The 50,794-nt window shown below is 57.0% G+C and carries 71 protein-coding genes; 15 read left to right on the top strand and 56 right to left on the bottom strand.

The annotated features are described in order from the left end of the window. Window positions 1-292 (top strand): IS30 family transposase (locus B059_RS0116125; RefSeq protein ID WP_018079287.1); only part of this gene is annotated, 292 nt, incomplete at its 5' end. A gap of 335 nt (window positions 293-627) precedes the next feature. Here the strand turns inward: B059_RS0116125 and B059_RS0116130 are convergent. Genes B059_RS0116130 through B059_RS19440 form a run of 3 tightly spaced genes read right to left on the bottom strand, consistent with a single transcriptional unit; the run spans window position 628 to window position 1,812 of the window. Beyond that, the gene (locus tag B059_RS0116130; protein WP_018079288.1) at window positions 628-1,098 is read right to left on the bottom strand and encodes a hypothetical protein; all 471 of its coding nucleotides are present in this window, start codon (window positions 1,096-1,098) and stop codon (window positions 628-630) included. Then, on the bottom strand, window positions 1,095-1,370 hold the full coding sequence (locus B059_RS0116135) for an HU family DNA-binding protein (protein ID WP_018079289.1): 276 nt from the start codon (window positions 1,368-1,370) through the stop codon (window positions 1,095-1,097). Before B059_RS0116135 ends, B059_RS0116130 begins: the two co-directional genes overlap by 4 nt. Window positions 1,371-1,395: 25 nt before the next feature. Continuing rightward, entirely contained in the window at window positions 1,396-1,812 is a 417-nt protein-coding gene (locus tag B059_RS19440) for a ribonuclease HI (RefSeq protein ID WP_018079290.1), read from the bottom strand. 13 nt (window positions 1,813-1,825) lie between these two features. Between B059_RS19440 and B059_RS20930 the strand changes: the two genes are divergently transcribed. Then, window positions 1,826-2,002: a hypothetical protein gene (locus tag B059_RS20930; RefSeq protein WP_157273769.1), complete on the top strand. Its 177-nt coding sequence runs from the start codon at window positions 1,826-1,828 to the stop codon at window positions 2,000-2,002. A 91-nt stretch (window positions 2,003-2,093) separates the two neighbouring features. Here the strand turns inward: B059_RS20930 and B059_RS20935 are convergent, their stop codons facing one another. Next, a complete protein-coding gene (locus B059_RS20935; protein WP_157273770.1) occupies window positions 2,094-2,312 on the bottom strand; it encodes a hypothetical protein in 219 nt (72 codons plus the stop codon). Window positions 2,313-2,432: 120 nt separating this feature from the next. Between B059_RS20935 and B059_RS21825 the strand changes: the two genes are divergently transcribed. Then, the gene (locus B059_RS21825) at window positions 2,433-2,729 is read left to right on the top strand and encodes an H-NS histone family protein (protein ID WP_018079292.1); all 297 of its coding nucleotides are present in this window, start codon (window positions 2,433-2,435) and stop codon (window positions 2,727-2,729) included. 440 nt (window positions 2,730-3,169) lie between these two features. On the opposite strand, the gene B059_RS20940 is transcribed toward B059_RS21825, so the two are convergent. From B059_RS20940 to B059_RS0116175, 5 genes are all read right to left on the bottom strand, one after another. Then, the gene (locus B059_RS20940) at window positions 3,170-3,439 is read right to left on the bottom strand and encodes a hypothetical protein (RefSeq protein WP_157273771.1); all 270 of its coding nucleotides are present in this window, start codon (window positions 3,437-3,439) and stop codon (window positions 3,170-3,172) included. 139 nt (window positions 3,440-3,578) lie between these two features. Further along, on the bottom strand, window positions 3,579-4,292 hold the full coding sequence (locus B059_RS0116160; protein ID WP_157273772.1) for a hypothetical protein: 714 nt from the start codon (window positions 4,290-4,292) through the stop codon (window positions 3,579-3,581). Window positions 4,293-4,381: 89 nt separating this feature from the next. After that, a complete protein-coding gene (locus tag B059_RS0116165) occupies window positions 4,382-4,600 on the bottom strand; it encodes a hypothetical protein (protein WP_018079295.1) in 219 nt (72 codons plus the stop codon). After that, window positions 4,597-4,968, bottom strand: coding sequence for a hypothetical protein (locus B059_RS0116170; RefSeq protein ID WP_157273773.1), 372 nt, complete (start codon window positions 4,966-4,968; stop codon window positions 4,597-4,599). Before B059_RS0116170 ends, B059_RS0116165 begins: the two co-directional genes overlap by 4 nt. A gap of 124 nt (window positions 4,969-5,092) precedes the next feature. Next, window positions 5,093-6,889: a phosphoadenosine phosphosulfate reductase domain-containing protein gene (locus tag B059_RS0116175; protein ID WP_018079297.1), complete on the bottom strand. Its 1,797-nt coding sequence runs from the start codon at window positions 6,887-6,889 to the stop codon at window positions 5,093-5,095. Window positions 6,890-7,119: 230 nt separating this feature from the next. Here B059_RS0116175 and B059_RS0116180 point away from each other — a divergent pair, with 230 nt between their 5' ends. The 4 genes from B059_RS0116180 (at window position 7,120) to B059_RS0116195 (ending at window position 9,097) form a co-directional block, all read left to right on the top strand. After that, window positions 7,120-8,241 (top strand): S1 RNA-binding domain-containing protein, encoded by a 1,122-nt coding sequence (locus B059_RS0116180; protein WP_169333089.1) that lies wholly within the window; start codon window positions 7,120-7,122, stop codon window positions 8,239-8,241. Window positions 8,242-8,265: 24 nt separating this feature from the next. Continuing rightward, window positions 8,266-8,562 (top strand): HU family DNA-binding protein, encoded by a 297-nt coding sequence (locus tag B059_RS0116185; protein WP_018079299.1) that lies wholly within the window; start codon window positions 8,266-8,268, stop codon window positions 8,560-8,562. Between the two features lie 83 nt (window positions 8,563-8,645). Continuing rightward, window positions 8,646-8,885 (top strand): hypothetical protein, encoded by a 240-nt coding sequence (locus tag B059_RS0116190; RefSeq protein ID WP_157273775.1) that lies wholly within the window; start codon window positions 8,646-8,648, stop codon window positions 8,883-8,885. Next, on the top strand, window positions 8,882-9,097 hold the full coding sequence (locus B059_RS0116195; protein ID WP_018079301.1) for a hypothetical protein: 216 nt from the start codon (window positions 8,882-8,884) through the stop codon (window positions 9,095-9,097). The genes B059_RS0116190 and B059_RS0116195 overlap by 4 nt, the downstream gene beginning before the upstream one ends. Window positions 9,098-9,344: 247 nt before the next feature. On the opposite strand, the gene B059_RS0116200 is transcribed toward B059_RS0116195, so the two are convergent. After that, the gene (locus B059_RS0116200; protein WP_018079302.1) at window positions 9,345-10,028 is read right to left on the bottom strand and encodes an SOS response-associated peptidase; all 684 of its coding nucleotides are present in this window, start codon (window positions 10,026-10,028) and stop codon (window positions 9,345-9,347) included. Beyond that, complete coding sequence (locus tag B059_RS0116205) at window positions 10,028-10,534, bottom strand: thermonuclease family protein (RefSeq protein WP_245538818.1); 507 nt, start codon at window positions 10,532-10,534, stop codon at window positions 10,028-10,030. Before B059_RS0116205 ends, B059_RS0116200 begins: the two co-directional genes overlap by 1 nt. A gap of 125 nt (window positions 10,535-10,659) precedes the next feature. On the opposite strand from B059_RS0116205, the gene B059_RS0116210 reads away from it, so the two are divergent. After that, a complete protein-coding gene (locus tag B059_RS0116210) occupies window positions 10,660-11,169 on the top strand; it encodes a LexA family protein (protein ID WP_245538819.1) in 510 nt (169 codons plus the stop codon). 8 nt (window positions 11,170-11,177) lie between these two features. Beyond that, the gene (locus B059_RS0116215) at window positions 11,178-12,464 is read left to right on the top strand and encodes a Y-family DNA polymerase (RefSeq protein ID WP_018079305.1); all 1,287 of its coding nucleotides are present in this window, start codon (window positions 11,178-11,180) and stop codon (window positions 12,462-12,464) included. Window positions 12,465-12,583: 119 nt separating this feature from the next. Here the strand turns inward: B059_RS0116215 and B059_RS0116220 are convergent, their stop codons facing one another. Then, window positions 12,584-13,717, bottom strand: a complete 1,134-nt coding sequence (locus B059_RS0116220; RefSeq protein WP_018079306.1) for a hypothetical protein — start codon at window positions 13,715-13,717, stop codon at window positions 12,584-12,586. A gap of 334 nt (window positions 13,718-14,051) precedes the next feature. Between B059_RS0116220 and B059_RS0116225 the strand changes: the two genes are divergently transcribed. Continuing rightward, on the top strand, window positions 14,052-14,723 hold the full coding sequence (locus B059_RS0116225; RefSeq protein WP_018079307.1) for a hypothetical protein: 672 nt from the start codon (window positions 14,052-14,054) through the stop codon (window positions 14,721-14,723). Between the two features lie 63 nt (window positions 14,724-14,786). On the opposite strand, the gene B059_RS0116230 is transcribed toward B059_RS0116225, so the two are convergent. The 10 genes from B059_RS0116230 to B059_RS20050 form a co-directional block, all read right to left on the bottom strand. Next, window positions 14,787-15,041 carry a hypothetical protein gene (locus tag B059_RS0116230; protein WP_018079308.1) on the bottom strand — a complete coding sequence of 85 codons (255 nt, stop codon included), beginning with the start codon at window positions 15,039-15,041 and terminating at the stop codon, window positions 14,787-14,789. 176 nt (window positions 15,042-15,217) lie between these two features. Next, complete coding sequence (locus B059_RS0116235; RefSeq protein ID WP_018079309.1) at window positions 15,218-15,397, bottom strand: hypothetical protein; 180 nt, start codon at window positions 15,395-15,397, stop codon at window positions 15,218-15,220. Window positions 15,398-15,906: 509 nt separating this feature from the next. After that, entirely contained in the window at window positions 15,907-16,593 is a 687-nt protein-coding gene (locus tag B059_RS0116240; protein WP_157273776.1) for a hypothetical protein, read from the bottom strand. A 79-nt stretch (window positions 16,594-16,672) separates the two neighbouring features. Beyond that, window positions 16,673-17,170, bottom strand: coding sequence for a DUF3085 domain-containing protein (locus B059_RS19445; protein WP_018079311.1), 498 nt, complete (start codon window positions 17,168-17,170; stop codon window positions 16,673-16,675). Window position 17,171: 1 nt separating this feature from the next. Next, window positions 17,172-17,597 (bottom strand): hypothetical protein, encoded by a 426-nt coding sequence (locus tag B059_RS0116250; RefSeq protein ID WP_018079312.1) that lies wholly within the window; start codon window positions 17,595-17,597, stop codon window positions 17,172-17,174. A 95-nt stretch (window positions 17,598-17,692) separates the two neighbouring features. Then, on the bottom strand, window positions 17,693-18,076 hold the full coding sequence (locus B059_RS0116255) for a zinc-finger-containing protein (protein ID WP_018079313.1): 384 nt from the start codon (window positions 18,074-18,076) through the stop codon (window positions 17,693-17,695). After that, window positions 18,073-18,282 (bottom strand): hypothetical protein, encoded by a 210-nt coding sequence (locus B059_RS0116260; RefSeq protein ID WP_018079314.1) that lies wholly within the window; start codon window positions 18,280-18,282, stop codon window positions 18,073-18,075. The genes B059_RS0116255 and B059_RS0116260 overlap by 4 nt, the downstream gene beginning before the upstream one ends. A gap of 2 nt (window positions 18,283-18,284) precedes the next feature. Next, window positions 18,285-18,908, bottom strand: coding sequence for a hypothetical protein (locus B059_RS20045; RefSeq protein ID WP_018079315.1), 624 nt, complete (start codon window positions 18,906-18,908; stop codon window positions 18,285-18,287). Between the two features lie 48 nt (window positions 18,909-18,956). After that, window positions 18,957-20,033, bottom strand: a complete 1,077-nt coding sequence (locus B059_RS19455) for an ATP-dependent DNA ligase (protein ID WP_081601668.1) — start codon at window positions 20,031-20,033, stop codon at window positions 18,957-18,959. A gap of 207 nt (window positions 20,034-20,240) precedes the next feature. Further along, window positions 20,241-20,627, bottom strand: coding sequence for a hypothetical protein (locus B059_RS20050; protein WP_018079318.1), 387 nt, complete (start codon window positions 20,625-20,627; stop codon window positions 20,241-20,243). Window positions 20,628-20,909: 282 nt separating this feature from the next. Between B059_RS20050 and B059_RS19465 the strand changes: the two genes are divergently transcribed. Next, window positions 20,910-23,411 (top strand): hybrid sensor histidine kinase/response regulator, encoded by a 2,502-nt coding sequence (locus tag B059_RS19465; protein WP_018079319.1) that lies wholly within the window; start codon window positions 20,910-20,912, stop codon window positions 23,409-23,411. Window positions 23,412-23,452: 41 nt separating this feature from the next. On the opposite strand, the gene B059_RS0116285 is transcribed toward B059_RS19465, so the two are convergent. The 12 genes from B059_RS0116285 to B059_RS0116335 form a co-directional block, all read right to left on the bottom strand. Further along, the gene (locus B059_RS0116285; protein WP_018079320.1) at window positions 23,453-24,358 is read right to left on the bottom strand and encodes a TRM11 family SAM-dependent methyltransferase; all 906 of its coding nucleotides are present in this window, start codon (window positions 24,356-24,358) and stop codon (window positions 23,453-23,455) included. Next, a complete protein-coding gene (locus B059_RS0116290; RefSeq protein WP_157273777.1) occupies window positions 24,355-24,627 on the bottom strand; it encodes a hypothetical protein in 273 nt (90 codons plus the stop codon). The genes B059_RS0116285 and B059_RS0116290 overlap by 4 nt, the downstream gene beginning before the upstream one ends. A gap of 94 nt (window positions 24,628-24,721) precedes the next feature. Beyond that, a complete protein-coding gene (locus B059_RS0116295; RefSeq protein ID WP_018079322.1) occupies window positions 24,722-25,312 on the bottom strand; it encodes a hypothetical protein in 591 nt (196 codons plus the stop codon). Window positions 25,313-25,526: 214 nt separating this feature from the next. Further along, on the bottom strand, window positions 25,527-25,730 hold the full coding sequence (locus B059_RS0116300; RefSeq protein ID WP_018079323.1) for a hypothetical protein: 204 nt from the start codon (window positions 25,728-25,730) through the stop codon (window positions 25,527-25,529). A 15-nt stretch (window positions 25,731-25,745) separates the two neighbouring features. After that, on the bottom strand, window positions 25,746-25,976 hold the full coding sequence (locus tag B059_RS20945; protein ID WP_157273778.1) for a hypothetical protein: 231 nt from the start codon (window positions 25,974-25,976) through the stop codon (window positions 25,746-25,748). A 14-nt stretch (window positions 25,977-25,990) separates the two neighbouring features. Next, complete coding sequence (locus B059_RS0116305) at window positions 25,991-26,287, bottom strand: hypothetical protein (protein ID WP_018079324.1); 297 nt, start codon at window positions 26,285-26,287, stop codon at window positions 25,991-25,993. Between the two features lie 303 nt (window positions 26,288-26,590). Next, a complete protein-coding gene (locus B059_RS21700) occupies window positions 26,591-26,716 on the bottom strand; it encodes a hypothetical protein (protein WP_018079325.1) in 126 nt (41 codons plus the stop codon). Continuing rightward, window positions 26,713-26,907 (bottom strand): hypothetical protein, encoded by a 195-nt coding sequence (locus B059_RS0116315; protein WP_018079326.1) that lies wholly within the window; start codon window positions 26,905-26,907, stop codon window positions 26,713-26,715. Before B059_RS0116315 ends, B059_RS21700 begins: the two co-directional genes overlap by 4 nt. Window positions 26,908-26,986: 79 nt before the next feature. Then, window positions 26,987-27,352: a hypothetical protein gene (locus tag B059_RS19470; protein WP_038059126.1), complete on the bottom strand. Its 366-nt coding sequence runs from the start codon at window positions 27,350-27,352 to the stop codon at window positions 26,987-26,989. Window positions 27,353-27,536: 184 nt separating this feature from the next. After that, on the bottom strand, window positions 27,537-28,070 hold the full coding sequence (locus tag B059_RS0116325) for a hypothetical protein (RefSeq protein ID WP_157273779.1): 534 nt from the start codon (window positions 28,068-28,070) through the stop codon (window positions 27,537-27,539). Window positions 28,071-28,245: 175 nt separating this feature from the next. Further along, window positions 28,246-28,530 (bottom strand): hypothetical protein, encoded by a 285-nt coding sequence (locus tag B059_RS0116330; RefSeq protein ID WP_018079329.1) that lies wholly within the window; start codon window positions 28,528-28,530, stop codon window positions 28,246-28,248. Between the two features lie 96 nt (window positions 28,531-28,626). Further along, a complete protein-coding gene (locus tag B059_RS0116335) occupies window positions 28,627-29,403 on the bottom strand; it encodes a hypothetical protein (RefSeq protein ID WP_018079330.1) in 777 nt (258 codons plus the stop codon). Window positions 29,404-29,754: 351 nt separating this feature from the next. Between B059_RS0116335 and B059_RS0116340 the strand changes: the two genes are divergently transcribed. Further along, window positions 29,755-29,970: a hypothetical protein gene (locus B059_RS0116340; protein ID WP_157273780.1), complete on the top strand. Its 216-nt coding sequence runs from the start codon at window positions 29,755-29,757 to the stop codon at window positions 29,968-29,970. 10 nt (window positions 29,971-29,980) lie between these two features. Here B059_RS0116340 and B059_RS0116345 read toward each other — a convergent pair whose 3' ends face one another. Further along, window positions 29,981-30,166: a hypothetical protein gene (locus tag B059_RS0116345; RefSeq protein ID WP_157273781.1), complete on the bottom strand. Its 186-nt coding sequence runs from the start codon at window positions 30,164-30,166 to the stop codon at window positions 29,981-29,983. 454 nt (window positions 30,167-30,620) lie between these two features. Here B059_RS0116345 and B059_RS0116350 point away from each other — a divergent pair, with 454 nt between their 5' ends. Further along, window positions 30,621-31,670, top strand: a complete 1,050-nt coding sequence (locus B059_RS0116350; protein WP_018079333.1) for a hypothetical protein — start codon at window positions 30,621-30,623, stop codon at window positions 31,668-31,670. A 560-nt stretch (window positions 31,671-32,230) separates the two neighbouring features. Then, complete coding sequence (locus B059_RS19475) at window positions 32,231-33,574, top strand: HDOD domain-containing protein (RefSeq protein WP_018079334.1); 1,344 nt, start codon at window positions 32,231-32,233, stop codon at window positions 33,572-33,574. 46 nt (window positions 33,575-33,620) lie between these two features. On the opposite strand, the gene B059_RS0116360 is transcribed toward B059_RS19475, so the two are convergent. The 16 genes from B059_RS0116360 to B059_RS0116430 form a co-directional block, all read right to left on the bottom strand. Further along, entirely contained in the window at window positions 33,621-34,601 is a 981-nt protein-coding gene (locus B059_RS0116360; RefSeq protein ID WP_245538820.1) for a tyrosine-type recombinase/integrase, read from the bottom strand. A 34-nt stretch (window positions 34,602-34,635) separates the two neighbouring features. Continuing rightward, the gene (locus B059_RS19480; protein WP_211206933.1) at window positions 34,636-35,604 is read right to left on the bottom strand and encodes a hypothetical protein; all 969 of its coding nucleotides are present in this window, start codon (window positions 35,602-35,604) and stop codon (window positions 34,636-34,638) included. After that, window positions 35,510-35,806, bottom strand: coding sequence for a hypothetical protein (locus B059_RS21280; RefSeq protein WP_211206934.1), 297 nt, complete (start codon window positions 35,804-35,806; stop codon window positions 35,510-35,512). The genes B059_RS19480 and B059_RS21280 overlap by 95 nt, the downstream gene beginning before the upstream one ends. 296 nt (window positions 35,807-36,102) lie before the next feature. After that, window positions 36,103-36,618 (bottom strand): porin family protein, encoded by a 516-nt coding sequence (locus B059_RS20055; protein WP_018079336.1) that lies wholly within the window; start codon window positions 36,616-36,618, stop codon window positions 36,103-36,105. Window positions 36,619-37,179: 561 nt separating this feature from the next. Beyond that, window positions 37,180-37,923 carry a hypothetical protein gene (locus B059_RS19490; RefSeq protein WP_018079337.1) on the bottom strand — a complete coding sequence of 248 codons (744 nt, stop codon included), beginning with the start codon at window positions 37,921-37,923 and terminating at the stop codon, window positions 37,180-37,182. A gap of 166 nt (window positions 37,924-38,089) precedes the next feature. Beyond that, a complete protein-coding gene (locus tag B059_RS0116380; RefSeq protein WP_018079338.1) occupies window positions 38,090-38,302 on the bottom strand; it encodes a hypothetical protein in 213 nt (70 codons plus the stop codon). Further along, entirely contained in the window at window positions 38,299-38,580 is a 282-nt protein-coding gene (locus tag B059_RS20060) for a TA system toxin CbtA family protein (RefSeq protein ID WP_018079339.1), read from the bottom strand. Before B059_RS20060 ends, B059_RS0116380 begins: the two co-directional genes overlap by 4 nt. A gap of 479 nt (window positions 38,581-39,059) precedes the next feature. After that, window positions 39,060-40,961 (bottom strand): hypothetical protein, encoded by a 1,902-nt coding sequence (locus tag B059_RS0116390; RefSeq protein WP_018079340.1) that lies wholly within the window; start codon window positions 40,959-40,961, stop codon window positions 39,060-39,062. Window positions 40,962-41,026: 65 nt separating this feature from the next. Beyond that, the gene (locus tag B059_RS0116395) at window positions 41,027-42,208 is read right to left on the bottom strand and encodes a type II toxin-antitoxin system HipA family toxin (protein ID WP_018079341.1); all 1,182 of its coding nucleotides are present in this window, start codon (window positions 42,206-42,208) and stop codon (window positions 41,027-41,029) included. Then, the gene (locus B059_RS0116400) at window positions 42,205-42,516 is read right to left on the bottom strand and encodes a helix-turn-helix transcriptional regulator (RefSeq protein ID WP_018079342.1); all 312 of its coding nucleotides are present in this window, start codon (window positions 42,514-42,516) and stop codon (window positions 42,205-42,207) included. Before B059_RS0116400 ends, B059_RS0116395 begins: the two co-directional genes overlap by 4 nt. Window positions 42,517-42,664: 148 nt before the next feature. Beyond that, window positions 42,665-42,865, bottom strand: a complete 201-nt coding sequence (locus tag B059_RS0116405) for a hypothetical protein (RefSeq protein WP_157273783.1) — start codon at window positions 42,863-42,865, stop codon at window positions 42,665-42,667. Window positions 42,866-42,882: 17 nt separating this feature from the next. Next, window positions 42,883-43,287 carry a hypothetical protein gene (locus B059_RS19500; RefSeq protein ID WP_018079344.1) on the bottom strand — a complete coding sequence of 135 codons (405 nt, stop codon included), beginning with the start codon at window positions 43,285-43,287 and terminating at the stop codon, window positions 42,883-42,885. 19 nt (window positions 43,288-43,306) lie between these two features. Next, window positions 43,307-44,104 (bottom strand): nuclease-related domain-containing protein, encoded by a 798-nt coding sequence (locus B059_RS19505; protein WP_018079345.1) that lies wholly within the window; start codon window positions 44,102-44,104, stop codon window positions 43,307-43,309. Between the two features lie 161 nt (window positions 44,105-44,265). Further along, complete coding sequence (locus B059_RS0116420) at window positions 44,266-44,529, bottom strand: hypothetical protein (RefSeq protein ID WP_018079346.1); 264 nt, start codon at window positions 44,527-44,529, stop codon at window positions 44,266-44,268. Further along, window positions 44,526-45,101, bottom strand: coding sequence for a DUF1643 domain-containing protein (locus tag B059_RS0116425; RefSeq protein WP_018079347.1), 576 nt, complete (start codon window positions 45,099-45,101; stop codon window positions 44,526-44,528). The genes B059_RS0116420 and B059_RS0116425 overlap by 4 nt, the downstream gene beginning before the upstream one ends. A 1-nt stretch (window position 45,102) precedes the next feature. Further along, window positions 45,103-45,351 carry a hypothetical protein gene (locus B059_RS0116430; protein ID WP_018079348.1) on the bottom strand — a complete coding sequence of 83 codons (249 nt, stop codon included), beginning with the start codon at window positions 45,349-45,351 and terminating at the stop codon, window positions 45,103-45,105. Between the two features lie 235 nt (window positions 45,352-45,586). Between B059_RS0116430 and B059_RS19510 the strand changes: the two genes are divergently transcribed. After that, entirely contained in the window at window positions 45,587-47,689 is a 2,103-nt protein-coding gene (locus B059_RS19510) for an AAA family ATPase (protein ID WP_157273784.1), read from the top strand. 49 nt (window positions 47,690-47,738) lie between these two features. On the opposite strand, the gene B059_RS0116440 is transcribed toward B059_RS19510, so the two are convergent. From B059_RS0116440 to B059_RS20065, 5 genes are all read right to left on the bottom strand, one after another. Further along, window positions 47,739-48,395, bottom strand: coding sequence for an NUDIX hydrolase (locus B059_RS0116440; protein ID WP_018079350.1), 657 nt, complete (start codon window positions 48,393-48,395; stop codon window positions 47,739-47,741). Between the two features lie 9 nt (window positions 48,396-48,404). Further along, window positions 48,405-48,704, bottom strand: a complete 300-nt coding sequence (locus B059_RS0116445; RefSeq protein ID WP_018079351.1) for a hypothetical protein — start codon at window positions 48,702-48,704, stop codon at window positions 48,405-48,407. 268 nt (window positions 48,705-48,972) lie between these two features. After that, window positions 48,973-49,239 (bottom strand): hypothetical protein, encoded by a 267-nt coding sequence (locus B059_RS0116450; protein WP_018079352.1) that lies wholly within the window; start codon window positions 49,237-49,239, stop codon window positions 48,973-48,975. A 295-nt stretch (window positions 49,240-49,534) separates the two neighbouring features. Further along, the gene (locus tag B059_RS20510; RefSeq protein ID WP_026177605.1) at window positions 49,535-49,747 is read right to left on the bottom strand and encodes a hypothetical protein; all 213 of its coding nucleotides are present in this window, start codon (window positions 49,745-49,747) and stop codon (window positions 49,535-49,537) included. Between the two features lie 377 nt (window positions 49,748-50,124). Continuing rightward, complete coding sequence (locus B059_RS20065; protein WP_081601671.1) at window positions 50,125-50,520, bottom strand: hypothetical protein; 396 nt, start codon at window positions 50,518-50,520, stop codon at window positions 50,125-50,127. Window positions 50,521-50,794: the final 274 nt, after the last annotated feature.

Genomic DNA, 50,794 nt, shown 5'->3' on the forward strand with positions numbered 1-50,794 from the left:
CGGGAAGGAGTTCGCGGGGCATGAACGGATCGCCCGGACACTCGATGCCGACTTCTACTTCGCGCATCCCTATGCCTCTTGGGAGCGCGGCGCCAACGAGAACATGAACGGCCTCATCCGGCAGTTCTTCCCGAAGAAGCTGCGCTTTGATTCCATCACCCCTCATCAGATCGCTTTCGCCATGCATCGACTCAACCATCGGCCCAGAAAATGCCTCGGCTTCAAAACACCACACGAGGTCTTCATGACGCAGCTACAATCGCGTCATAACGTCGTTGCACTTCAGACTTGAATCCGCCTTGTCATCAAATGACGGAAATTAACGACAGACGCAGAGATGGGAAAAGGAGACCGGCTACTACGTCGTCAATTACGCATTGGATCCGCTTGGAGATCGTGTGGTTACCAAGACATGTGTTCGGATCGGATCGCTGCTTAACAGGAGAAGGCACATCCTTGTGCCAGACAGGGAGACTGGCCTTCTGGAAATCGAAAAGATTGCCAAGCGAACGGAGACGTGCGAATACTGGATCGTTAAGCCGGGCTGCTGGGTGAAGACACCGGACTCGAAACGATAACGCCCGCTACATGAGCGGGCGTTATCGTTTCACGACGAATTAGCTGGTCTCAGGTTGGCGCTGATGTATTCCCGGCCATGAGGCTGCGGCATTGGTGGATCAATTCGGGAATTGCCAGTTTGCCGTCATTGTCCAATTGCGCGCGCGCCGCCACGCGATAGACCGCGTCTTCGACATCCGTTTTTCCGGATGCTGCCGTAAAGATCAGCCCCGATTCCTTCAATTCCTGGTCAGCAAGCGCCTCGTTGATGGCATGCCAACGCGTGCAGAATGAAATGAACGCCCAATCGTCCCACATGTCCATTTCTGCCCTGAGTGCAATCATCCCCGTATGGACAAGCAGGTTGCTGAATTTGAGGCGAGTCTCATAGCCGTCCACCCGAAGCGCCAGATGGGGAACCTGCGTGGTGGGCAGCACGAGCTGGCCAGCGACAATCGCATCCAGTGTGCGGCAGGCAAAGAGAAACTCGTTCTCCGAGAGGGCGGAAACGAGATAGCAGCTGAAACTGGAGTCGGTCACTTGTTGACGGCCTCCTTGAAACTTTCGCTCGGCGTGAACGCCGGACGCTTCCGTGCCGGGATCGAGAGCGTGTCCCCGGTTTTGAGGTTGAACCCCGTGCGCGGCTTCCGTTCCACGGCTTTGAACTTGCCGAACCTGGACAGGCCCACGTCCTCACCGGCTGCCACGGCGTCACGGATGGACGACAGGGCCGAATTGATGGTGGCCTCGACGGCGCGCTTGGGCAGTCCTGTTTTCTCGCTTACCTCTTTGACGAGGTCATTCTTGTTCATCTGCTTGCTCCAATTTACTACCCAGCTAGCGGCATGCCTGCTGGGCCAAACGCACTGCCCTGGTCATGGAAAAGTCCTGGGTCTTTTTGGGCATCCATACGCTATGCACGTCGTGGGTACCTGACACCAGGTCGATGAGCCCCCACAGATCCGGGTTTTTCACCCCCTCGAACCTGCAGTCCCGCCAGGCCGGCAGCCATTCGTTCAAGCCGCGCACCAGGTACTGCGAGTCCGAGACCAGAACGATCCTGCACATCGATTTCAGCGGCATCATCCCGGACAAGGCCGCCCGCAGCACCATCCGGTTGTTGGTGGTTTCCCCTTCCGAGCCGGTCAGGACACGCTCGGCCTTGGTGTTGCTGACGACCAGCGCACACCAGCCGCCTGCTTGTCTGGCAGCGTCATAGGCGCTTGCGGCGTAGATCGAGAGTTGAGGAACCATGGTTTCTGGGTTCATGTTAACAATTGCCGGCAATCGAAAAGAAATTGAAAAACGAAAACTTACTGAAATGAATCCAATTCCGTCACCATTGGATTTGTGGGATGCAGATGACTTCGTTCGTCCGCTTACAACGACAGAATCAATTTTGGAATTAAACGGGAGCGGTATTGCAGGGGTTTCACTCGCTTGAACGGCAAGAATTGCCGCTCAATTCCTGCCAAATGCGGCGGAAGTATTCTGGCGCCGTGAGCGAATTCTGGCTTCGCAACACGGCGTCCAGGTCAGAACATGAACGATCTTGCTGGGGACGATTCGCCCATCTTGCGGAAATTTGCATGGTATTCGGCGGCATTACCGATCCATACGCCAGGCCGGTGGCCGCGCATTACCAGGTAATTTCCGTCATTCATGCAGGTCGCCTTGCAGAGCTCGCCGTCGTTGGAAAGCACCCAATCTCCTTTAAGCTCATCTGGCCTGACCCAATTAAAACTTGTGGTCATGACACTTTTCATTCTTCGTTTCGAGATATCTCTAATACATAATAATCACAAACTAGGTACAAAAAACAAATTGGATTTAATCTTCAATACCTACGTCAATACCTTACGAAGGAAAATGAAATGAGCAGCTACAAGGAACTTCAGGAACAAATCAAAAACCTGACTCGTCAGGCGGAAGAGGCGCGTCGACGCGAGGTTGCGGAGGGGGTAGCTGACATCAAGAAGATCATGTCTGAAAGGGGCATCACCCTGGAGGACCTGGGCTGCAAACAGAGTCGCCGTGCTGCAGCTGCTGACAAGACCGCACGCTATCGCGATCCCGCGACGGGTGCTACCTGGACTGGAAACGGCCGCAAGCCGCAGTGGATCAAAAATGCGCTGTCTGAGGGCAAGTCGCTGGAATCCTTCGCTATCTGAGCGCTGCCAAGTGCTGACGCCGAGTCCCGAGCACGGCCGTATGGCGCAAACGATTGAGCAGCTGAAGCGCAAGCTGCTCGAGGCCTGCTCATAGCCTGTTCCGGACAGTTCATCACCTCCTTCTACAGCCAAATCCGGATACCCCAAAAAATAACCCTCTCGGCACAAGGCGCGTAGAGGGTTGGGGGGGCAGGCGGGGCGACTCTCAAAAGAGTTCGTACGCCACTGGCTGGCTGGTGACGGCAGCTTCGTTTGGCAGCTTCGGTTCCGCATAAGGGCAGGGGCTGCCATTCAAGAGTGGCGCTCTGCAGGGCGACAGATAAACCCACACTTTCGTGTAGGGGCACCTCATGTACCCTGTGCCACGCATGCGGTCATTGACCTCCGGCAGAACCAAGTGCATGCATTCGTCACAGGTCTTTATGCAGAGTTTCTGTTGATCAATTTGCATGACAGATCCAGTCTTCCCAAGTGGCGTGGGTTGGCGATTCACCTTCTGCCTCGAGTACATTGGCCCTGTCGTATCCGCCGAACACACCCACAGCAAAATGGGCAGCGGCATTGCCATCGTCAACCGAAGGGAAGACAGCCCGTTCCTTCAATTCGCCAGCTCGGATGCACTCAAGCGCGCAGTTTCCGGCGTAGCCTGGACTTACGGATGTATAGGCGATCCCCAGACTCTCCGTTTCGTACAAAATTGCTGCTTCCATATTTCACTCCCAGCAATGAGTCGATGGTCAAAATGACCACGGTCACCCTTGCAAATCAGAATTGAGGGACACCAAAAAATAATGCCCCGCTGCACACGGCAAGTCGGGGCATGGAGGAAAATACCTCGGATTCAGGAGATCAACCCTGGTGGAAAAGCACCCACGAGGCATTCAGCTTGCGGGCCAGATCCAGCACAGACTTGATTCTGGGGGGCGGTGGATCTTCGAAATTCTCGGCTTCACCATCTTTGAGCTTGCGCACGTGCACCATGAATTCGAACACCCCGCCTTCCACATCGTTGCCCACATGAGCAAAACGACCAAAGGCTTCGATCCAGCGCCACTCCTCGAACGCGCGCGGGTCTTCATAGGTGCCCAAAATGTTGGTCATGTCGACTTCCATGACGCTCACGCTCGACACTGAGCCAAACGTTTGCGGCTGATTCCCCTCATATCGGTCCATGTAGTCCAGGAACAACTGTGCCGAAGCCGGGCTGTCCAATGTGATCTGATTTGGCCATTCGATTTCGCCTACGCGAATCAGATCGAAGCATTCGTCCGGCATGACGCCCCGCATCGCGGCGGTGGGATAGGCGACAGCTGCTCGCCCGAAAGCGCACGCTACGCGATCCTCAGGATGCTGAAGGTTTTCGGCGCCATAAAGATTGCCCTCAAAGAAGCACAGCAACCGGTCGCGGTGGATAACACCAACGATCCCGCTGCCAGGCGCGATTTCCTGGTCGATGCGGCTGCCCGGGCGTGGTACCAGGATGACTGCCTTGTTGTGACGAAGTTGTTGTTCCACGATGGAATTCCTTTCATGAATATCAAGGCCGACGATCAGAATGACCACGTTCACCTTGTTTTGTGGATTGATAGACGCGGTGCCAGAAAGAAGAACCTCCACGGCACAAAGGGCACATGGAGGTTATGTCGGCTGGGCTACTCGAAGGCGTTGTCGCCCCACTCGTGCAGGTAGTAAGCGATGCCTTCATCGCTCAAGCCGGCGGAGAACAGGCGATGCCGAGCTCCCTCGATGTCACCATCGAAGAACAGCCGATGGGCCTCTGTAACGGCTGCCTCATTTGCTGCGCGCGCCATTACGAGCCGGGATGCGCGAGCAGCGGGCGAGTGATACGCGACATATTCTTCCTGCGTCATGTCAGTTCCTTCTGCGGTTCAACAGCGATCGGCTCTCCTTGGTCTTCCTTGTCTGCAAGAACGATGACGCCGTTGTCAAACACGGTCAGCATGCTGGCATTGGGAACCCGTTCCATGAAAGCGTTGGCCACATCTTCATGCTTGGTGGCGGCCAGAACCTTGTAGCGACGACCTTGGAAAGTCACCATGGGCTGGCCGTAGTTCACGCCCGGCTTCCCATAGTTTTCTTTCAGCTCCTCAGCCGTCAGGGTTGACGCTTCGAAAGCCACACATTCCGCACAAATTCCGTAACCTGAATCCCGATTCCAGTGTTGCATCCACCTGCCGGCACCACCTCCGCAGACACAGCAATCAAGTGAAACGCTCATTTTTTACTCCTTGTACGAGGCCGACGGTCGGAATGACCACGATCACCTTGCACTACACATTGGCCGACGCGGACCCAGAAAGAAAAAACCTCCAAGGTCACAAGGACACATGGAGGTTGTAGGGTTACGCAGCCAGAACCAGTTCCGTTTGGGCGGATTCGGTGGTGGCCTTGTGGTGCCAAGCCGTGCGAGCCTTGGGAGGCAGATCAGCGAAGCGCACTGACCTGGCGAGCAGGTCGTCGATGGAGTAGTCGACGGTCAGGCCGTGTTTAGATTTCCATGCCGTCCGTCTGAGGATCTCGTCGATCTTGGACGTCTGCCCGGAACCGATCTGGAGCGCCCCGAACTGTGCGTACCACTTGAACCCAGCAACGATTCCGCCGGGATTGTGGCCGTAACCGTCGCGATGCAGCCTGACCAGGTGGTCCAGTTCAAAGTCCACGATAAATGCAACGGATTCTTCGTTCATGGAGAACGTCGGGCCGGATGCCAGATCCCAGACCAGGCGGCCATCGGTGAGCGTTCGCAGCGGCGGTTGGCAGGGGCTGCCTTCCGTTAGCGACTCCCACAGGTGGTCTCTGAGTCCAGAGTCCATGAAGACCATGCTGTCCCGGTCGTCATCCCACTCCTTGCCGACATGGAAAAACCGCGCGGGTGGCATCGGTGTTTCAGGCACGGGATGAATCTCAGGGATGTCGTAGCGCACGCCGTTGTGAAACACGTCGACGTAGTCCACCACCGCGGAGAAGGGGTAGGCGAGACCGTTGATGGACCAATAGGCATCGATCAGGAAAAGCATCGACTCAGGCAGGATCCTGAACATCGGCGCGCGGCGCTCGCTATGCGCGAGGACCAGCTCGTCGTAGTCCAGCTGCAGCATGTAGCGGAGCAGGTCACGGATCATCGCGGGGTGATAGGTATCGGGCTCGATCGCCACATAGCCTTCACGGATTGTCCTGCCGACGTGGTGCCGCCGACTCCAGTCGTACCTGGTGTGCCGGATGAACTTGTTGAGCCTCAGCAGACCGCGCGCGTAGGCGTAGCGCTCGTCAAAGGCCACCATGTTCTCCAGCGACTTGTCGACCGCTTGCTGGCAGACGAAGCAGCCGTGGCGTGCACCGCAACCCCCCTTCTTGCGGGATTGGCCGCCTTCGTTGATGGCGCTGGCTACGATCGCACATCCCTGGCCTTCCGCGTGCGCGTAGATTCTGAAGCACTCCTTGAAGTCCGAGTAGTGCTCGCCAGAGGCACCAGCGGTGCCGAGATGTTCCCACACGTCGTCATCCGTCCACATCGAGATGGGGCTTAATACCAGGTCGCCATCCTTGTTGCGGACAGGCAGCATGGCGTTCTCACCGCGCAGTTTCATGTGCAGGGCACGTCGCTCCGACTCGTCGAAGCGTGTACCCAGACAGGTCACAGACGGCGGGCAGCCATCCGTCTCGATGGTCTTGAAGATCTGCTTGCGCAGGCGACGCTGAGGTTCGACCTTAAGATCAATGCTACAGTCGGTCGAGGTACCCGCAAATGACGGTATGCCGCGCCCTGTCAGGATTTTCGCCTGCCAGGTCGAGAGGTCGTGCGGCTCCGCGATTCCGAGGATGACCTCGAACCCGTGTTGTCGTCCCCAGCGCACCATCTTTTCCATCTCGCCGCGCGCATAAGCGGCTACCTCTGGGTTTTCCACGCGCGTGTCGGAGTGAGTCAGCGCCACGACAGGTTTTCCGCCGGCCGCGACAACTTCCTTGGCCGCTTGGAACACCAGCGTAACTACGCACGATGAGTCCTTGCCGCCGCTGTACGCGATGACAATGGGATAGCGTTGGTTGAAAAGACCGACCAGGGTATCCACGGCCTTCCTCACTCGCACGAAGACGGGCACGGTAAGGTCTACGACACTGAACAAATCAAATTGGCTCATGATGAAGCTCCTGTAAAGGCCGACACTCACAACGAGTACGTTCACCTTGCAGAAAGCATTGACTGACACGGATTGCTACTAACAATGATAGTGCAATATTGCACTATCTTACAGCTCAAAAACCGCCCCATTTCAAGCCCATTTCAAACTCGGGCCCGCGCGCTGCGCCGGTCTCCGGGAAGTTTTCGGCGCTTTATCGTCCTATGCGTTGTTATAAGATTGGGCGCATCATGAGATTTTTTGAAAACCTATTCAGCTTCGCTGCTCCAGAGGCAGCTCCACAGGCCGTTTCGTCGTCCATGACTGACAACCATGATTTCTGGGTCGACCTCGAAGAGGCCGCGCAAAAACACACACTGGTTCCATGCGAGGTCCTGTGGGCCAACCAGTATGGCGTGCTCGTCACCTATCACGGGATTGAGACCTACGTCGGACGCAGGTATCTGGGTCTGGAACCTGGCCAGGACCACCGGGATCTGGTTGGCAAGACCCTGAAGTTCGCCGTGCGTACCGCCTCCCGGCGAGGCAAGCTGCTGCTCACGCGCCAACCTGTCACCGCAGCCGAGAAGCGGGTGGCCATAAAGCGCAAACTGGAAAACATCACCTTGGGCGAGGAGGTCGGCGGCCAGGTCATCGAGGTTCGCCAGATGAAGGTCATCGTGCGACTCGACGAATACCCGGACGCCAAGGCGGTCATCAATCGCACCAGTCTTCGCCGGCGCTTCATCGCCGACATGGCCGAAGAATTCGCGGTGGGAGATGAGGTGGACGCTATCGTCACCGGCACGCAGCCTGGCCGTGGGACCATCTACATCTGCCCGATGGAACACATGCTGGACCCGTGGGAGAGCATCGGCGAGCATTTCCAGGTCGGCCAGATCGTGGACGGCACCATTACGACGTGCACCAAGTACGGCGTGTTTGTGGAACTCTTGTCTGGGGTCACCGGCCTCGTCCGATCGCATGACCTCGACTGGAACCGGGTGGATTCAGCGACGTTCGGCCAGAAGGGCGATCCGATCCGTGTAAAAGTCATGAGCATTGACGCCCAGAGCCGTAAGATCTCGCTCTCCCGCAAGGATACGATGCATGACCCCCGCAAAGACTTTGCAGCCAACCACAAGGCGGGCGACCAGGTCGAGGGAACGGTTGCCAACATCACGGATTTCGGCATCTTCGTCGAGGTCGGGGACGGCGTTCAGGGTCTCTTGCATGCCAATGAACTGCACCTCGACCCGGACAGCGATCACAAGGCTTTCATGGAATCGAACCACCCCACCGGCAGCAAGATCAGGGTGCGGATACTGTCGATCGAAAACGAAGGCGCCAGGATCGGCCTGGCTCCGGTGTGAAGTGCCAACTTGAGGAGAACTACCTTGAACAAGTCTGAATTCATCGATGCAGTTGCCGCCAAGGCGGACACCAGCAAGGCTACGGCGGCTCGCGCTGTCAATGCGGCCATCGAACTCATCGGCGAAACCTTGGCAAAAGGTGACGCAGTGGCCCTGGTCGGCTTTGGCACGTTCGAAGCTCGCAAGCGCGCGGCCCGGACCGGCAAGAACCCCGCAACCGGTGCGTCCATCAAGATTCCGGCGACCACCGTGCCCGCCTTCAAGGCAGGCAAGGGACTGAAGGACCAGGTGGCAGCCGGCAAAAAGGGCAAGAAAAAGTAATTTTCCGACTGAACCCAGACCCGGAAAAACGGCCGGGTTTTATTTGCGTTGACATGGTGCAATATTGCACCAACAATTGCGGCATGAGGACAATCAAGGTATGCATTCCACAGCCAGGCTGGAAACGGGATGGAGATGTCGACTACTTGTTGGCGTATCCCGATCCGCCGACATGCGTGATCAAGGCTGGAGTGCGTGTTCGTGACATCAATACCGATGAGCCGTTTGCCATCCATAGCTTTCAGGCGACGGACAAAGGCCTAGTTGTGGTGAACGCCAACGACGATTTGTGGGCACGCGTTGATGAGGTGAAGTTGGCATGATCGAGGTCGACAACGGCTTGCAACTTCGTGAGCTCATCGCTAACTCCGGACTGACACAGGCCGAGGCGCTCGCCCGTTTCAATCGTGGCCAGGCCAAGCCGATGGCCTTGCGTACTCTGAAGTCCTATCTGGCCAAGCCGGACGCATCGACGCGGGTGAGCTGTCCGGATACGGTGATTGCCAGGATGAAGAAGGTTCTTCCGCAGCGCTAGGCGAGCGCTGGCTCTTTGACGCTCCGTTGGGGCGGCTTTGCGGTCGTGCCGCCCACGCAAACGATTCCATCGGCATAATCAAGGGGTTTGCCACTTGCCAGTTTGATGAAGCGGCCCGTCTTATCTGCTTGTTCACTTCAATGCTTCGAGGAGATTGATGGCTATCAGCTTCCGTTCCTTTGGAAGCACTCGAAATGCCCGCGAGCTTCTGAACCTCTTCAGCTACGTCTTCGATACTCGTTGTGTCTCAGCAATTGAGACAATCCGTCAAGGGTTCAATCGGTTCGATCAGGTCTGCATTATCGTCGACAGTCTTGCTGACTCGACGGCTGACCGGCCAGGCCTGCATGGGCTCGGCGTCATACGGTTCGATCATGCTTTGCACTTCATCAGCCGGCGCATTCAGCCAGGCCTGCCAGTCTTCTGGCCGGAGGATGACCGGCATCCGATCATGAATTGTCGTCATCACTTCGTTGGGCCCGGTGGTAATGATGCAGGACGTACGGAGAATCTCGCCATTCGGCCCGCGCCAGCTCTCCCATAACCCGCCCATGGCCAGCGGCTCGCCCGACTTCAGGCTGATGTAGTAAGGCTGCTTCACCCGTCCTTCGGTTTTCCATTCGTAGAAACCATCCGCCGGGATGATGCAGCGCCGGCGCTTGAAGGCATCGCGGAAGGACGGTTTCTCGGCCACGGTCTCCCCGCGTGCATTGTTGAGCTTGCTGCCGATCGACGGATCTTTGGCCCAGTGGGGCACCAAACCCCAGCGCAGCAGGTGAAGAACTCGCTTGCCTTCCGGGGACTGCCGAATCACTGGAATATCGGTGCCCGGAGGAATGTTGTAGTGCGGGCCGAAGTCCGCGACTTCATCAAGGTCGAAGTGCTCTTTCAGCTTCGCCGGCGTCTGCTTGAGTACGTAGCGTCCGCACATTATGGCTGCCCCATGCGGGCTTCGCGTTTCATTTTGCGCCAGGTCCAAGGGGCTACCGGCTCGGGCTCGGCCCAGAGGCCGCGTCTGGCATTGCGGGCATCCAGTTCCGCCTGCGCATAGCGCAGACGGTCCTCGAGGGTCTGTTCATTCTGGTAATCCTTGTAGTGCCACGCCATCCCGTCGGCCACCTGAGCGAGGTTGGCGTCCCGGCCGTCCACCATGATCTTGCCGACCAGCCGGCCGTAGCGGTCATGTTTCTGCCACTCCACGGTGACGGTCCGGCGATAGACCCGGTCCGAAAGGGCTTCTTTTGATTTCTGGCCCCATGGCATCCCTTTCTCAGGCGCATCGATGCCGGCCAGCCGGATCTTGTGCTGCACCCGCTGGGCATCCAGCACGGTCACCGTATCACCGTCAGCCAAACCGACGACTTCCCCCACCAGGGTTTCGGCCTGCGTCAGGGAGACCACGGCCAGAAGGGAAAATATCGCCAACCCGATTTTCAATTCGATTGCTCCGGCTATAATTTGAAATGTGTAACACTATTCAAACAGACATGGGAAGTGGCGGCAAACGCGAGGGCACAGGCCCCAAGTCCAGCCCCGGGCCATACGGCGAGGCAACCAAGGTGATGCGTATTCCAGTCAGCCGGATAGACGATGTCCGCGCCTATCTCTCCCAGCCCCAGGCCATCATGGCACAGGCTGGCGGCAACGTGGAGTGGCTCGGGCCGGCCTCCCGGTCAGGTCCGGCTGTCCGGCTGCCGCTGTTCGCCGCCCGCGTGCCGGCGGGTTTCCCGTCGCCGGCCGAGGATTATGCCGAAGGTCATCTCGACCTCAACGAATTCCTGGTCGAGCACGAGGCCGCGACCTTCTATGTCCGGGTCCAGGGCCACTCGATGAACGGCGCCGGCATCCTCGATGGCGACGTCATCGCCGTGGACCGGGCCCTGGAGGCGCGGCATGGCGACATCGTGCTAGCGGTCATCGACAACGAGCTGACGGTGAAGGAACTCTATCGCCAGAGCGGGCAGGTCAGGCTGCTCCCCAGCAATCCGGAATACTCGCCGATCGAGATCAAGCCCGGCCAGGAGCTGACCATCTGGGGCGTGGTAAAGGGCGTCGTTCGCAAGCTGCGATGAGCCAGGGCATGCAGTACGCCCTGGTCGACGGCAACAACTTCTACGTCAGCTGCGAACGGGTTTTCAATCCCAAACTGGAGAATCGGCCGGTCATCGTCCTTTCGAACAACGACGGCTGCGCAGTGGCACGGAGTGAAGAGGCCCGTGCCCTGGGTATCAAGATGGGGGAACCCCATTTCCAGGTGCGGGACCTTCTGAGGCGGCATCGCGGAGTGGCGCTCTCCTCGAACTACACCCTCTATGCCGACATGAGCCGGCGCATGATGTCGGTGATCAGCCAGTTCTCTCCGGAGCAGGAGATCTACAGCATCGACGAGTCCTTCCTGCGCTTCCGGGGCTTCGACCACTGGAACTTGACCGGGGAGGGCATTCGCCTGCGCCACCAGGTTCACCAGTGGACCGGTATCCCGGTCGGGGTGGGGTTCGGGCCGACGAAGACTCTGGCCAAGCTGGCGAACAGGCTGGCCAAGCGTCATCCTGATTTTCGGCAGATCGGGGTCTGCAACCTGCAGGATCTGGCGCCCTGGCAGCAGTGGCGCTACCTGGCGGAGGTCGACGTCGGGGACATCTGGGGCATCGGGCCGCGCTGGGCAAGAAGCCTGCGCGAACATGGGATTCTGACTGCGATGGATCTGAAGCTGGCCAATCCCGAGACCTTGCGGAGCCGCTTCAACGTGGTGATGGAACGTACGATCCGTGAGCTGAACGGGATTCCCTGCATTCCCCTCGAAGAGGCGCCGCCCGCCAAACAGCAGATCGTGTCCTCGCGAAGCTTCGGTCATCTGGTGACCAGGATGCAGGATCTGCTGGAAGCGGTGTCGAGCTATGCGGCAACCGCAGGACGCAAGCTTAGGCAGGAAGGCGAGGTGGCAGGCGGCATCCAGATATTCCTGCAGACCAATCCGTTCATCCCGAACGAACCGCAATACCACCCAGCCGTGCTGATCCGCTTCAACACGCCGACCCACGACACCGCACGGCTGATCCAGGCTGCCCGCCAGGGCATGACGCGGATCTACCGCAAGGAATTTCGCTACAAGAAGGCTGGGGTGATGCTGGTCGATCTGAAACCAGTCGGTGTCAGCCAGGGTGATCTGTTCCAGCAGGAGCCGGAGGCCCAGACCGAGCGCCGGACACGCCTGCTGAGCGTGATGGATGCGATCAATTCAGAGATGGGGAAAGGGACGCTTCGCTTTAGCGCCGAGGGCGTGGGGCAATCCTGGAAGATGCGGCGAGGGAATCTGACGTCGCACTTTACGACGGCGTGGGCGGGGTTGCCGGTGGTAGGTAATTAGATGGCGATTACGCCATGGTATCAATTTGGGGATAACAAGATTGGGGGGACAAAAAAAAGCCCGATCGCACATGGCGAAGCGGGCTTTAGTGGGTAAGTGGAGACCCACGATTTGCTGAATTACTGCACGGGAGGCAGGTTCAGTGCAGATGCAATTGCATCGTCAAGCGCTTCTTCAGCCCACTCTTGGCCGACAAAGCCCCAGCAGGAGTCCTTTTCGACGATTGTCTGTGTCTTGATATCTATCGCGTAACAGATAAATCCCCAGCAATCGCCTGCAAGCCATGAATTGTACGACTCAAGCACCTGATGGGCGTACTCTCTTGCCGCGGCTTCCCGTGCGGCCTCGATGGAACGCGTTACCTCGACCTCCAGTTGCTGCAGAAAGTCGAAAGCCTCATGCCAGTGCTCGAAGCTGGGATGCTTGACGTCCGCGTAGAACGTCATGCCTTCCTTGCCAAGGCTTAGCGTCTCGACTGTGTAGCGCCGATTGGACCGGGTCTTGCGGTTATCCACGACGCGACCCTTGGTGTAGACGGGGGCACGGCGTTTCAGGATCTCGTCACGAGCGACGTCGTCTGGAACCCACAAGGCACCGCCGGTGGTCGTGTCCCATGCACATTGGTATCCGGTGCCAGATACTGACAGCACCATGCCGCTGTGCTCATACACGTCCAACAGGACGGCCAGCATGTCGCCGATCGTACCTGCCTGCCTGCACGCGTGCCACGCCTCTTCGAGCAGCTTTTCCCAGTCGAACTCGGCAAAATTAGCCTTGTCTTCATCGGAAAACTCGACCCAACTGCATCGATAACCCTGGATTTCGTTGAGGATGTCAGTCCGCAACTGGTTCACGGTTACGCCGTATCGAGCTGCCTCCATCTCCATACAGACCGCGGTGTTTGCTTCGGGATAGAGGCGTTTGCGCAGCATATCCTCAGCCATTGATTCAACCACGCCAAGATTGGTATTGCGGCGATAGTCGCTGTCCAGACCTAGAGCCTCCTGATAGCGATGTTGGCTTTCCCGGTCTCCGCGGCGGCCAGCGAAATAGATGGCTCCTTCGCCGTCACTGCTTTCCAGAGGGCTTTCACAGTCATCATCACGTACGAGCCCCGCATAAACTGCGATCTTTCCGTCCGGAGAGTAGACCGTCCGGACCGACTCTTCAGGTTTGGTCAAAACATGGTCGAATAGGCTGGCAATAATGCCGCCATCATCTTCTTGAATAACGCTTTTCGTTGATGAATACATCACATCTCCTTACGCATACGCGCCATCCGACGGGATGACTCCGACGTTGCAGGGAGAGTTGAGGCTCATGGGATAGGAAGCCACCGCCACATCGCCTCGGGAATTGCCTAGTAAACTTGGGGGCTGTCGAAATCCAATAACCACCGTCCAGAAGGGACCATGCTCATAAGAACAGCTGTAATCGCACTTTTTCCAATCGTTTTGTCCTGCGCCAACGTCGATGCTTTCCCTGCCAGCGAGGCTATGCCAGCGGATGTGAGCGAGCGCTCCATGGCATTGCGGTGCGCGATCGCGCTCAAAGCCGCGGATAACATATTCAAGTGATCGAGGTGAAATGAAGCCAACTCGAGAGGTAGCCGAACTGCTCGATGACCTTGGGCTGGCCATCGGCGCGCGCCAGGTTGAGATCGTCGACTTCAACTTGGCGGAATCGGCTTATGTCCATCACTCCAGGGTGCCTGTCGCGTTGGCCGGGTACGCGATGGTTTCCCCGGTGTTCGCGCGGGGCCGGTTTCCAAAGTATTCCTTCATTGAGATGATCCGGAAGCGCCCCTCGATGGACTCGTACGAGGCGCGCGCGCTGGCAGCCGTGTGCGGCGCAGAAATGGCGCCGTTGTCCTGGCGGGATCCGGAAGCGTTCGGCAGACACCTGTGGGACATTATTCGCCGCTATGAGCTTGATCCATTCTTCGAGCGTACCGAACGACGTTACGGCAGCGCAGGCGACCAATATTTGATGCGTCCGCGAGGGTTCGACTGGGCCGATCCGGACAACCCGGAAATTCCGGGTGCGCTGGCGAAATGGCGCGCGGATTACAGGAAACTGCCACCTGCCTGGCAGTTGATGGTCGCGACGATACTGCAGCTCTACCGTCAGGGCGATGACCCATACTGGATGGTCAGGGTGCCCAAGAACTGGCACGCGAGCGAGGGCATCACGACCCTCCGCGACCACGGTGCGTTGGCGGATTGGGCCCGGCTCTATGTGCTCTACCCGGGCTGGTAAGGCACTCTGATCGGAAATAAAAAAACCCGCTGATGCACAAGGCATTCAACGGGTCTTGGGGGGCTAGATCAGGGATTGCTGACCTCTTGCGATGCGACCAGCTTTCGCTCGTGCATTAGGCAAGAACAGAAACGATCCCTGCTGCGTGCCAAACACACCACCGTGAATGGCGATGGTCAGCTCCCAGAAGATGCCGTGTCGCGTATAGATGGCATCGAACTTATTGATGCCTTCGCGGAAACTTCTGCGAAAGGCACCTGCATATACCAACAAGGAAAAGAACGGCAGAACAACAAACAGAGTTGAATAGAGGTTCATTTCAGTCTTCCTCGCATACGCGCCATCCGAAGGGATGACTCCCACGTTGCTTTCAGGATTGAGCGACACGCCAAAATAAAGGAGGAGGAGGAAGAAGAAGAAGAAAGAAGAAGAAAGAAAGGGTACGTGACGAAAAAAAGCCGTCCATAAGGACGGCCGAAAGGGAAGAGTTACTGTTAGGACTGCATGAGCTTGGTGATGCGGTCCGCATCTTTTTGAGTGGTCATGCCGCTGCCGATTCGGTCGCGGAGTGCTTGGGGGATATTGATGCCTGTATGGTCGAGGAAACTGACCACCCATTCACCAGAGGTTCCTTTGCTGACCATATCCGCCACGATGCCGACGGTGTCTTTCATGGGTATTTCTTGAACGCTAATCACGATGAACTCCAGAAATTGAATGTTAGCGGGAATGGCATAAAGCCTGTGTGTTCTGAAGCTGCAAAATGCAGAAGGCCGGCTTGGCTAACTGGTATCTCCCGTAAACGGGGTCTCGCGGAGGTCAGCTGTGTGCTGTTCAATGACTAGCCTTGCCCCCAGAATTGAGCAACATGGCATTGGAAAGCGTTGCGTTACGCGATAAAAAACCCCGGCCAGGTAATCTGGACGCGGGGTTGGTGAGTTGGGCAGGGCCATGGCGGTCGATCAGATCCCAAGCTCCTGGCGGACTAGCCGTTTCTTCCACGGATAGGGCAATCCGGATGGATGGCGGCCTACGAGTATTCGCAAGCACGCCAGTCTCGACAGCGCAGGCATGGGCCCCAGGTTGCCGGGGCGCTCCGGTGTTTTCAGTACGGCGACAAGCCATGACGAAGGTTGCTCATGAGCCGCGCGGATCAGTGCGTGGAACTTCCGTATGCGTTGGCTCAACATGGTGCGCCACCTTCATCGATTGTGCCGGCATTCAAGTGGCGTTCATCGATCAAGCCAGCCTCGCACGCCGTCTTGCTGTCGGTCTCCTTGCCGTACTTCGGACATTCATCGGAAACCGGCTGCGAGTAGTCGAACCAGGTGCACGAAATAACTTCGCACCCGGGAAACGCTTCCTCGGCAAGATCCGCGGCGTGCTCGCAGTCGGTCGCATCACAGTCGAACGCCATCCGGAATCGGTCTCCGTGATGCTCGTGGAGCATCACACGAAAAGGCTTCAGGCCATTGGCTTCCAGATCGCGAAGCCTGCGCTTCTCGACGGCCGCCCGGAATGGCGCAACGTACTGGTCGCCGATCCGCCGGTATGTCATGCCCAGGTCCCGCGCCTCAAGCGACGCGCCGAGATAGGCGGCGGTTTCCCACGGAGACTGGCCATAGGTGCTTGCCCAGCAGAGGTGCTTCACTTCCTTCCAGAAGGTCTTGAGGAATTCTTCGGTTGCCCCCGCGGCCACCAGATTGTCCATGACCGTTTCAATCGGCTTGGTTTGAGCCTCGATGAACGAATCGGTGAAATGGTTCCATTTCTTCAGTGCCGCGATGTGCGTAAGGCGCGGCTCGCCTGATTGTTGAACATTTGGCATGATCGCTTCTCCTTGCAAAAGGCCGACAGTCAAAATGACCACGTTCACCTTGCATAAAGGGTTGAGGGACAAGACGACAGAAAAAACCCACCGACGCACAGGGCGTTCAGTGGGTTATGGGTCAATGATTCCTGATCTTGGGCATCAGCACCTGGATTTGGCGTGACGTCACCTTGATCTTGAGCTTCGCATCGTCGGACAAGACCGCGAGCACTGGCTCAAACATGGTGATCGGGAGCGTGGTTACCGAATCGTCCCCGCCCATGATCGCCCCCTTGGCTTCGTACCAATCATCGAACTCGCCGCCGGCTTTGGGATCGGACTCCGCAGCGTAGGCTACGACGTTGGTGCTTTTTCCTTCCTCGACCAGCAGCGAAGGATTGCCGTTGGACATGAGGTAGACTCCTTGATCCGCGACCAACCACAGCCCGGCGGGCAACTTACACAGGTCGATGTTCTTGGAGTCCGGCCAGTCGTTTTCGTCCTTTTTGACCTCGCCACCCTTGTGGTACTCGGGCACGAACAGATCTTCATGGGACGGGCGATGCTCTGTGCAGGCCTTGGAGTGCTCCACCAGGCGGCGTACTTCGGAGACTTTGAAGGTCAATGTTCCGGCCATGTCAGTTCCCCTCCACCGCATAGGCGTATTCCCCATTGGGGAGACGCACGCCGTTCACGATACGAATACCGGTCTCGGGACGCAGGATCAGGCGGCTAAGACCGTCCTGGAAGATGGAGAAGACCACGTTCCCGTCGCTTCCATAGACATGGATGCAGGGCACATGGGAGTCCTCGCTTCCCGGCAGCGCGTTGATCTCGGCACACAGTCCAATGCCGAGGTCGTCGGTGTGCCCTTCGACCGGACTGACGTCCAGGTAGACCTGGCCATGTGTCCCACGATGGTCGGTGATCTTCATCTGGTAGTCGCACGTGGGTTTCAGATCGCCGTTGTAGGCGATCGAATTCCAGTGTGTTACCTGAACAGAGGAGACCGCCGTGTCTTGTACCGCTGCGGGTGCCGCGGCTTCTTGGGTCGTGCTTTGCATGATTGCAACCTCCTTCTTTGGATACCCGGAAACATTCCAGGCTTCGTCGTTGCAGGTGGTGTTGATGGACGCGTCCTACGAAGTCTTCTTCTTCGTTAGGCGTATTCCATCACTATCCCGTAAATCCTGTCGGCTTCCTCCACCGTCCGTATTCCTGCCGTGTGGTACTTCCAGCCGATGCGGTGGCTGATCGCCGCGTAGAGCTTTTTCCTGTCCATCGTTCCGCCTTGCCAGATCGGGTCGAGCAATTCGTGGATTCGCTGGCGTGCTTTCTTGAGCTCGGGCGTCGGGATGCAGCCCAAGGGCCTCGTGCGGTTCCCCGTCTTGTGGTGACAGCCGACGAAGTTGCCGCAGGCGTCGCACTTCCAGAATGGCAGGGCAGACAGATCGGGGCGATGCGGGTAAATCTCTTTCCCGTCGGTGAGCCGCGGCAGCACGTCTCTACCGCATCCACAGCAATAGAGCTTGATGGTCTTCATTCAGATTTCGTTGCCGGGTCGATCACGTTGAAAGCCACCCAAGCGGACACGGCGACCGTGCTTGCCGTGCCAAACGCCAGCTGGGCACCCGGCGGGAAGTCGCCCGCCTTCGCTTCTGGGAAGTGCTCGCCGATCGTGGCCCAGAACGCTGCTTCCGCGGCCTCGGCTGCGAGTTGCGTACGGACGGTCAAAGATTCTTCAGCCATGCTCAAACCTCCCTGGGGTCGAGTTCAATGCCGGCGAAGGAATCAATGGAAACTGAGCCGCCTCTGGAATAAACCCGGAAAAGCCCGTTTTCCATCTCGGGGTCATCTTCGCGTGCGTTTCGCGCTGCCTGGATCACTTCATCGTCGCTGTCATACGGGCCATGTAGCTCAGGCTCTATATCGCCAACCATAACGAGCAGGTAATGCTTGTCCGTTGCTGAAGTTACCTTGGTGTTGAGCAGGAAGTGCCACACCTTTTCGACTGAGATGGCCTGTTTCTCGGTGTCTGGGTTGTCCTTCATCTCGTAGATACCTTCAGCCAGACCTGAGCAGATATCTTCAAGGTGGCACTTGGCCATTTCCAGCACGCTATTCAGGTCATCGCGAATGTCTGAGATGGGGTCAAATCCCATCAGCCTTGCCATACCAGCGAGTTCTTTCGCTGCCGGGTCGTTCTGGTCGAACGCCTCGAAGGGGGGCTCATAACCTTCTTCCTCGGCGTCCTCGATCGCCTTCTCGTAATGCTCTCCATTGTCATACTCTGCTTGCGTCACCTCCAGCTCGACCGCATGGAATATCGGCTCGCCAGAGGCGTTCTTGCACAAAACAAAGACTTTGATTTTCATCTGGGCTCCTCGAAACCCGTGCAATTTCTTGCACGGGTGGTGGTTGGGTTACGCCGCTTCAGCCACGGGCTTGTATTTCAGCTGGGAGAGCGTGCAGTCCTCCAGCGACTGGTCGGCCCGCTTGCCCCGGTAGATGGGCTGATAGAGGCTTCCGCCCTTGTAGGCATAGAGGTACTGCACCTCGACGATGTCGCCCACGCTGGGAATGTCGTAGTTCGGCGGAATGCTTACGTTGCCGAGCAGCACTTTGTTGCCATTCTGGTCGAAGGCCGCCACCTGAACGGAACGCTTGCTGTCGTTCTGGCTGTCCACAACGAACGTGCCGGATTCGACGAACTTGTACTTCAGTTGCGTACCACCGGAGCTCGGCCTGCCCACCGTGTAGGCAGCCCGCAGCCGCTTGAAAACGACGCCTTCGCCTTTCTTGCCCTCGACCAGCGCATAGGCCTCGCGCTTTTCGTCTTCGCTGACGTGGATATCGACCAGCACGACCACCTTCGGATCGAGCGCGCGAACCTCACGCATCAGTGCGTCATGGCGATCCTCGTAGGGATACTCGCGAAGATCGGTGCCATTCCGCTCAAGGATGTCGAAGGCGTAGTACACATCGCCGATGAGTTCGCCGTCGATGATGGTGTTGGCGCTGACGACGCCGAGCGCCTCGACGACGGGCATGGGCAGTGCCACGCGCAGGCCTTTGCGGTTGATGCCGAACCATTCGCCGCCGACGTTCGAAACCATGCGACGCTCGCCGTCGTATTTTTCCTGAAGACACCACGCCAGATCGGCGAACAGGTCGTCCAAACCACATTCCTCGACCGGGTTCAGGAGCTGGGGCAGGACGCCCGTGACCAGTTCGCCCTTCGGTGTGTCTTGGTAGGCCGTGCCTGAGACATCGGGCGTATAGCCTTTGGCCATCTTCTCGGTGACGAGCTTGTCGAAAATCTTCCGGGCTTTGGCCTCATCCACGGGGGAGGGGGTCTTGGAGCCGGAGGTTAGGCTGCTGCCCCTGCGACCGTATTGGAAGTTGACCAGATAACCCCCATCCGTCTGGACAAGTTGTACCTGATAGGTTTTATCGCTACTGCCTTCGCTGAAATAGAGAGAAACGCTTTGAATTTGCATGGTGGGCTCCACTGTGATGCGACGGGGAACATCCCCGCCTTCATATAAATAATGATATCCCCAATGAGTACATTTAGCAAGCACAAAAAAAGCCGCAAACCCATATAGGGCGCGGCTTTATGCCATTTTGATCACATGACGAGAGGGGGTTCCGATGTTGGTGGCGGGCCGTCTTGCTTCGTCAGCCTTGTACGGTGACGTAATCCTTCAGGTGTTCAGGATCGCGTCCACCAGCACGCGGACATGATCCGGCATCCTGCGGAACTGCTTCGAGGTGTCTGGGAGCAGCCAGTTGTTGAAGGTGCGCGGCTTCACGTCGATCCGTTCGGCGAAGGCTTTGCGCTGCAGGCCTAGCCGTTTCATTGCCGCCCGCAGGAAATCTTGCTGGGAGACCTTTTTTTTAGCCTTGCTGTTCTGGCGAGGCCGCCTGGCAATCTCATCCCGGCAAAGAGCCAACAGCAGCCCTCTGTCCGTTGTGACACGACGGAGAGCTTTCACCTGGTTCACCAAAGCGTCTTCTTCCGGCTCCAGGTTGGCCTGGAACGAGCGCTTTCGGGCGCGGTGCGCATTGGGATCTTTTTTGGGTGCGTTCATGGGAGGCCAAAAAAGTATACTCAAGCATCTAGACGATGGCAATCGTGGTCACGTTTGGGCGTCAGGATGAGTTACTCAATTGAGTAAGCTGCCACCAAATCTCAAGATCTGGTCTGACGAAAAATCTTTTGATATGACGAATATTCCCACCTGTCACAGAGGGCTTACCAAAGTCGAAAAATAATTTTTCCATACATTTCAGTTGTTTATGAAACTGGATCGAGAATTGCGGGTGACAGCACATCTACCTAACGGGTTCGTCAGGGATGGTGTGTGGAGTCAATGAACATTGACAGCGAAAAACACAGTAGCCGTGTAAAGGCGCTTGTTGCGCGCGTCAAAAATCGCCCTGACACGGAGGTCCAGCAGTCCATCATTCGAGTGGCCATGGGAATGGCCGTTTGGATTTATTTCTTGTCCGGGTGGCTATCTCATGACCCCCAGGCCATCAAGATCTTCCCGTACCTTGCCGTCGTCAGCCTGGCGGTTTCGATACCTCTCCTGGTCTTTGCCTCTTTGGATCCAGACGTTTCTGTCCCGCGCCGCGTACTCGGCATGGTGCACGACTTCGCCGTGATTACCTTCGTCGTGGCAGTTGTTGGGCCTGCAGGCATCATTATCGTTGGCCTTTATCTGTGGGTGACGCTCGGCAACGGCTTCCGCTATGGTATGCCATACCTGCTGCTCTCGACCATTGCTTCCGTTGTCGGCTTTACAGTTGTCCATGAGGTGAATCCATACTGGAACTCGCAGCCGTACCTCTGGTGGGGCTTGCTGTTTATGCTCGTGTCCGCCCCGGCATACTCGTCCGTCCTGTTGCGTCAACTTCACGGCTCTATCGAGCGTGAAAAGGAGGCCAGTGCGGCAAAGTCAAAATTTCTGGCCAACATGAGCCACGAACTGCGCACGCCGTTGAACGGGGTGATTGGCGTGACAGATCTTCTCGCTGAAACGGAACTCGACAGGAACCAGAAGCATCTCGCCGATATTGCCCAGGAATCTGCCAGGGCCCTACTTGAGCTGATAGACAACATTCTCGACATTTCCGCGATCGAGGCGGGGCGCATTGTTTTCACGGAGGAGGAATTCGACCTGCACTACCTCGTCAATTCGGTCGCTTCGATCATGCGCCCGCTTGCCAAGAATAAAGGCATTGAGCTGAACGTTTTTGTGGCGCCGAATGTTCCATTCAAGTTGCGTGGCGATGATCGCCGGCTCCGCCAGATATTGATCAATCTTCTGGGCAACGCAGTCAAGTTCACTGACCGCGGATGGGTTGATCTGAATGTTTCATTCCATTCGTCCCCTGAAAAGAGCTTGTTCCTGTTCACGGTGTCGGATACCGGGGTCGGCATCGAAAAAGAGGCACTCGACCGCATCTTTGAGCCGTTCACACAAGCAGACTCCTCGATCACCAGGCGCTTTGGCGGTACCGGCCTGGGGATCACCATCGTCAAGAACCTGGTAGAGAAGATGGGCGGCTCCATTCGTGTTACGAGCACAGTGGGACAAGGCACAACTTTCCACTTCGATTTGCCATTCCAGGTGTCTGACTCGACCGACACGTCATTGGGCTTTCCAGCGCGCATTGCAATATCGTCCGGAACCGAGCGTGTGGACGCAATGGCAAAAATGCTTCGCGAATTGGGCGGCGACGTTGTGGTGCTTGATTGCGCCAAGAAACTGACCGCGAAATGTTTGTTGGATGCCAAGGCCGACATCATCTTTGTCGAGGAAGACGCCCTTTCTGGCAACGCGTCCACCATCATGCAACATCTTCAGGAGTCAACCACGAGTTCGCTTCCGCACGTGGTGCTGCTCGGATCCAATACTAGTGCGTCAAGCGACAACACGCTGATTCATTCGGGTTTTGCCTCGGTACTGCGCGGGGGCATAACCAAGTCGCTCCTCATCAATATCCTGCATTCGGCGGTTGCCCAGCGTAAGAATGCCAATGTCGCCTCGCTGAGTGAGCGCTTCAAGGCAGAATCTGGCGGCGCAGGCCCGTTGTGCATCCTCGTGGCGGAAGACAACCCCGTGAACCGAACCGTTCTTTGCGAACAGCTCGAGCGCATGGGACATTTCGTGTGTATCGCAACGAATGGAGAGCAAGCGCTGAATCAGCTACAGGTCGAGCATTGCGACCTTGCAATCATAGACATGCACATGCCAGAACTCGCGGGGCCGGATGTCGTCAAGCGTTGGCGCTTTATGGAGGATGGCCGCATGCCTATCATCATGTTGACGGGCGATGCGCGTCCCGAGGCACGGCAAGCCTGTCTCGATGCGGGCGCGGACGACTTTCTCACCAAGCCGCTCAATTCTTCCGACCTTGTCGCAAAGCTCGCCAAGCTGGCGCAAACGGCGGAGCAAAAGGTCGTCTCCGCGCTGTCCGCGCGCGCTTCTTGCCAGTCGCATCGCATTCTTGATCCGTCCGTGTTGAACAATGTTGCGGAGATGACCGGTGTGGATTTTCTCCCCGAGGTTATTGCCGTGTTCCGCGAGCAGAGTCAGGCAAGCCTCAAAGAGGTACGCCGCGCATTTTTTAGTCACGACCAGATAAGGTGGCAACAACAGTTGCACATGCTCAAAGGTTGCGCTTATGACATTGGTGCCTGGAAACTGGGTGACCTATGCGTCAATGCAGAGTACATCCCACTCCATAACGACCACGAAAAAATAGCCGCGGCGAAAATGGAGGAGATCAGGGCCGCCATCGACGAGGCTCAGACGGCAGTTGATGATTACATGCGCAGCGCCATGGGTGGCGCTCGCTGCAACTGAGACAGCGCCGCACCGCCGGATGACTCGACCCGCTGTCCTGTCTAAGGCATCAGCAAACTGAACTGGCTGCCTGCCCCAGGTAAGACTGTCACGCGCCGGCTGGAATCCAGCGCGTATCGTCCGGTATTTACGACTTGAAAGAGGTCTGAATAACGCCGCAAGGTCTGCCTGACCTTTTCGCGCCAGAACTGTGTGCGGGTCGGCTGGTTACCTTCGATTTCACGGTAGATTTCCGGTAAGTCGGCGACGCCGCCCAGCCGTACCAAGGCACACTCCACCACCTGACGCCAAACGGGGCCCGCGCTTCCAGCCAGCGCATCCCGGTAGATGTGGGGCAGCTGCTGGACGTCGGCCGCCTCCCGGTACAGTGCGAACCCGACCAGGGTGCGGCGCCGGTCCTTGGAGAAGATCGCAAACACCAGCGGAAGCGACAGGCCGGGAAAAATGTTGCGGGGGATCATCTCCTGCATGAGCGACCAGCGCTCGGCATACTCGGCCACGCGCCCAGCTGTCTGGAACGCGTAGGCTGGAAGAATGAAGCCGACGCGCCCGCCATTCGGCAGCAGCGCAAAGGACCGCTCCAGAAAGCCGTCGATCACGCGCAGGTTGAAAGGCGGGTTGCCGATGACGGCCGTGGGGGTCACCGTGAGTGGCAGCGTACGGAAGTCCCCCTGCAGTATCTCGCGGCCGGTGTTCGCGCGCGCCGCCTCGACCATCTTCGCGTCGATATCGATGCCGATGGCGTGCACATGCGGCGGTACGGCAGCCAGAAAGGCGCCCGGTCCGCAGCTCGGCTCGATGACGCAGTCACCCGAATCCAGTCCGGCAAAATGCCGCTCGACCAGGGCCTCCGCAACCCAGACCCGGGTAGGGTACTGGCCAAGGGCCTTCGTCGACTTATCAGCTTGTTCCATGTCGTTCGCTGCCTGGGTGTCTTGAATCTTCACTCATCTTCCTCCGGTGCAAGGTCGAAGTAGTCGTACATCGTTGTGATGCCAGACCACATGCGGATCGGCGCGTTGGCATGCAGCCCGATGCTCATCCGCAGGGCGTTGTCTCGGCCATGTTCGGTGAGCAGCTTCCGCCAGGTGGCTACGTCGGCGGTCACCGGAAAATTTGGGCCGCCGGCGATATCGATGGTGCTCAGGCGCGGCAGCAGGTAGCTGTCTGAGGCGGCCCCAAGGATATGCATGCCGGAGAGCTGTCGACTGCTCACCAACTCAGCCAGGGCATGCTCGGACTTGGCCGCGGCATTGGACGGAATTCCGCAGATGAACTCATGCTTCCTGATTCCGTGGCAGGCCCTGGAATCAGGAAGCCTTTGCCTCGAAGCGCATTTCAGCCGCGGCCTCTTCCTTGAGGGCATCCAAGGCCTGTTGGGGGGTCATACCTTGTTGGTGGTAGAAGGTGAATATGGCTTCCGGCAGATCGTGATGCTCTGCCCCGAAGATATTCTTGGGGTCGGCGTTGAGCTTGGCCACATGCTCGCGGTCCAAACGGTTGGCCTCGGCCGCGAATTCGGTGAGCGTCATGGTCGGGGCCTTGGGGACGGCGCGGAGTATGGTGTCGATGTCGCACACGAACCCCTTTCCGTCGCTTTTGCGGTCAATCATGACGCAGTTCCGCCCACGCGATTTCATGCCGCGCACGATGAAGACCTTGCCCTGCAGGGTAATCTCCGTATCGAGCGGCGGAAGCTTGTACAGTGCAGCAGACCGCTCGTAGAGCTCGGCGTCGCGCGACTTCGCGCCGACCACGGTACCTTCGACCTTCAAGGTCAAGTGGGACTCCGTGAAGCTGATGTGGCCTGCTTCGAGTTTGAGGTTGTGCTTTTGGCCGACACTGGCCAGGGCCTGATTGATGTCCTCGCGGAGGACCTTGAGCGTGGCTCGCGTGATCATGGTCTATTGACTCCTGCCTACGATGCCGGAGGCGACGGCTGTCGATACATTCGACACAGTTATTATACTCAAACGTCTAGATGTCGCAACGCATAAAAAACCCGGTCATCCGCAGTGGAATGAGCCGGGTTGGCGGTTAAGAGCGATCATCGAATTCATAATGGCTTGTTGCCATCATCATCGATTGCATGGGCCGTTTCGACGTTATTGCTCGTCAGGCCAGCGTCTTCAGCGAATTTCTGACGAACTGTCGAAAATCGGCATCCGACAATTCCTCGTTCTCAACATTTGCTGCCAAGGTTGGAATATAGTAATCGGCGGCCGATTTGGATGGCGGAGGGAAATCTATCGTTGCCAGGACCGCCTGCGCTTGCTGGAGTAAATTCGAGGCGCGCTCGATTCGTTCTTCGTTCTTCATGCTTTTCCTTTCATCTCATAACCACGTAACGGGCCGAGGATCGGTGTGCTTCGCTTCAATTACCGCGCCGCACATCTCCCAAGCCTGCGACCTGGACATGAATTCACCCTTTGCCTGAGGAAGAGGGCAACCAAATGCACAGTTGTTCGGGTGGGTGAAGTAGTTGAACTTGCCGTCTCCAGCTTGCTCGACTGCAGCTCCAAACCGGATCGCTATTGTGCGGTTTTTAAGGCTTGCTTTTGCCATGTCAGTCCCCTTTCTCATCGCCAACGCGGCGCAACGCCAAGAACGCTGCCAGCGCGCCGATTCTTGATGCACAAGGCGGCCTGATGGGCTTCTTCGATTGTCGTGAAGGATGCGACCTCGTCACGGCGCTCGCCCGGTTCTAGGATGCGGCCGTTTTTCCCCAAAGGGCGGTCGTCGGCAGTCCCCCCAAAGAAGGGATCGCCCGTTCCAAGGAACTCGATCACGGCCATCTCCTTTGGCAGGCACGGCCACCTTGCCTTGTATTGCTCAACCCAGGCGGGGTCCTCGAGTCCAATGTGAGAGTTGCTCATGGTGCTTCTCCTTGCATACGCGCCATCCGGAATGGAAGGCTCTGACGTTGCGGTAAGCTTTGAGGGACACTCCCAAATAATGTCCATGCGGCACTACGTGCCCAGGACCAGGCTCACGGCCTGTTTGTGCAATCAACCGACTGCTTGCTGGCTGGGAAAATGCAATCGTCGGCATGGATGGAACGCAATGGAACGCATACGTCAGGCATAAAACCCCTGCCTTCAATGCAACCAGGGAGTTTCTTAACAGGCAAGAAAAAAGCCCAATCACACTAGGTGAATGGGCTTTGGTGGTAATGAAAATCAGGCGTGGTGACGTGTTTCACTGCCTTTCTCGTGGTCATCTGCGCGATGGCTGTTCATGTAAAGCGCAAGCCCTACAATAAACGCAACACCCAGCGTGAAACCAATCAAAGACTCGATACTCATTCCGGGTCTCCTTTGCGTAAGTAAACTGCTACTGATACTAGCACAGCAAACAACACCAGTAGAAGCAGTACAACTTCCCAACCAATTTTGTGGTCGACCAGCCCGCTGAGTACAACCGCCACCATACAAGCTGTGGCGAGGTTATCCAGCACTTTGGCAACCCCTTCTCGTTGGCACTTATTGAACTGCATAAATCTCCTTTCTGCCATCACCAAAGCAAGTGGCATCGGCCTTGTGTGGCCAGGCTAAATTCAACCGTTGACTCTATTGCTACCAGGCCATGCTTTGGCTACTGCCAAGCTGGTCAGGTAACACCTTTTCACCATGCCGGCTCGTCACAAAACAGACCGAACCACCGTCCATTTCAATCCCGGAAATTGAACCATCCAGATCCTGAACATCCTTGGCGACGAATGACTCGACGACGCCCTTGGCGGTTTTATAAGTCACCGTTACCGGAAACATGTTTCGCACCTTTCCGAGATACCAAGATGGACCGGGCAGCCTAGTCGTGGCCCATTTTGTAAGTTTGTGTGCTCTGGGGACATTCACCATTGCTAAAAACCAGCAAGTAGCCAGCAATAGCAATTCAGCGATCGCTCCAAACGGAAGTAAAGCCAAGCGTAAATTCCGCATGTTTGTTCTCCTTCAATTAGTGATTACCTGAAACTCATCCAGGGCGCCAAAAGACTTCGCAATGAAATTTGCATATCTTCATGTCGATGGGCAAAACTCTCAATTGTGCCCGGCACATGTCGATATAGGCCGGGTTTTCGAGGCTGGGCGTGTTCTGCATGATGGCTTGTCCCATGATGTTTCATCAGGCTTTACCGCTCTCGATGCAAGCCGCAAGGCATCGTGCGAACTTGACGTATTCAGGGGATTGCGATGCACTGGAACGAAGGCTATCGTAAGTCATCTCCCTCATGGCCTCGAGTTTCACACTTGCCTGGACTGCATCGAATCCGCACCCAAGGTTTGCTGTCGCGATTTTCTTCAGGAAAGCAAGAATGAAATGATCGAGCGCGTCCTTCGCTTCATTTGGCAGAATATCCAGCAGTACGCGGTTTGAAGCAAACAGCACGTGGTCCAAATCCGCCTTGGTTGCGACGAGCGGCCCGAGAACGAAGTCCAGTGCAGAGTCGGCGCCTTCTAAATCACCGAAGGCAACGAATTGAAGTGGGCCATCTCGATCATGGATCACACACAACCGAGGCCGCCATTTGTACGCTGCTTGGCGTAAAGCAGATGGTCTTGAACGATCACTATCCCACCAGTTTGGGGAATAACGTTGAGGTGCAATTGAGACATCGCCCAAAGCACGACGTTGGTGGATTGCAGTAAGTCCTGTCATGTTGTATCTCCTGGCAGCAGGCCGTCCTCGAAATGAGGGCGTTCACCTTGCCGTGAGAATTGTGGGACGCACGGGCATAAGCCAGGCCATGGGCAAAAAAAATCCCCTAAGGCACGAGGCACAAAGGGGATTTTGCGTTAGACCGAACACAAGGATCGGAAAAACGGTACTGCGGTCAGGCGTTCAAGCCGACGACGTCGGATGTCGGACGCGCTTCCGGACTGCTCATGAAGGGTTGATACCCTTCAAGGTACGGATCTGCAACCGCCTCGTCGAGTTTCTCGCGTCCAAACCGGCACGCTTCGTCGAAGGTTCCTTCGACTTCTTCCTCGGCGTAGACCTTGTCTGCCCGGGTGACGACCATGAATCGATTATGGGTCGTTTCATAGATCGTGACGGATGGACGGGGAACGCCCATCAAAGCGCTTTTCAAAGCCTTCAGGTTCTTCTTGAGAGACATAGCAACCTCCTAAGGATCCAGGAACATCCTGGTTTCACGTTGCAGTTAGGATTGAGGCTCACGCCCTATGAAAGGTGGGCGCGGATGCTTATTCTCTCAGTGCACCATCATTACGCCGATCATGAAGACCTGGTTCTTCAGGCTCACGTCCGGGATCGGCACGCTGTTGTATGAGCCAAGGATGTCGCCCTGGACCCTTGCGTCGCCTCCGTTCAGCTGGGCGCGGTTGTATCCGTACCGGCCGAACACGGCCCACGAGCCTTTGATGCGGTGCACCGCCTGCAGGCTGATGCCATACGCGCCTCCAGCCTTGACTGGTTCGGTAACCAGGTAGCCGTCCAGTCCAAGCACCCGCACCGGTACCTTCTGTTCTCCGGAAGAAGCCAGACTGTAGTAGAAATCCATGCTGACCAAACTGTCCTTGGTGCGAATAGGCGATAGCCGGACGAATGGCGAGAATGCGTCGACCTGAAGGGACGTGTCACGGCTCGTGTCCGTGTTGACGATACCGACGAGTGGCCCGCCGCCAACCGCTACCGGAGTGTTTGAAGTAGCCACGTCGGCGCCGATCATGGAGTACGCCAAACCAACCTTGATCCACTTGTTGCCCAGGCCAAGAGCAATGTCCATGCTCTTGCTGTCGTTGTCGACCGTTGTATGGCCGCCGGCTTTCAGCATGAAGAGATTTCCGTCAAAGTCGAGGCCGCCTCCAAGGGCGACGCCGGTCGACGACTTCATGTAGTCACCGGAAATCGAACCGCTACCGATGCCGGCGCCGAATCCCATTGCGGTAACGAGCAGGTCCTCGGCCTGCGATGGACTGGCAGTTAGCCCAAAACAAATGGCAAACAGCGCGATATTGAATTTGTTCACTTTGTTTGTCCTCCGTAGACGAAGGCAGCTTATCAAAGCGAATGAACGTGCAAGAACAGCGAAAACGCTTCGTCACACGATTACGAATCGAATTTCAAACAGAGGTGGACCAATGGCAAAAAAATGCCGGCTGTGAGCCGGCAAAGTAAGGGGGGAGACCCCTGCGGAGAACTTCAGCCACTTGCGAATGGGGTCCGCAAACAGCAACCTCATCCTAATAGAACGGGACGTTGTCGGTATATACAACTTTAATTGTAGGCCTGATTTAACGTTATGATTAAAAACAACAAATAGTTTGTGAACACGTGGAGTATACTTTTCGCATTCCTGCTGCGGACTAGCGAGATAGCCATGAATATCTGGAACCAGCAAAGCCAGCACGACTTGGTAGCTGACGTCTTTCGTACCGCCCCCGCCAAGAAGGTGGCGAAGCGCTGCGGCACCTGTCGGAGCTTCGAGAATGTGTATGCCGCAACGATCGCCCGTGCTGATGACCAGTCGGCCATGATGGCCTACCGCTGCGAATGCTGTGGGACAGAATGGATCGATTGCGCTGCTGCGCGCTGAACGCTGCCTTCTAGAGTCCTTGCTTCGAGTAGCTCTCGAACGCTTCCCAAATGCCTTGCAGGCACTGCATGTCCCCTTCGGAGAAGCCGGCGGCCAGTTCGGCCTGATCTATCGGTCTTCCTTCTGAGTGTTTCGCGGAGACGAATGCGAGCAGGCGGCGTAATGCCGCCAATTCCATGTCACTGAGTTCGAGCATGACCCCCATGCCGCGATTTTACCAAGGCTCATGCCGTTGCGAACGGGGATATTTGTGCACTGTTTGGGTCAGAGGGCAGGCAAGCGCTGAGAAGCGAAACATCGTGCAGATTCCGGTCGTCCATGATCACCAGATCCAATCTGACATGATCACCTATACTAATTTTTCTGACAGACATCCCACCGATTCCGACCAGATGATCTCTCCCATGGCTCAAGGTGGCGCTGGTTTAGCGGCAGGTATCTGAGTCGACTAGCTGAGGGAAAAATCAGCCGCATAATCCGGAAGCTCTTCAGCAGTTTAGGTCTGCCATCCCTCATGGGATGGCAGGAATCGGTTCATTGAACCGCCGTGTACGGTCCCGTACGCACGTGGCGTGGGAGGGGAAGATCGTGAGGTCTTCCCCTATCGCGATTGGACGGACACTGTTTACGCTTACTCACAGGAGGAATGTATGGCTCGCCCATTACCGAACTGTTCGAATCAAGTGCTTGCAGCGTTCGTCATGGTGGCTACCGCCTTTGCCTCTAGCCCTGCGTACGCCAAGACGCCAAAGTGGGTGAAGAAAATCGGACAGGTTGCAAGTGACGCAATTACAGCTCCGGCAAAAGTACCGCTCCAGATCACAAGAGAGGCAGGGAAAACCGTCGGCGGCGATGTGGGACGGGGGCTGGCGCACGCAAGCCAGGAAGCGATAGAGGAAGTCAAGAAAGCGGAAAAGAGTGTCGGCGGCTTCGCAAAGGAGCACAAGAAGGAGATCCTCACCGTGGCGGTAGTAGCCGGCGCTGGCTGGGTAGCCTGTGCTGATGGGTGCACGATCCTGTTAGCAGTCGGCGATGCGTATGTGAAAGTGGGCTCCATTGCTGCCGGTGCTGCGTTGGCGACCAACGAGAAAAAACAGGAGTCACCCCGTTCACCTGGGACACCTTCCTACCGGCAGATGGCCAAGGAGGTCGACAAGCCGCCGACACAGAGCGCTTTGGTGGCGTCAGATTCTCTCAAGTGGAAGCGGAACACCTTGTTGACAACCCAATCGTCGCGCACCGCGGTAAGTGATTTGGAACAACATGGTGAGACCGTCAGCGATACCTTCAGGGAGATACTGATTGCACGAGAAGTGCCGAATCCAATCAGCGCGTTCGCTCAGGTGACGTTCAGCCCAAGTGTCTCGGATGCCCCTGTCTATAACGAGGACCGCGAGATCAGTGCCCGGCTAAGCGCGTTACTCACGGAGGCCACTCGATCACAGCCGTATCTGCTCTTGGAGCCGATGAAACCAGCCGACATCGCGATGCCCCATCCCCCCGGGCCTGAGTTTAAGGAGAACGGAGCGGTCACTGCCAGCGCGAAATCAGTAACCATCAATGAGGCCATCGAAATCAAAGCGGGGTTGTTGGGTACCTTGACGGGGCTGCCGCCTGAAGAGGTTCTCAAACGTACGCGAGAAGGCCTCCGCTCTGATCTGCGAAGCCTGGGTACTGACAAGAAAACTACTCCGAAATAGCGGGGGCCTAGAGTTCTCCGCCACCTCCCTCCAAAAACTGGTTGCAGCGGACGGCACTTCGCGTCGCAGCTGAACCGAGGCGTGATCGGTAACGCCGAACTCCTGGCCTATTGAACAGTCAGGCTAAGGCGCTGCTCAGGCCGAATTGCACGCATAGGTAATCTGGCGGGATTTTGGAGAGTGAAGCGGCCATACAGACGCCTGCTATGGCGAAAAGGTGCCCCCTGGCGCTGGCCGGTCACGCCTATCTGGTCGGCCGCCATTATTCTCCCCCTCACAGACTCAAAGTCGCAGTACGTCGGGTGATCATCACCATCATTCGGTCTGATCAGGTCGCCGGTCAGGCTGATCATGAGCAGCGGCTTCTGCTCATCGCGACAGGACGGTCGTTACAAAACTTTATTTTGCCGGAATCGTGTCGATATACGTGTGTAAGCCTGTCAGCGGCAACTTGAAGGATCTGTCGTCCACATCACTGTATCCGACCGCTGTTGAACGCGGCCCAGAGATATCAGGTATACCGCAACAGATTTTGGTGAGATTTGCTGATAGGTTGGTTGATGATGCCGCTGGAACAACTCAAGACAAATCCGAAGTTACCCAGCCCGAAGGGCGTCGCCCTGGCTGTGCTTGCTCTGTCCAAACGCGAAGACGTAACGCTGGGCGAGATTGCGCTCGTGGTCGAAACCGATCCCGCCTTGTCCGGACGCCTGATCAAACTGGCCAACAGTGCTTCGCAGTCCTCGCGTCCCGTGGTATCCGTACGGGAAGCGATCGTTCGACAGGGCGAAAAAACGGTATGCCAGCTCGCACTGGGATTTTCACTGCTCGATCAGCATCGCGCCGGCGCATGCGATTCGTTTGATTACCAGAGATATTGGTCGCATTCGTTGCTGATGGCACTGGCCATGAAGGCACTTGGTGCGCGTGTTCGTGTGGGGGCCTCTGACGAATTGTTCATATGCGGCCTGCTGGCGCAAATTGGCCAACTGGCGCTGGCAACCGTTTATCCCGAGGAATACAGTGCCGTGCTGACTGCGCATCAGGCTAGTCCTGCACAATCCATCGCTGTCCACGAACGTGAGCGACTCGAAACCGACCATACCGAACTGGGCATCGCAATGATGTCCGATTGGGGCATTCCGGGGGTGTTCACCCAGCCGCTGGCGCTGTATGAGGACCCGGATCAGCTATCTGACACCACAGAATCGCGGTCGAACAGCCTGGTTTTGATGCTGCGCCTGGCACATGGGCTGGCCGACATCGCGCTGGCGCCTGCTGACCAACGTCCGCAAATGATTCCGGCGTGGTTGGCTCTGGCTGAGAAACTTGACGTCCGTTTCGATGACGTTGGCAGGTTTGTCCATGACTTGATCGGCGAATGGCATGACTGGGGTACCTTGCTGAAAATCCAGACCGAGCCGTTGCCCCCCTTTACCGGCTTGTTCGACAAAGCCGAAAAGGCCGCCAAAGACGCGTCGTTGCTACGCATTGTGGTGGCCGACAGCAACGATTTCACCCGTCGCAAGACCATGGCGCTGCTGGCTGAAAGCGGCCAACATACCGTTTACCCTGTTGGCGATGGCCATTCCGCGATGGCACTGGTCCTGGAGCTGATGCCGGACGTCATCATCGCCCATATGAGATTGGACCAGATGGATGGCCTGGCGTTATGCCAGACATTGCGTGAAGTCCATGCAGGTTGCGGCATCTATATCGTGCTGATGGACGACAAGCACAGCGATGAGTTCTCAATCCGGGCCTATGAGGGCGGCGCGGACAGCTATGTGCCCAGCACGATCAGTTCAAGGGCGTTGCACGCCCGGCTGGTTGCTGCGCAACGCCTGGCGCGTTTGAAGAACACGTTGGTGAAAGAACGCGCCAGCGTGGGCAAGCAAAAGTAGCCATCCGCTCCGCGCGTTCTGTTGGCTGGGGCGTGGCCGCCCGCATCTACACGCTGTTCCTGGCGTCTGCCAGTCGGCTGCGCAGGCGATCGACCGAGGCCGCTTCGCGCAGCCCGAGATAATCGCCCACGACAGCATCTGGGACGTCCTGCGCAAACAGCATGGCCACGAAGCTGTTCCGCAGGGTCTGTGGTCCTTCCCGCGAATCCAGATCGACACCGGCGCGTTCCATGACTCGTTGCACCCGCCGATACAGCGTGGCTGTGTCCATCTGCCGGCCGTCGGCGCCGGCAACGAACAGCCAGTTGCCGGGAAAGCGCATGCGCGCCCGCTGCTCGAGCCACTGCTTGAGGACGCCGCTGGCGAAAGGCAATAGGCAGGTGGTGTGGCCAGGTCCGTTTTCCACCAGGATGTCGATTGAGGCAGAATCCGAAGATATGCAACTAACGGACAACCCCCGCGCTTCACCGACCTTCACCCCACCCCCAAGCATGACCGCGGCGATCGCGAGATCCCGTTTTTCTTTCCAGGCCGCATCTTTTCGGTCATAGGTTTCACCGGACAGATCCCGTCCGATCCATTGGATCACCGCATCCCGCTTGGTTTCTTCCAAATACGCCGTAGGCGCATTGGTGCCTTCCCCGATGCGCTGGCGCGCAGCTTGGCTGCCCGGATTCCCCAGGGAAGGGTTTTCGAGGGCGAGATGCTGGTAGATGCGCTCGATCAGGCGCACGTAGCGGTAGCGATGTTGCTTCGTGAGGCCGGCGTCGTCGAGAAATTGCTCGATGTGGCTGCTCCGGATCCGGGCGAATCCCAGGTCGTGGTCGTGCATCCATCGCGCGAATTTCCCCCACATGAACCGGTAGACCTTGGCGCTTTCAAGGCTCATCCCGTTCATTGCAAGCCATCCCTCAAAGCACGCCAGGGGATCGTTTTCCCAGTCGCTCAGTTTGCCGCTGACGGGGAAGAGGGGAGGGGAGATGGCCTTTGCGGACGCCGGCGTATCGCTATCGGTTGGTTGCGGCATGGTTTTCAAGCCATCCTCCTCGAATGACATGATGTCAGGACTCGATCTTGCCGATGAACGCCTGTTTCTCTCGCCACATTTCCTGGACAAAAGGATCGGTGACGCCATAACGACCATGTCCACGGCGCATGATGATGTTGGCTGCAAGCAGTTCATTCGCCGCCGGCTGGATTTCTTCGACCCGCACCTCACGGCCGATTGCCTTGGAATACTCAGCTGCCGCTTCCGCCGAGAAAACGCCCCGTGCATCACCCACTGTGGAAGCGATTTTCTCAAAGATGGCTTTTGCCAGGCCGCCTAGCTCTTCGACCTTTTGAAGTTCGATATCAGCCGCTGTCGAACGTAATGTTGCTGCGATGACCGGGAGAAGCTCGTCCGGGTTGCCACCTGGCGGGAGGCTGTAGATAAGCTGCCGAAGCGCCTTGATCATCTCCTCGGGACGATTACCCAGTGTTTTGAAAGCCTGGGTTACAACCTCAAGGGAAGGCAGCGGGCTCACCCCATCCTCGGCCAATCTGTTGAGGAGAAACTCCAAGTAATGCTCGTCCAGCAAGGGAAAATGAATCGACGTTGCACCGGCAAATGCCTGGTTACGACGCGCGGAAAGCTCGCTGACCAGTGCTCGATGCGATCCCGTGCCGATAAAAATGAAGTGTCCCGGCGTGCCCGGGCGGGTGTTGATTGCGTCACGCGCGGCTTTCAGCGCAAAGAGCAGCTGATCCCCTTCATCTGACGTGATGGCATGCTGAACTTCATCTACGATCAAGACCAGATTCGTCTGTGACTGATCGACAACTTCAGCGAACGCCTGGGCAAGTGTCGGACCGCCTTCCTGTCCTACGCTTTCCAGTTTGAAGCCGAACTTGAACCCACCTGCACCCAGGTCAACACCGCTCAGACGCTTGAGTTTATCCAGGAGGGCCGACGCTGGGGTTTGAAGCTCCTTGAGGGTCTTTTGGATGGCCGCGTGGACCAGCTTTGCCGGGCTTGTCTGTGTGGTCACTCCACAGGTCGACATAAATGACAATCGCGCCATGCTGTTCGAGCGCTGGAATGAGGTCGTTCTGCAGGAAGGTGGTCTTGCCGGTTCTGCGCAGTCCTGAAATGAACAGCCCGGAGCGCAGCCCCTCATCGAGCACGCTCGGGTTGAGAAGCTGACTGGCCATTTCGTTGGCCATTTCGGTGCGCGGGTAGAGGTGGCTCATCGAAATTATATAAAATTATTAGAAATGAATAATTATATAGATAGCATAAAAGTCTATAAAAATCACCCTTCGTGCTGTTGCGGGCGATAGCTTGGTGGGGGAAGCGTCTTTCGAAGGATTCCAGCTCGCCGTGCCGCGGGTTTGAGTATGCCTGGAGGCTAGGCGGAGCGAGCGGGCGTCAGCATGCGGGCGGGGTGGGTTTGGCTGTCCGTTAGTTGCAATACTGGAGGTTCTGCAACCAAAAGTGGAATAAAGAAACCCGCCATACGGCGGGTTTCTTGTAGAGCGTCCTGCGCTCAAAAACTGTAGGCGGCGCCGAGGGTCAGGGCTCGCGTCTTGTAGCCGTCCCCCTTGTAGAGGTGCGCCCATTCCAGGTTCAGCGCGAGCTGCTTGGTCAGCGCGAGCTGGGCGCCTGCGCCGTAGGAGCCACCGCTATCAGACGTGGAGCCCATTGCGCTGTTGCTCAGCTTGCCGTGCGTGTAGCCCGCCAGCGCGTACACGGAGAAGTTGTCGGCGAGCGGCAGCATTCCCTTGGCGTAGACGCCATACAGCATGTCGGTTTCGATCTTGACCTTGGTTCCGCTGTCGTTGAAGCTGTCGCTGGCAACGCCCGTGCCCAAGCGGCCTTCCACGGCCAGGTATTGGTTGACCTGGTAGCCGACCTTGGCCAGGACCACCACGGTTTTGAGGTCGACCGCGCTCTCCTTGTACTGGATCTGCGAGAGATCCGCCCCGGCGTACAGGCCTTGGGCATGCGCGGAAGCGGCCACCATGGCGAGGGAGAACAAGGCAAATTTGGAGATGGATTTCATTTTGGTTTCTCTGGATTAAGGGGGGAATTGGGAAAACCATCTTAGCAATTCGGTACTGCGTAAAACGAAGGGAAAAATAGCGAAATGGCAATCCTGTTTGTTATCTAGCCACGCTCAAATTGACGTGGCGGTGGAGAGGTTTTTTTATGCAGGACGAATCATGGTCGGTACCAGACGGACGAATTGCCCTACAACTGGCGTCCAAAAAACGAACCCTCTAATGCACAAGGCAAATAGAGGGTTATGGGATTAAGGCAATAGCTGCCTGGACACACCCGGGCTGCAATAGCCGAGGATGCGTTCACGATGCTCCCTCGATCTCTGAATCAGGACTCGGATGAGATATGAAAACCGAAGGCGATTCTCTGCCGGCGTACNGCCTGGCCAGTCGTGAACCAATTCCATGACACGTGCTAACTCGTCCGTCTTTCTGCGCACCCGAAAAACCACACTCGCCTTATCGGGTCGTGTTTTCCATTTCAACATATTACGTGCGTGATAGTCGCCATGTTTGAGCCTGTACTTCAACCAGGTGTCGTTGGAGATTTTCATGACAGTTCCCTACGATGGCTGCTCACAGCACTCGCCTGACATGAAGGCCACAAATTGCGCAGCTTTCCCGTACGACTTGAAGTTCGCGCGATTCTCGAACTCGCCGTTCTTATCCCTTGCCCAGACGCCATGGGTGTATCCCATTTGTGTCAGGAGCTTGGGCGGCTTCTCGGTATGCCAGCTTGCCATGATGCCTTCAGTGGATCGGATCTCCATGTCCGGCAAATGGTAGTTTTTTTGCTGATAGAGTAGCTCGCGAGTATCGGCATCCAGAATGCGGACGATGCAACTGTCCAGAATCCCGGGTCCGCCATATTCGCCTTCAGCAATCAGCAAAGGAATCTGCAGCGTTCCGGTAGAACGGCCAATTTTGCCCATCAAATCGTTCTCCTCCATCCAATCACGGCCAGTATTTCGGTCGCCATAGAACAGCCTCAAACGTCCACCTTCCTTCCGGTACTGCTCAAGGATGTTTCGAACCTTGGTCGACGTGTCGTAATCGAACCAGGTGCCCAACTTGCGAGTGCCAACGATTTCAAGCAGGTCACGGTAATGTTGGTATTGATCAAGAGTACCTATGTCGGCTTCCTGTGCCATGACGAGAGAGACGCCCTTACGCAGGATATTGAGTTTCTTGATCCGTCGCTGCAGTTCGAGAATCGTCTTGTAGACCACGTCATAACCCACGCACGAGACGAATTCAGTGTCTTTCAGCACAAACAGACGTTGTTCTTCGTTACAGGTGATTTCCATCTGATATCTCCATGCAAAAACCCCACCTCGAAATGAAGTGGTTTAAGCCTTGCAGGGAGAGTTGAGGAACACGGCATAAGCAGTTCTGCTGCTTCAGAAGTGCTTATGCCGTGCAAGAAAAAAACCCTCCGGCACATAGGCACAGAGGGTTGGTGGTGAAGAAGGATCATCCTTCGAATTCGTAGTGGCTGTTGCCATCCTCATCGATGACGTGACTCTTGATGTGTGGACAGACATCAACTGGTTTCACGGGACTTGCCGGGCCTTCGAGGTGAACGAGTATGTTCTCCTTCCGGCAGACAGGGCAAACAGCTTTCGACGCCAGGTACGGCCCCAGCATGTCTATTGCTGAGGACGCCGGCACGCGTTGCGCGCTCATATCGCACCTCCATGTTCAGCCCGTACTTCGCGAGCTGCGGCTTCCTCGTCTTCGAGCGTGATCGCCTTATGTGAAGGCATGCCGTAAAACCCGGGCTCATCGATTCTGACCAGATCGCAATCATCGGCATGATCGGCAATAACCTCGAAAGGGCGCCAACCTTGTCTGATGCACGCCTTCACAAACTCCTTTTCGCAGAGACGGGTATCGTTCAGACAGATCCCGTAATGTTTCTTCAACAGGACCGTCGAGATGGTCTGAAAATTTTGCACGTTCATTTGTTCACTCACATGCAATCGCGGCCTCCACGGGTGTGGAAGCTGGAACGCGTTGCAGGGAGAGTTGATCGACATCACCCGATAAGCGAGTCACCCAAAAGAAAAACCCCTCCGGCACATGGCACAGAGGGTTGGGTTTAAACAGTCGATGGTAAAAGCTAGTCCTCGATGAGGCCGATCCCGTTTACACAAAATTGAGTACAGGCTCCAAAGCCCCTGCAATGGCTGATGAAACGGGTGGGACTTTCGGAGAAAGACAGTCGCTACTCGGTCGCAAGTACAAAGCCCCTGCAATGGCTGATGAAACCAGCAGAGCCGCTTTGGTCTGGCGCTGATCGGTGAAGTAGTCGCAAGAACAAAGCCCCTGCAATGGCTGATGAAACTCTACCACGCCAACTCATAGGCGTGCCTCAAACAATTTCCTGTATTCGCGCGAACCGGCTTCGAATTCGAGCGCATCCTGTCTACCAATGAGCCTATCAAGCATTCGCGCCATTCCCGCTGTCGCGCGAAACTTCCGTATTTTCGCCACCGATTGGGGTTCGCGCTTTTCGACGCCCCTCCGCCATCTTCTGTTTTTTCTCGGCTTGCTCGTTCTCGGCAGATCTTCTTGCTGCGAACGTCTCCGTCCAGAACGCTTCGACCAGAGATTCCAAGTCGTCATTGGCCAACTGCCACGCCATCGCTGCGCCGTTCTGCTTGCGATCCAGATCGGCACCGCATTCCGTGCAGTGGAGCAATTGGCCATTGGTTTCGTCCGGCAAGACATCGCCGCCGCAGATCGAACACCGGCTGGCCGTCTCTCCCGTCAATTCAAACATGGCCGATCCGGCTTTCGCCGCCGCCCACCGAATCGCCGATTCCAGTTCATAAAGCGCCGCCACGACGCGGCCGGCGCGCGCCTTTTTGGCGAATTCCGTTCGCTCGCCAGTGATTTCGTCAATTTTGACGGCGGCCTTGGCCAAGTCCAGCGGCTCCAGCACGATCGAGCTGTACTGGCGTGCGAGATCGATGGCGGTCTGCCGATAGAACCCTTTCCTCGTATTGCGTGCACGACGCGCGATATGTGCAGCCGATTGCCACTGTAACCGGTCCTCTTTCCTCCAATCTTCAAGCCATTCCGGCAAGAAATCCACATCCCGGAGCATGCCGCACAACCGGTGCAGGCGCCGGATGGCGACGTGGTTGGCGGGCAGACGGTGAATCGCCTTCAATTCGTCTGCTGCCCTGGCAAGACGCACTTCCGGGGAATCGGGTGGCAGGCTTTCGACGCTCTCGATATCCATATCAGGCACTTCGATTTCTTTCAGTCGCGGAACGATGGCATCGCGCGCCGAGTCCCGCTCCGACTGAATGGCGCTGGAACGCACGAGGCTTTGCTCAACTTCCGCGGGGAGTTTCAGTACATATGCCTGACCCGGATCAGCCCCATCGGTAATGCCCGCCACACACCGCCCTTCGTCGTTCGCAGCCCAGCCGAAGTGGACGGCAACCAGCGGTTTTCTTCCGGCCAGCGCCTCCTGCTCGATGGGCGGACGCTTCACCTGCATCTGGATGGCCCACTTGTAGTCCTTGCCCACCCGCCTGCGAATGAGCCGGCATAGCCCCGCGGTCGCGCCATCCGGCAGCGGCCGGTGGTACTGCCAGGTCCCCGTGGCGTTCGTGGCAGCCTTGGCCGCGCCAAGCCGGAAGCGGAGTTCGCCGTATTTGCGCGGGCCGCAACCGTTGGTAGGAGACAAGGCCACTTCTCCATGCTTTCCAGCAAGAATCGTATCGACTGGCACGCCGCCCGCGGCAGTGAACTGCAGGGTCAGTGTGTCCTGGTCCTTGTCCTCGCCCACCGCAAAACGCGGGGCGTTGCCGCGAGCAAAGGATTTCTTGAAAGCGGTGAGCGCGGCGTCGAGCACCTGGTTTGCGGTTGCCCAGCCCAGGCCATCGGCCACCGCTTTGCTGCGAATCCTGTAGGTCTCGCAGGCGCTGTTCTTGCCAATCCTGGACAGGTACATGGACTGGATATCAGACCGGTGATTCTTTCTGGCTTCCTTGACGAAGACGGCCAGCTCGCGCCACTTCTCGCGCCGGCTTTCGGCTATGCACTTCATCGCGTCTTCGTTGTTTTCCGCGCGCGCCGCGTCGAAGGCGGCGTTGAGCGCGTCAATCTCCTCTTGGCAGCGCTGCGCGTCCGGGCCCGACTTCTCCAGCACAAAAGCCTTCATCTCCGTGACGATGCCGCGGATAGTGGCCACGAGGTCGTTGTACAGGCGACGGGATTTTATGATCTGGTCGCCGACTGCCTGGATGCAATCCTTGTCCAAACGCGCGCCATATTCGTAGATCAGGACATTGCCTTGCGGAAGCAGGGAGGGTTTGATTTCTGACATCGGATATCTCTCTTTCTTTCGATATGCGAACGGGCAAAACGTCATTCACGCTTGAATTCTCGATTTCAATTTACGCGGCAAAATCGCGCGCAATCCTGCTCCGGCACGCCGAAGCGCTCCGCGATGGCGGCATACTGTGGCATCACGCCCCGGACCTCTTCCACGATGCCCCTGGATCGGGCAATACCCCATTTCCGGCCCAGATCGGCAAGTGCTTCTCTTTTGATGGTCGGATTGAGATCGAAGTTGAGGATGTGCTCCTGGTTGTCATTGACGTTGGGCAACAAGTCGAACGAGGGCGCAAGCTCGTAGCCATCCGGGCCGCCCAGGAGCCAGAAGTTCTTCAGGTGGTCGTCGGTGTTCTTCACCATGGCGTTGAAAACCATCCAGCGGAACAGGGCCGGGGCATCGCCGCCCGGGCGGCTGCCGTGCTTGCGTATCCAGTCGAGCAAGTCCTTGTAGCCCACGACGTACCAGCCGGTCGCTGCGAGCGCCGTCTGAAAACTCATCATGTGGCGCCGGCCACCCTCTGGCGTCAGGTCAAAACGCTTGACCAGCAAGGCCCTGCGGTTTTCGCCCAGCTGCACAATTTTTGATTCCGGGACCACAAGCCCGGCCTGTCTGCCCAGTTCCAGGGTGGCTGCCTCCAGCCCCACCATGTCCACCTGGTCCTTGATGCTGGGAAACTTGGCGAGCCATTCGCCGTACTGGTCACGGATCAGGGCTTTCGGGCGCGCGCCGCCCGGTGAACTGCCGGCATACAGCAGGGCCATATAGCCGTCATCACTACCATCATCATGATGGCCCTCTTCGTATTGCTGCACGGCATGATGTAGTTCCTGCAGCTCATAGTCATGTGGCTGTCGCGGTTGCCATTGCGTGCCGGGTGGAAGAAATGCCAGCGCCCCCATCCCGCTATTGCCCAGCGCCCGAAGGAGATAGGGCGGGCCCTGCTCCGCCCTGGGCAGCGCCGCACGGCGAATGAGGAGCTTGCGCCCCCAGTCGTCCGGCAGGGCGTCTTCGAAAATCATCAGGGGCGCGGTCAGGCGCTCCGTCTCCCATTCGGTTCTTTCCAGCGGCAACGCGACAGGATCGAGCGGGAACGCCAGTGGATGCGCGAGATAGGCAGCCGTGTAGCGGAACGCCGAGCGATAGCTGCCGCGCGTGTCGGGATCGGAGAAGGCGAGCTCGCCGCACAAGACGTTTTTCCCGTCTGGCAGGGTCAGCCATACGTCGAGACGGATCATGGGTTGCGGGTTTTCCGGGCTGCCGGGCGGCGCACACGCTTTCTCGAGGCCGGGATCGCCCGCTCATCCTCATCGAACAGCGAACGCTGCTCGCGCAGAATATTCTGGATGTCTTGCCCGCGTCCCAAGAGACCGATCGCCTCCGCCCAGTACCGAATGGCCGTGTTGGGGTCGCCCTGCTCCATGCGACGCAAGGTGGGAACGGATACCCCGATCCGAGCGGCAAAATCGTCTTGCGTCTGCTCGGCCCTAATGCGCCACGCACGCAGCCGCTCGCCAAGCAGCCCAAGTTCTTTAATGGAATCCATTTTTTCTATTATCTGAGATATCGCGATCTAATACAATCTACATATATTATTATTCTTCACACACATTGCAAAGAATGTGTTGGAAGGCTGGCGGCGAACAGAGCATAAAAAAATCCTCTGGCACAAAGGCACAGAGGATTGGGGTGGGTCAATTGCAGGCTCTCTCGATCTGCTCCTTGTGGTACGCGACCTTCTGGGCAAGCATCACCGCCTCATAGTCCAGCAACTTCTGGCGCTGGGCCACGGCATCGAACTTTTCCCGTGCAGGCGTGTAGCCTTCGGTTACCCAGGACTGGGCAATTTCAAAGGCGTCCTTGTCACTACGAGACGGACACGGCGCGTCGATCATCACACACGGGCCGCCCATCACAGGTTCTCCACCAGGTGTCGGACATCGCTCATGAAGATCTTGTCGACCAGTGCGTTGTGCTGGATGACACGAGCTTCAGTGGTGCTTTCGCCAGACTGGGGCACTTCGGTGATCTCGTCTTCACCAGCGCCTTCCGTGTCGTAGTCGAAGACCACGGCCTGGAGGGGATAGTTGGACGTGACGCCTTGCACCAGCCCGCCTTCCACCCCGATCTGAATCAGGATCGGCTCGATCTGTTTGGACACCTCAAGGTCGGTCTCCACGTTCTTGATGAGCATCTCGTCAACCTGGCCGCTTTTGACGGCGGTCAGGAGAGTCGCCAAGGTGTTCCGAAGCGAATCAGCGTTGAGACGCAGCAGGTCGTTCTCACGGTGAACGTGAGCAGTAGGATGGGACATCATTTGCAACCTCCTTTTCGGTTTATCCAGGAAAAGCCTGAATTTCAGTCGTTGCTGGGAGAGTTGAGGAACACGGTGCAAGCAGTGCTGCTGCTTGCTTGTGTCGTAAAAAAAACTTCGCGCGCCAGTCGACCCGAGCTGGGCGATGCAAAGCGATGAGCTGTTCGCAAATATCGACGAGAGTTTTTGTGTCAACAAGTTTCGCCAGCAAGGTAAGCCCCATTTCATAATCAAGAACCTGTTCAACATGCTTGCTCAGCATGTCGGCCTTGATGACTTCACGGCTATCAAACCCATTTGATCGATCTATTCGGGCATTCTTTGAGACGATCACGGTCGAAGCGAACTTGGGTTCCAGAGTGATGCCGAGCCGAGATGGCATCACCATATTCTGACTGATGACGTCGTACAGAACCTCAACATGGCGACGGTTCTGCTCAATGGGTGACGGGATCCCTTCGTAGGTCTTCTTGAAGTCGTTCCACTGCAAAAATTCGCCTTGCTCGTTGATTTTGATCCCCGCATGGAAGTGTTTCGATTCAGCAACGAAAACCAACAAGGACCGATGAAACAAGAGATGATCGATCTGTGCTACACGACCAGCCAACTCCAGCCGAAGGTCATGGATGACGGCTGTGTTTTTGGATTTCCCGAAGTCGAAGTCAATCAGGTAGGCCGCGTCCTTCTCCCCTTTGACTCCCGAACGCATGTTTCGAAGTTCTGCGGCAATACGCCTTTGGATATCCCCTTCGGCTTCCTTGTGCAATGCTTCAAGAACATCAACGTCAGCGGATTTGTCGTCAGCATTTTTCAGAATCATTAGTAGCTCCTTATCTTGACCTATATGCCGCTCGCAGCGCGTAGTGGTGACTTCGTTGGTAGGCCAAAATGAGTTGAGTAGTTACTCAACATTCAATTGCAAGGTTGCTCGACTGAAGCAGTGGATTTAAACGAAGAGCACCAAAACCGACACCAGCCTGTTCATGGTTGCCGCTCCACTCTGATGTCGGCTGGCACCTCGACGTCGAACCGTTCCTTAAGAATGTCCGTACCGTCTTCACGCCGACGGTTGCGTTGGTAGTTCAGGCGGGCCCTGGCGATGTGAATAGCGTCCTCCTCCATCATTCGCTCGTTCTCCGATCGCTGTGCCTCTGCACGCGCCTTGCGCATGAATATCTTGAAGACGATCGCGGTGAGGGCTACGGCCCCAATAACCAGGATCAGGGTGCCGGCAAGCGCCTTCATGCCCAGAGCGTAGGCACCAGCGCGGCCGGGAGATAAAGCGGGTGGGCTGGCTCGCCGGTGCCGTTCATCTTCAGGTAGTGCAGCGGTACCTCGGCTTCGCGCAGCAGTTTCAGCACCGTGTCACGCCTGTCTGTATGCGTCCCGTGATTGCCCCAGGCGCACACGACAAGGCCAGCCTGGCGTGCGGTCTGTACGATGACGCGGTCATTGTCCTTTCCGACCGGATCCACAGCGGTGTAGAGCGCATTGGGGTCGGTGCTGACCAGGGCAAAGAGGTTCGTGACGTAGAGGCCGCCATACCCCCACCGACGTGCGAAGTCCACGCACCGGGTCACCGTCGGGTCGAGCTGGTTCTCGTCGGCGATCGAAGGATTCAGCATCAAGAAATTAGCGTAGGGCAGGCGCTCATCCCAGACCCGCCACAGGCTGTAGCGCCATACCCGGCCGCCAGCGAAGTCGGCACCTGCGCTTTCAGGGAACAACTGGCTTTTCTGCCCGGAATCTGAACCGAGCTCCCTCTGCTGCTCAAGGGCTGCGCCGAACTGCACCTGGATCACGACGGCCCCGTCCATATCAGTCCTTCTTGATACAGCTGAATCCGACGATGTTGCCATTGCGTAGGTGAGCGGTGTAGCACACGGCTTTTGTTTCCGGATCTTCCTCGCGAACGACGCCCAGGTTCTGGTCGTTCACGGTCGTGACCATGTTCACGAACCTGAAGCCGTCTGCTGCGAACGCGGATTTGATGAATTCGGGGCTGGACACGACAAGCCCGCCGAGGATGGCGCCCAAAAACGCTGCGCCAAGAATCTTCGCTTTCATGATGGTCTCCTGAAGTAACGGCCGCACACGGTCAAATACCGGTACCCCATTATCGCAAACCGCCCCCCTCGATTTCGACCATCAAAATCTCCGGCCGCTCTGTTCACTTTACTTTGCCTAACTTGGCTTGTCGGCTTTGGCACTTGGATCATCGTATCCATGCAATCCGCCGGTTTCACGGGGCAAGGATTGGTTCGGACGGCATCCGAGAAATTTTGCCTATCTCGGAAACACATTGATAAAAGCTATTATTTTGGATCAGGAAAAGTGGCCATCTGAATTTCAATCAACAGAAGAGACCTATTCAATGAAATATCTGATTCGATATTGGAACAATATCCAACGGCGCTTATACAAAATTCCCGCGATCATCTGGGTAGGTGTCGCCACGGCTCTAGTCATCATAGGCCCGAAGTTGATCGGATCCGATGAATCAGGAATTTCGACGAAGATCGATCGCACAATCCCGGCCACGGTAGCTATGCATATAAAGGACGTAAAGCACGTCGACGACACTATTGTTCCAGGAGCCGGCTATGAAATTCATACCATGGCCATCACTTGGCGGGATGATTCGAAAACTGTACTCGACAACCTCACTCCAACCACCTATTCGCAGGTCAAACACACCTTCCTGGACAAGTTGCCATCCGCGGAGGTGCAGCAGAAGATATTGCCGCCTAAATCACCGTGGCAGGTGTACGCGCAACAAAGCATGACGTGGATATTCCTCGCTATGATGCTCTGGATGTCCCGCCGCCAGTTTTCGATGTTGGCCGGATCTTCGTTCGACATTCTGAAGCCGCAGAAAAACAATAGCTCAATGGACGACCTGTTGGGCATGAACGACATAAAGCAGGAAGTTAAGCAGATCATCCAGTTGCTCAATAACCCGGACCAACAGAAATCGCATGGCATCGAACATCCGATGAATATCTTGTTCACCGGCCCGGCGGGTACGGGAAAAACCCGGCTGGCCGCGATCATTGCCAAGGAACTGGACATGCCGATGCTGCACATCTCGGCGAGTAACCTCGAAAACGGCTTCCTTGCTGGCGGTAGCAACACGCTGAAGAGTTTGGCAGCCAAGGCAAGACGCATGGGACGTGCTGTGGTCTTTCTTGACGAAGGTCAATCGCTTTTCGTTAAGCGTGGACAGAGCGGCGTAGCCGGCGGGAAGTATGCGGACGACACAGCCAACACGTTGTTGACACTGCTTGACGGGGTAGATCGTGACGCCAGCTCGCACGTGATATGGATTGTCGCGACCAACTTCGATGACAGCACCTTCCAGATGGATGAGGCCATGAGCCGTCGATTTGGCTTCAAGGTCAATTTCCGTCTGCCTAACCGGGAAGAAAGAAAGCGTATTCTGACGAGCTTCTTCGAGCGTCGCGCAACTCATCTGAGTCCCGACCTGAATTACGATCTCCTCGCTGATGTCACCGCAGGCCTTGCACCGGCACTTTTAGAAACCATCGCCGACAAGGCGTCCATGCTGTCCATGCAGCAAAACGTGCCTATTGATACGAACCTGGCCATGTCGGCCTTTGAGCGTACAACGGTGGGCCTAACCAACCGGGAAACAACGGCGGAGCAGGACGAAACCCGACGCATCGTGGCCGTTCATGAACTAGGGCACTTTTTCGTTCAATTCGAAGAGGGGCGCCGCCGGTTTGGAAATGATCTCCAGGCGATTGGCAAGGACATCCCGGTCCTGAAGATTTCGACTGAATCCTTGGCCAAGGGCGCAGGTACAGCGCTGGGTTTCGTGCTCCAGAAGCAGCAGGATTCACATCTTCAGACCAGGACGGATCTTGAATGGGATGTTCGAAAATTGTATGGCGGTGCCGCGTCCGAGGAGATATTCAACGGCGAGGAGAATCTCACTACGGGCGCATACAACGATTTCCAGGAGGCCACCAAGCTCCTGAAGTCGATGGTCTGGGACATGGCGCTCTATTCACGCACAAAGCTGTCCTACACGGTACTCCTGGGTGAACTTCCGGAATCGAATACCCAAATGGTCAAGGAAATTGAGGAAGCATCGCAGCGCCTGTACGGTGAGACACTGAATATCATTCGCTCCTACACCGACATCATAACCACGATGGCGCCATACCTGCTCGAGCGTTATGCGCTCACATTGGATGAAGCCATACAATGGATCGGAGCCCACGAGCATTTGCTGCCGAATGATCCTTCACACAGAGAATTCGTGTCTGAGAGGCGAGTCAAAGATCGCCGAAACAGCAATAGGCCTGCAGTACCAGAAGTCCCTTTGACCAGCAGAATCGATTTACCAGGTATGTCATCCGCCGTCAGTATCGGCGACTAGGTTTGGTCATGATCGTTTATAAAGCTCCGATAAAGCCCAGGTAGCCTGATCACGCTATCTGCCGGTCGAAATAATCAAGGTCACGCGTCAGGCGGAACGCCTGCGCCGGCCGACCTGTCCCACGACGCATGCTGACCGGCTCGAGCGTTGAAAACGCCAGGACCTTGCGCCGGAAGTTCGCGCGGTCTATCGCTCGTCCCAGAACCGCCTCGTACACATCAAACATTTCCGCGATAGTAAAGACGGGTGGCAATAGATGGCCCAAGATCGTCGTGTAGCTCGCCTTCGAGCGCAGGCGATCGACAGCCAGCCGAATAAGGTGGGCATGGTCGAACGCGAGCTCCCCTGTCTGTTCGACATCGACCAGATTTAGCCCTTTGCGCGTCGCGAGTTCGTTCATCTCAGCCTCCTCGTGCAGGGCCAGGTAGACGATGCTGACTGACCAACCACGTGGATCTCTGGTGGCGTTGCCTTCGGTGATCACCTGTTCCAAATGGCGGGGCTCGAAGCCGAGCTTTGTTTTGAGGACTCGACGCGCTGCCGCCTCGCTGTTGACGTCCTCGTTCGTGTGGATGTAGCCGCCAGGCAGCGCCCACTCGCCAGCCTCTGGCGCGCGGTCACGCTGCATCAGCGCCACATGGAGGCGCCCCCCCAGAAGTGCAAGCATGACGATATCGACGGTAAGGATGGGTTTCGGGTAGCTCATATGCGGGTGTTAGGGACGCGCCACATTGCCGTGGCGGTCCACGATTTCCACGTCGCACGCATCGCCTCGCAGGCGGAACACGTAGCCGGCCCTCCAGTCCAGTGCGTGGCCGTGATCTTTGATCCAAGCGTCGGCGAGGGCTTTGGTCCGGAATCCCCGGTTGAACCATGTCGTCGCACCGCGCTTGATGAACCAGCGCAGGCCGGGGCCTTGGTCGGCATACTGAATACGCAGCGCGTCAACATTCCGCGCTGGCCTAACCCCTAAATCAAGCGAAGCAGCCACGGCTGCCGGCGTTTTCTCATTCATCAGGCATCTCCTGGGCCCTGTCAGCACCAATCGGCGCAATCGCGCAGACCTCTAGTCTTCGTGTCCGGCAACGTGTTCGTTAGAGGACACTTTCCTTGCTCTGAATGTGCAGTTCTTGTCGCCGAAAATATCGCCTCCCCACGGCCCACTGCATTGGCAGTGAATGTATTGCTTCTTGTGCCAGCGTGTGCAGTTTGCACAGCAGCGCATGTCGCCTGGGGGTAGCGCCACAACATTAGGTTAACTGGACCTTGCGCAATAGGCTTCGTCATTTCGTGTCCTCCTGTGCCGGCGCAGGGCCGGTTACGTCAAGGGTAGGGAACCAATGGCTCCCAAGGTCAATCTCCGTCCACTCGCGCACGCAGTTGTGGTCGGTGTCGTAAATGGCCGGAACCACTACCTCCATGCGCACGTCCTCCCCGCACTCGGCATAGCCTTGCCAGTGGTCTTTTGCCTCAAGCTCCGCGCCGTACTTGTCCAGCAGCGCCTGAAGCTCCTCTTTGAAGGCTTTTGCTACCTGCTCTTTCGTTTGCATCTCAACCGCTTTCCCCTAACCCGCCCAAAACTACGCTTTGTGCGTCCGGTCAAGCGCAGCGTTGGGCACCGGCCTCTCAGCGCCGCATGACCAGCACCCGAACTGATCCATGTCTGGCTCCCACGGAATTCCGCATTTGCACACTCGCTGCTCGGTCACTGGGTCGCCAGTGTCAGCCCATCGTTTCACACCGTCGCGCCCCATCACCCACTGGCGCATCGTCCCGCGCTCAAGGTCCATCGTCATTCCAAAGCCACCAGTAATCATTGGTTCTCTCCTGTGGTTACGCCAGCGCCTAACCAGCGTTGGGCACCAGATATTCCATGCGCCAGTCCGGGTGGTATGTTCCTGAATGTGGATCGCCATCCATCCGTACCTTAATGTATTGCCCGCACGCGCCAGTGATGATCCCGAACTGTGGACATTTGTGCGGATTGCCAGTGAACTTCACGCGACAGCCGCGCTTTGCCGGGACGCCGTATGTGTCGCGGATGTATTGCATGCTCATTGTCTTTCATCTCCTGACTAGTGCCCAATACCGCTAAGGCGCGTCGGCATTCACTTCACCATTAGGCACTACCCGCACCCAATCACGCTTTTCAGCGTCCCATTGGTAATCGTGGTCGTCTCCGTTTGCGTAAAAGTCTAGTGCCGCAACAGCTCCGCCTCCGTACCCTGCCAGGGTCATCGCCTGCGCCGGGTTTAGCCCGCTCACGGTTTCTCTCTTGCCGTCTCGCCAATACAGTGTGTAAAGCTTCATTTCTCACCTTTACGCCGTGCCTACCCACGCCCGCAAGCTGGCGCTGGTCAATCTAACTGATATGAAGGATGGTACACGCGGCCGATGCGAGCCCTTCGTATCGTATGGGCTCGCATCGAGGCGGCTCAAAACCTCACACTGCCAGGTGCCGGACATTGCCAGCTGTCCATCAGCCGGTCGCGGATAGTCGATAAAGGCTCGTCGACAAGCAAATTGCCATCGCGAAACACTGGCACCAACGCCCCGCCCTCGAACTCGGAACGGGTCTGCTCCTCGTAGAGGACGAAGTTAGTGCCTTCGTACTCCACACGCAACAGGCCTTTGGCCGATTTCTTCGTCCCATCGTCGGTTGCCGGATCCTTGAAGATGTCCACGGACTCGCCGCCAACCTCCGCATAGATCGCCTTCATGGCGAAACCGAACGTATCGCGCGACACGACCTGATAGGTGTAGGAGCCGATCCCAAACACGACGTTGGCCGAGGCGAAGCCCTTGTCCGCAAGACGAGACAGGATGGCCATGGCACGCTTCGGGGTCTCCTCGTTTTCAGTGCAATAAGTGACGGTACGCAAAGCTAGCACTGGCGCGGGGGTGGTCTGGGTAGACCGTTGATTTCATTGACTTTCCTGTTCGCTTTGTAAACGGGTATGGTGGCCTCCCACTTTTGAGGTTCACGATGCAGGGTTGGCACACAACGTTTTTGGGGATGCGTGGGCTCCCCCGCGATATCAGCGACTTCGAGATGAAGGCATTTTTCACCTTCGATGGTGCCGAGCGCGACGCAATCAATGCACG

Source organism: Thiobacillus denitrificans DSM 12475, assembly GCF_000376425.1.
In the GTDB taxonomy this organism is placed as follows: Bacteria; Pseudomonadota; Gammaproteobacteria; order Burkholderiales; family Thiobacillaceae; genus Thiobacillus; species Thiobacillus denitrificans.

Bases quoted from the DNA above. Each gene is read 5' to 3' on its own strand.
- B059_RS0116135 (WP_018079289.1), bottom strand. From the start codon at position 1,370: ATGAACAAGAATGACCTCGTCAAAGAGGTAAGCGAGAAAACAGGACTG.
- B059_RS19440 (WP_018079290.1), bottom strand. From the start codon at position 1,812: ATGGTTCCTCAACTCTCGATCTACGCCGCAAGCGCCTATGACGCTGCC.
- B059_RS20930 (WP_157273769.1), top strand. From the start codon at position 1,826: ATGTTAACAATTGCCGGCAATCGAAAAGAAATTGAAAAACGAAAACTT.
- B059_RS20935 (WP_157273770.1), bottom strand. From the start codon at position 2,312: ATGACCACAAGTTTTAATTGGGTCAGGCCAGATGAGCTTAAAGGAGAT.
- B059_RS21825 (WP_018079292.1), top strand. From the start codon at position 2,433: ATGAGCAGCTACAAGGAACTTCAGGAACAAATCAAAAACCTGACTCGT.
- B059_RS20940 (WP_157273771.1), bottom strand. From the start codon at position 3,439: ATGGAAGCAGCAATTTTGTACGAAACGGAGAGTCTGGGGATCGCCTAT.
- B059_RS0116165 (WP_018079295.1), bottom strand. From the start codon at position 4,600: ATGACGCAGGAAGAATATGTCGCGTATCACTCGCCCGCTGCTCGCGCA.
- B059_RS0116170 (WP_157273773.1), bottom strand. From the start codon at position 4,968: ATGAGCGTTTCACTTGATTGCTGTGTCTGCGGAGGTGGTGCCGGCAGG.
- B059_RS0116175 (WP_018079297.1), bottom strand. From the start codon at position 6,889: ATGAGCCAATTTGATTTGTTCAGTGTCGTAGACCTTACCGTGCCCGTC.
- B059_RS0116180 (WP_169333089.1), top strand. From the start codon at position 7,120: ATGAGATTTTTTGAAAACCTATTCAGCTTCGCTGCTCCAGAGGCAGCT.
- B059_RS0116190 (WP_157273775.1), top strand. From the start codon at position 8,646: ATGAGGACAATCAAGGTATGCATTCCACAGCCAGGCTGGAAACGGGAT.
- B059_RS0116195 (WP_018079301.1), top strand. From the start codon at position 8,882: ATGATCGAGGTCGACAACGGCTTGCAACTTCGTGAGCTCATCGCTAAC.
- B059_RS0116200 (WP_018079302.1), bottom strand. From the start codon at position 10,028: ATGTGCGGACGCTACGTACTCAAGCAGACGCCGGCGAAGCTGAAAGAG.
- B059_RS0116210 (WP_245538819.1), top strand. From the start codon at position 10,660: ATGCGTATTCCAGTCAGCCGGATAGACGATGTCCGCGCCTATCTCTCC.
- B059_RS0116215 (WP_018079305.1), top strand. From the start codon at position 11,178: ATGCAGTACGCCCTGGTCGACGGCAACAACTTCTACGTCAGCTGCGAA.
- B059_RS0116220 (WP_018079306.1), bottom strand. From the start codon at position 13,717: ATGTATTCATCAACGAAAAGCGTTATTCAAGAAGATGATGGCGGCATT.
- B059_RS0116225 (WP_018079307.1), top strand. From the start codon at position 14,052: ATGAAGCCAACTCGAGAGGTAGCCGAACTGCTCGATGACCTTGGGCTG.
- B059_RS0116230 (WP_018079308.1), bottom strand. From the start codon at position 15,041: ATGAACCTCTATTCAACTCTGTTTGTTGTTCTGCCGTTCTTTTCCTTG.
- B059_RS0116235 (WP_018079309.1), bottom strand. From the start codon at position 15,397: ATGAAAGACACCGTCGGCATCGTGGCGGATATGGTCAGCAAAGGAACC.
- B059_RS19445 (WP_018079311.1), bottom strand. From the start codon at position 17,170: ATGGCCGGAACATTGACCTTCAAAGTCTCCGAAGTACGCCGCCTGGTG.
- B059_RS0116250 (WP_018079312.1), bottom strand. From the start codon at position 17,597: ATGCAAAGCACGACCCAAGAAGCCGCGGCACCCGCAGCGGTACAAGAC.
- B059_RS0116255 (WP_018079313.1), bottom strand. From the start codon at position 18,076: ATGAAGACCATCAAGCTCTATTGCTGTGGATGCGGTAGAGACGTGCTG.
- B059_RS0116260 (WP_018079314.1), bottom strand. From the start codon at position 18,282: ATGGCTGAAGAATCTTTGACCGTCCGTACGCAACTCGCAGCCGAGGCC.
- B059_RS20045 (WP_018079315.1), bottom strand. From the start codon at position 18,908: ATGAAAATCAAAGTCTTTGTTTTGTGCAAGAACGCCTCTGGCGAGCCG.
- B059_RS19455 (WP_081601668.1), bottom strand. From the start codon at position 20,033: ATGCAAATTCAAAGCGTTTCTCTCTATTTCAGCGAAGGCAGTAGCGAT.
- B059_RS20050 (WP_018079318.1), bottom strand. From the start codon at position 20,627: ATGAACGCACCCAAAAAAGATCCCAATGCGCACCGCGCCCGAAAGCGC.
- B059_RS19465 (WP_018079319.1), top strand. From the start codon at position 20,910: ATGAACATTGACAGCGAAAAACACAGTAGCCGTGTAAAGGCGCTTGTT.
- B059_RS0116295 (WP_018079322.1), bottom strand. From the start codon at position 25,312: ATGATCACGCGAGCCACGCTCAAGGTCCTCCGCGAGGACATCAATCAG.
- B059_RS0116300 (WP_018079323.1), bottom strand. From the start codon at position 25,730: ATGAAGAACGAAGAACGAATCGAGCGCGCCTCGAATTTACTCCAGCAA.
- B059_RS20945 (WP_157273778.1), bottom strand. From the start codon at position 25,976: ATGGCAAAAGCAAGCCTTAAAAACCGCACAATAGCGATCCGGTTTGGA.
- B059_RS0116305 (WP_018079324.1), bottom strand. From the start codon at position 26,287: ATGAGCAACTCTCACATTGGACTCGAGGACCCCGCCTGGGTTGAGCAA.
- B059_RS21700 (WP_018079325.1), bottom strand. From the start codon at position 26,716: ATGAGTATCGAGTCTTTGATTGGTTTCACGCTGGGTGTTGCGTTTATT.
- B059_RS0116315 (WP_018079326.1), bottom strand. From the start codon at position 26,907: ATGCAGTTCAATAAGTGCCAACGAGAAGGGGTTGCCAAAGTGCTGGAT.
- B059_RS19470 (WP_038059126.1), bottom strand. From the start codon at position 27,352: ATGCGGAATTTACGCTTGGCTTTACTTCCGTTTGGAGCGATCGCTGAA.
- B059_RS0116325 (WP_157273779.1), bottom strand. From the start codon at position 28,070: ATGACAGGACTTACTGCAATCCACCAACGTCGTGCTTTGGGCGATGTC.
- B059_RS0116330 (WP_018079329.1), bottom strand. From the start codon at position 28,530: ATGTCTCTCAAGAAGAACCTGAAGGCTTTGAAAAGCGCTTTGATGGGC.
- B059_RS0116340 (WP_157273780.1), top strand. From the start codon at position 29,755: ATGAATATCTGGAACCAGCAAAGCCAGCACGACTTGGTAGCTGACGTC.
- B059_RS0116345 (WP_157273781.1), bottom strand. From the start codon at position 30,166: ATGCTCGAACTCAGTGACATGGAATTGGCGGCATTACGCCGCCTGCTC.
- B059_RS0116350 (WP_018079333.1), top strand. From the start codon at position 30,621: ATGGCTCGCCCATTACCGAACTGTTCGAATCAAGTGCTTGCAGCGTTC.
- B059_RS19475 (WP_018079334.1), top strand. From the start codon at position 32,231: ATGATGCCGCTGGAACAACTCAAGACAAATCCGAAGTTACCCAGCCCG.
- B059_RS0116360 (WP_245538820.1), bottom strand. From the start codon at position 34,601: ATGCCGCAACCAACCGATAGCGATACGCCGGCGTCCGCAAAGGCCATC.
- B059_RS21280 (WP_211206934.1), bottom strand. From the start codon at position 35,806: ATGAGCCACCTCTACCCGCGCACCGAAATGGCCAACGAAATGGCCAGT.
- B059_RS20055 (WP_018079336.1), bottom strand. From the start codon at position 36,618: ATGAAATCCATCTCCAAATTTGCCTTGTTCTCCCTCGCCATGGTGGCC.
- B059_RS19490 (WP_018079337.1), bottom strand. From the start codon at position 37,923: ATGGAAATCACCTGTAACGAAGAACAACGTCTGTTTGTGCTGAAAGAC.
- B059_RS0116380 (WP_018079338.1), bottom strand. From the start codon at position 38,302: ATGAGCGCGCAACGCGTGCCGGCGTCCTCAGCAATAGACATGCTGGGG.
- B059_RS20060 (WP_018079339.1), bottom strand. From the start codon at position 38,580: ATGAACGTGCAAAATTTTCAGACCATCTCGACGGTCCTGTTGAAGAAA.
- B059_RS0116390 (WP_018079340.1), bottom strand. From the start codon at position 40,961: ATGTCAGAAATCAAACCCTCCCTGCTTCCGCAAGGCAATGTCCTGATC.
- B059_RS0116395 (WP_018079341.1), bottom strand. From the start codon at position 42,208: ATGATCCGTCTCGACGTATGGCTGACCCTGCCAGACGGGAAAAACGTC.
- B059_RS0116400 (WP_018079342.1), bottom strand. From the start codon at position 42,516: ATGGATTCCATTAAAGAACTTGGGCTGCTTGGCGAGCGGCTGCGTGCG.
- B059_RS0116405 (WP_157273783.1), bottom strand. From the start codon at position 42,865: ATGATCGACGCGCCGTGTCCGTCTCGTAGTGACAAGGACGCCTTTGAA.
- B059_RS19500 (WP_018079344.1), bottom strand. From the start codon at position 43,287: ATGATGTCCCATCCTACTGCTCACGTTCACCGTGAGAACGACCTGCTG.
- B059_RS19505 (WP_018079345.1), bottom strand. From the start codon at position 44,104: ATGATTCTGAAAAATGCTGACGACAAATCCGCTGACGTTGATGTTCTT.
- B059_RS0116420 (WP_018079346.1), bottom strand. From the start codon at position 44,529: ATGAAGGCGCTTGCCGGCACCCTGATCCTGGTTATTGGGGCCGTAGCC.
- B059_RS0116425 (WP_018079347.1), bottom strand. From the start codon at position 45,101: ATGGACGGGGCCGTCGTGATCCAGGTGCAGTTCGGCGCAGCCCTTGAG.
- B059_RS0116430 (WP_018079348.1), bottom strand. From the start codon at position 45,351: ATGAAAGCGAAGATTCTTGGCGCAGCGTTTTTGGGCGCCATCCTCGGC.
- B059_RS0116440 (WP_018079350.1), bottom strand. From the start codon at position 48,395: ATGAGCTACCCGAAACCCATCCTTACCGTCGATATCGTCATGCTTGCA.
- B059_RS0116445 (WP_018079351.1), bottom strand. From the start codon at position 48,704: ATGAATGAGAAAACGCCGGCAGCCGTGGCTGCTTCGCTTGATTTAGGG.
- B059_RS0116450 (WP_018079352.1), bottom strand. From the start codon at position 49,239: ATGCAAACGAAAGAGCAGGTAGCAAAAGCCTTCAAAGAGGAGCTTCAG.
- B059_RS20510 (WP_026177605.1), bottom strand. From the start codon at position 49,747: ATGAGCATGCAATACATCCGCGACACATACGGCGTCCCGGCAAAGCGC.
- B059_RS20065 (WP_081601671.1), bottom strand. From the start codon at position 50,520: ATGGCCATCCTGTCTCGTCTTGCGGACAAGGGCTTCGCCTCGGCCAAC.